This window comes from Dongia soli (assembly GCF_034044715.1).
Lineage (GTDB): Bacteria > Pseudomonadota > Alphaproteobacteria > Dongiales > Dongiaceae > Dongia_B > Dongia_B soli.
Genome location: NZ_JAXCLW010000002.1, coordinates 976,589 through 1,031,769 on the forward strand (window position 1 = coordinate 976,589; position 55,181 = coordinate 1,031,769).

Consider the following 55,181-nt stretch of genomic DNA (forward strand, 5'->3'; position numbering starts at 1 on the left):
GCATTCTGATTCTGGCCGCTCAGGCCCAGCGACATGCCGAGCTTCAGCAGGTTATCTGCCGCTTTCGGACTGTTCGGATATTTCTGGTAGCCCTCGGCGAAGGCGACCGATGCATTCTTGAAATCTTTGCGGGCGTAATAGGTTTCCCCGATCCAATATTGCGCATTACCTGTCAGCGCATCGTTCGGATGTTCCTGGACGAAAGTCTTCAGCGCAACTTCCGCCTCGGCATACTGACCTTTTTGCAGGAGGCCCGTGGCATATTCGTATTGCTCGCGCGGCGTTTCACCTGGCAGGACGATATTGCCGCCCGTATTAGCACCCGCATTGCCGCTCCCGGCATTGGCTGCCGCCGTGCCGCCAGCTGCGGCAGCGGCCGCTTCGGCGGCCCCGGCTGGCGCCTGCGGCAAGGTCGTGTTCTTGCTGAGCGTGCCGAGAACGCGGGGCTCACTGGGCGGGGCCGAGGGCTGATCACCTGCGGACTGATTGGGGGCATTCCCCCCGCCGGCAGCTTGGTTGGACCTCGTCGCACCCGAATTCGGGCCGCTCATATCCGGGGTGGCGGGCTGGTTATTGGCAGCCGGCCGAATGGCACCCGCCCCGCCCTGACCGCCCTCCAGCGCGTTCAACCGGAATTCGTTATCCTTCTGCGCCCGATCGAGTTTATCGCTGAGATCGTTCAATTTGAGCTGGGTCTGCTCGACCTGGCCCTCCAGTGTCGCCATCTGCTGCTGCATCTGCTGCAACCGGACTTCCTGGTTGGCGGCAACGCCGCCTTGCATGCCCTGCAATTGCTGCCGCAACTGGGCGACCTCAGCGCGCAGATCATCGACCTCGTCGGCTCGAACCGATTGCGGCAATAGCACACCGCCAAACAGGCAGGCGCCGAGCACGGCGGACAGCATCCAGTTTTTCGCCGGCTTTCGCCGGGCGGCCAATCGCCCCGCTGGAAAAATAGTCCCGGCTGTCATTGCAAATCGATTGCTCATACCGTCCGTCATCACTGTCTCTGACCCATTAACTGTCCCGCCCGTTCAGGGCGAAATTAAGGCAGGCGCCTTTGCCGCCGCTTCTTCAACACCGCCGACCACGTTGCAGTTGCAAAGGGAGAAGATGTTAGCGGCAAAAATGCCAGACAGACTCGATCAGAAGCAAGTAACCGTCCGGCAGCCGGCCGATCCGTAACACCTGGCAGCATACTGACTATCCGCCCACAATGCTGCGCGCGAAACTGCCTTTTTGACAAAAAGAAACGCCGGTGTGCCCCATCTGCACACCGGCGTTCTTTTGCTTCACCGTTTTACTTAACCGGGAACGAATTCCCGTAAGTAAAAAATCAGCCGCTGATTAGCGGTTGATCGTGGTCACGGCGCGGCGGTTCTGCGACCAGCAAGCCTCATTGGACTCGGTGCATTCCGGCCGTTCCTTGCCGTAGGAGATGACGCTGAGGCGGCTCTTGTCGACGCCAAGGGCGGTCAGGTAGTTCGCGACCGAATTGGCACGACGCTCACCGAGCGCCAGGTTGTATTCGCGGGTGCCGCGTTCGTCGGCATGACCTTCGACGGTGACGGTCACAGCCGGATACTGCTGCAGCCAGGCAGCCTGCTTCTGGAGCTGCTGCTGGGCTTCAGCCGAAACGTCGTAGCGATCGAGCGCAAAGAAAACCCGGTCGCCGACATTCTGCTTGAAGTCTTCAGCAGAACCCGGAGCCACCGAAGCAGCCGCAACCTGGCCGTCGGTGCCCGAGGTGTTGGTGCCGGCAGCATTACCGGTGTTTTCGCCATCTGACGAGCAAGCCGCCAGAAGAAGGGCCGCAGCAACGGCCGAGATCAATTGAATACGCATGTTGTCCTCTCATCCTCTCACTTGTCTCAACAAGCTGGCTGCGTCCTAGTTACACAACTAAGACGAAAGCCAACTTGTATCCCTACATTCCGTGCTGTCGTGAAGCCTAAACTTGGGCTGTCAAGCCCCCGGAATCGGCGGAAAACTTACTTCATTACTGACTGCTTAGCAAGGGAGACCAAGCAGGATCCGAGCCGTCCAGTGGCGTTTTCATCACACGCTCATTGTAGCCGGTGAGGTCGATCGAATGCAGCTGAGTCCGACCGCTTGGATCCGACACAAAATAGGCTAAAACGCGACCATTAGGTGCCCAAGTCGGACCTTCGACCAGCCAGCCGGAGGACAACTGACGCTCCCCCGAGCCGTCCGGACGCATCACGCCAATATAGAACTGACCCTGCGCCATGCGCGTGAAGGCGATGAGGTCGCCGCGCGGTGACCAGACCGGCGTCGCATAGCGTCCCTGCCCCTTGCTGATGCGCTGTACGCCGCTGCCATCCGCGTTCATCACATAGAGCTGCTGCTCGCCGCCACGGTCGGAGTTGAAGACGATGCGGCCGCCATCCGGCGAATAGGACGGCGACGTATCGATTGCCGGATTGTCGGTCAGGCGCCGCGACCGGCGGGTCCGGGTATCCATCTCATAGATATCGGTGTTGCCGTTTTGGGCCATGCTCATGATGACCTTGGAGCCGTCCGGGGAGAAGCGCGGGGCGAAGGTCATGCCGGGGAAATCGCCCAGGATCTCCTGCTGCCCAGTATTGATGTTAAACAAGTAAACGCGGGGCTTATTATTGTAAAAGGACATATAGGTGATGTCCTGGCTGACCGGCGAGAAACGCGGTGTCAGCACCAGCGCCGCCCCATCGGTCAGGTAGCGATGGTTCTCCCCGTCCTGGTCCATAATGGCCAAGCGCTTTACCCGCGCGTTTTTCGGACCGCTTTCCGAAACATAAACGACGCGACTGTCGAAATAGCCTTCTTCACCGGTGATGCGCTTATAGATCTCGTCAGCGATCTGATGAGCGACGCGGCGCCAGTTGTTCTGCGAGGCATTGTATTGGAAGCCCGTCATCTGGGATTCGCCAAAGACGTCCCAGAGACGGAACTGCACCTGGACCTGGCCATTGGCGGTCGACTGCGCGGCACCGCTGACCAGCGCCTGGGCATTCAGCACTCGCCAATCCTGGAAGCGCGGTCCCTGCTGCAGGGAGGCATTATCTTGAATGAAGGCTTGCGGCGAGATCGGCTTGAAGAGGCCGGAGCGTTCAAGATCGGCTGAGACCACCCGCGCGATATCGGCGCCGGTCTGACTGCCATAGAAATCCGGAATGGCGATGGGCATGGGTTCGACATTGCCCTTGGTGATATCGATCACCGGTTCGGCTTTGGCCTTGGGGCTTTCCACCGCCGTTATCGCGGCCGGTATCGCCACAGCCACCATGATCATCAGAAAGTGCCGAAGCCGCTTCATTCTCTTCTCTCTCATATTGATCCCCAGAGTCGCGCCACGCGTTCAGAATCCCGATTCTCACTAGAGCGGCTGACACGGATTCGCAAGCCGCCCTTTTGCGGGGCGGCACGACCAAAACGCCACGCGCGACGAATTGTTCCCGGCCACCGCAACCGAACCGCGTCACGCGGCGCGGTTGCATCGGATCGGATTTAATCATTGCCGTTTTATTGTGACCTAAATATGGCTCAAATCCGCCCTATTCCGGCCGGAATAGGGCGGCGGGCAAAAGGCAGAATAAGGTTAAAAGCTGACTTCGGACGGGCGGAAGCGCAGCACCATCGTGTCATAGGTCTTGCCCGGCGGCAGCTTGAGCGGACTGCTCATCCGCACAGCCCGCAGACAGCTTTCCGATGCCTGTCTGAAAAACGGATCGGATTGGCTGTTGATCACCTGAGCATTCGTGATCGTGCCGTCCGGCTGCAGGGTCACCCGGATCTCCACCAGGATGTTTTCCATGTTCGGCGAGCCGGCAAGACTGCCTAGATTCCAGTTCTTCTCCACCTGAGCTCGGATGCCGTCTTCCTCGGAAGCCGTCAGCGGAATCTCCGAAACCTGGGAAGCTTGTGGCCCTTCGGACTGCTCAGAGGCCGCGGGTGCCGATTTCTTCTTGGTCTTCTCCTGGGTCTCAGGCGCCGGCGTATCCTTCAGCACGTTCTGCAACAAGGCATCGAGTTCCTTGTCTGCATTCTTGTCCGGCTTCTTCTTCGGCTCATCCGGCTTCTTCTTCTCGACTTTCTTTTCCGGCTTTTTTTCTTCCGGTTTCTTTTCCTCGGGCTTCTTCTCTTCCGGCTTCTTCTCCGGATCGGGAATCTTTTCCGCTTCCTCTTCCTTGGGCGGCGCAGGCGGCGTCGGTGTCGGCTTGCTTTCTTCTTGCTTTGGCGGTGGCGGTGCAGCCGTCTGCGGATTGGGCGGCGGCGGCGCTTCCTTCTTGGGCTCTTCCTTCTTCGGCTGATCGGCCTTGGGCGCGTCCGGCTTCTTGACGATCTTCTGGTTATTGACCTTGTTCGCCTTGGGCGCCGCGGTGATGTCCGACAATTGCGCCAGTTGCACGCCGATCGCTTCCGGCAGCGGCTCAGGTTCCCAGAAAACCGGCAGGCCGAGCACCACCAATCCCAGCACGGCGACGTGCAGGACGATGGAGAAGAGCAGCCCGAAGCCGAAGGGGCGCTGACTGGGCGACGGCTTGTTCAACTATTTGCCCTCAATTGGTCGATTTTTTCTGGCCGTTGCCGGCATCGGCCTTATTGCCGGACTGGTTGTTATCGCCGCCGGGCGTCTCGACGATTAGGGATACGGCGCGGAAACCGGCCGAGGTCAGTTCGCCCATCACCTGCATCACCGTGCCGTAATCGATGCCCTTGTCACCGCGAATGAAGATCTTGGCTTCGGGATTGTTGTTGGTGATGGCGGCAAGGCGCGGACCTACCGTATCCAACTGCAATTCGGTTTCCTGCAGATAGATCTTGCCCTGCTTGTTGATGGTGATGACCAGGGGCTCGTCCGGATCCTGCATCGCCTCGGCTTTAGTCTTGGGCAGATCAACCGGAATGCCGACCGTGAGCAGCGGCGCCGTCACCATGAAGATGACCAGCAGCACCAGCATGACGTCGACCATCGGCGTCACGTTGATATCCGCCATCGGCGCCGCGCGACGGCGACCGCCGCGCGCCCGTTTGGGACCGGTGCCGAGCTTCACCGCCATGGTCAGTGCTTCTCTTCGAGTTGACGCGACAAGATGGCGCCGAATTCACCGGAGAAGGCCTCCAGCCTGTTGCCGTAGCGCGAGATATCGCTGTTCAGCTTGTTGAAGGCGAGCACCGCCGGAATAGCGGCGACCAGACCCAACGCCGTGGCGAACAGAGCTTCGGCGATACCGGGCGCCACCACGGCAAGGCTGGTGTTCTTGGAACCAGCGATGGCGGCGAAGCTGTTCATGATGCCCCAGACCGTGCCGAACAGACCGACGAAGGGAGCCGCCGAACCGACCGATGCAAGGAACGTCATATAGCGTTCAAGCTGATCCATCTCTCGGCCCAGAGTGATCCCCATGACCCGCTCGATGCGATCCTGCAGGTTTTCCCGGAGAGATTCCGAGCTCAGCAAGCCTTTGGCGGCGGAACGGCGCCATTCACGCATGGCCGAAACGAAAATGGAAGACATCGGATCGGGCGGCCGATTGCCGATGCGGTCGAACAGCTCTTCCAGCGAGCCACCCGACCAGAATGCATCTTCGAACTGCTTTGCTTGGGAGCGCAGCCGGCGCAAACGAATCGTCTTGTCGACGATGATCGCCCAGCTCCAGACCGAAGCCAACAGCAACAGGATCATGACCGCCTTGACGATCCAGTCGGCCTGCAGGAAGAGGCCCATGATGCTGAGATCGTGAGCCGCCTGGGCCATGCCGGGGCCGGTGCTGATCGCCTGTCCGGCGAGCGGTTCCAGCGCACCGCCGGTGACGGGTGCCACGGGTACTGCTGGTGGTGTTGTCGGATCCATTCGCTTTCTCACTCTTCCGTCGTTGTCGACATTCCGCGCCGTTGCATTCGCTTCATGCGTACCCGGTCATCCAACCGGCCACGCCTGATAGATTCCTACCCAATCCTAACTTCCCAGCCCGGCGGCAGTGCCTGCCGCAGAAGTTTCCGCAGATCCTCAGGCAGCCGAGTCGCCCGGCCGGCCGCACCGATGCAGGCGATCTTGACCGCCAGACGCACCAGTTCGACCTCGTCACCGTCATCGATCCGGCACACACGCTGGGCCAAATCGATGGTCGCGCCGCCGAGCCCGGTGACTTTGGTCTCGATCAGCAGTTCATCGTCCAGCTTCGCCGGACGCAAGTAATCGACCTCGCAGCGTCGCACCGCCAGGACCAAACCGTCCTCCGCCATCATTCTGGCATGGGAGATACCGGCCGACCGCAACATCTCGGTCCGGGCCCTTTCGGCGAACCGCAGATAGTTGGCGTAATATACGATCCCGCCCGAGTCGGTATCTTCGATATAGACGCGGATCTGATGGCGGTGGATAACCGCGGCCGATTGGCTTGTCCAGATAGGGCCTGTCCTGCTCGACTCATGCATGGCTGAACTCGAAATCGGCCCTATTCATCTACCTGGAGCATGGCAAGAATGTGGCAGCGGGATGCTGCGCGCCGGTGCGAAAGGGCTGTGCCAAGGTGCCGCAGTTTCGATAAGAAATCGTCAATTCTCATCGGACAATTCCTCGGCATCCTCGCTGGATCCGGCGGCTAGCAGGTCGAATTGTGCCGCCGCCCGGGGTGGCGTGAGGCCGAGATATTTAAAGCCGTTGGCTGTCAGCATTCTGCCGCGCGGCGTCCGCTGCAACAGGCCCTGTTGGATTAGGTAGGGCTCGATCGCCTCTTCAATCGTATCGCGCTGTTCGGCCAAAGCTGCCGCCAGGGTTTCCACCCCGACCGGTCCGCCGCCGTAATTCGCGGCGATGCAGTGCAGGAAGCGCCGATCCATCGCATCGAGGCCGAGCTTATCGACATCGAGCCGGGCCAGCGCCTGATCCGCCGCCATAGCATCCACCTGGCCCGCTTTGGCGACCAGGGCAAAGTCCCGCACCCGCCGCAACAGCCGCCCGGCAACACGCGGCGTGCCGCGCGACCGTCGCGCGATCTCGGCGGCGCCGCTGGCGGCAAGATCGAGCCCGATGACCCGGGCACCGCGCCGGACGATGGTTTCCAATTCGGCAGGCGTATAGAAATTGAGACGCAGCGGAATGCCGAAACGGTCACGGAGCGGCGTCGATAACAGACCAAGCCGCGTCGTCGCGCCGACCAGGGTGAATTTCGGCAGATCGATCCGCACCGAGCGCGCTGCCGGCCCTTCGCCAATGATCAGGTCGAGGTGATAATCCTCCATTGCCGGATAGAGGATTTCCTCCACCGCCGGCGACAGGCGGTGAATCTCGTCGATGAACAGCACGTCATTGGGCTGCAGATTGGTGAGCAGCGCGGCGAGATCGCCGGCACGGGCGATCACCGGTCCCGATGTCGCGCGAAAGCCGACGCCGAGTTCCCGCGAGACGATCTGCGCCAGGGTGGTCTTGCCGAGACCCGGCGGGCCATGGAACAGCACATGATCCAAAGCCTCGCCCCGCTCGCGCGCCGCCGCGACGAAGATCGCGAGGTTTTCGCGCAGCTTCTCCTGGCCGATAAACTCGGTCAGCGCTAAAGGCCGCAGGGATTGCTCACCGGCATCCTCTTCGCTGCGTATGCCATCGGTCAGACGCTGGTCTTCAGCCACAGGTCAGGTTCCCATATTGGCTCGCTGGCCGGCTCACTGGCTCAACTCCTTCAATCCGGCGCGGATCAGGTGGTCCAGGCTGGCGGTGCCATCAGTGGCATGCTGGGCCTTGGCGACAGCGGTGAAAGCTTCCGCCCGGCGATAGCCGAGATTGACCAGCGCTGAAACCGCATCTTCGATCAGCGCGTTGGACTTGCCACCGGCCGCCTTCCCCTCGCCGCCCGCCGCTGCTGCCTTCAGCGCCGCCGTGCCGAGGCTGAGGCTACCAACCTTATCCTTCAATTCGGCGACGATGCGCGCCGCCAGCTTCGGACCGACGCCCGGCGCCCTGGTGATCGCTGTCTTGTCCTGGGCAGCGATGGCGGTCGTCAAATCATCCGGGCCAAGCACGCCGAGAATGGCAAGACCAACCTTGGCACCGACCCCTTGCACTGTCAGCAGGAGGCGGAACCAGTCGCGCTCAGCCTGATCGACAAAGCCGAAAAGGTTGATCGCATCTTCACGCACCTGGGTTTCGATCAGCAGGGAGACCGCCGTCCCGCTGGCGCCGAGCCGCTGCAGCGTGCGGTTGGCGGCATGCACGACATAGCCGACACCACCGACATCGACGATCACGGCATCGCCCTGGATGCTGTCGATCTTGCCTGTAAGCTTGCCGATCACCGCGCCACCTCGCGGAAATCCTTGGCGCCCCAGCGTCGCAGCGAACTTAGATGATGAGCATGGCAGATCGCGACGGCCAAAGCATCGGCGGCATCGGGACTTTCCGCCGAACTGGCCGGCAACAGCACCCGCACCATCATCTGTACCTGTTCCTTGCCGGCATGACCGGCGCCGACCACCGATTTCTTGATGAGATTGGCAGGATATTCCGCGACCGGCAGCTTGTAGGAAGCCGGCGTCATCAGGACGACGCCGCGCGCCAAACCGAGTTTCAGGGTGGACGTCGGGTTCTTGTTGACGAAGGTTTCCTCGACCGCAGCCTCGGTCGGCTGATAGAGGTCGATCACCTGCTTCAACCCGTCATGAATCTCTACCAGCCGATCGGCCAGGGATTGCTTGGGGTCGGTATGGATGGTGCCGGCCGCCACGAAGCTCAGCCGCGAGCCGGGCGGATTGCCATGAGCATCGACGATACCCCAGCCGGTATGCTGCAATCCTGGATCAAGCCCTAGCAGACGCATCGACCGCCCATTGCGCTATTGTCACTGTCCTGTCCCGGCATTGCCGTCAAGACAGGCTCGCCCTGTCTCACGCCGTCAGCGACGCCAAGGTCTCGTCGGAGACTTCGAAATTGGCATAGACGTTTTGCACGTCATCATTGTCTTCCAGGACGTCGATCAGCTTCATCAGCGACTGCGCGGTATCGGCATCAACCTGGGTGGCGTTCAGCGGCAGCCATTGCAGCTTGGCTTCCTTGGCTTCGCCAAACTTGGCTTCCAGGGCGTCGCGAACGGCGGAAAAGTCATCCGTCGCGCAGGTCACCGTATGGGTATCGTCGTCGCTCTCGACATTATCCGCGCCGGCTTCCAAGGCCGCCTCGAAGACGGCATCGGCACTGATCGCCGCGCCCTTCGCGGTCTTGGTCGGGTAGACGATGACGCCCTTGCGCTCGAACATGAAGGAAACCGAATTGGTTTCGCCGAGATTGCCACCTGCTTTTGCGAAAGCGGTGCGGATTTCCGAGGCTGTGCGATTGCGGTTGTCGGTCAGGGCTTCGACGATGACGGCGATGCCGCCCGGGCCATAGCCTTCGTAACGGACCTCATCGTAGTTGGTGTTGTCTTCACCGCCGGCGCCGCGCTTGATCGCGCGCTCCATCGTGTCCTTGGGCATATTCGCCTCGCGCGCGGCGATGATGGCCGAGCGCAAACGTGGGTTGGCGTCGGGATCGGCCTGGCCGGATTTCGCCGCCACGGTCAATTCGCGGATGATCTTTGTGAAAACTTTCGCCCGCTTGGCGTCCTGCGCGCCCTTGCGGTACATGATGTTCTTGAATTGTGAATGACCAGCCATGGTCCGACTCTAGATTCCAGTTATTGAGTTGGGTTTCCCGGGCATTCTACCACATCTTGCGAAGCGACAGGCAAGCCGGGAGGCGGCCCGGTGTCGCAATGCCGGTGATAAACGACGGATTCGGAAGCCTTTTAGCACAATTCCCGAAGCCGCAAACCCCTCACCGTACTGTGATGCTTCCTCACCCGACTGTGAATTCACCGCAGGGAACCCGTTTTACTAAATTTTAACAGCGCCTTCGGAAGATAGTCTTGGCGGCATTGGGATCGTATCGGTCCTTCAGCTGCATAGTGATCAAACCTTTCCTGTCGGGTATGGGGATCCGGATGTCCGAAGCCATTCATCTCAGTGATGCAGAACAGCAGAGCATCCACAGCTTGCAGGCCGAGATCGACCGCCTGGCCGAGATGGTCTTCGATGTGGCGCGCGAAACCGGATTGCAGACAGTAACGGCCGCGCTCTCTCTTGCCGCCGAAGGGCGACCCGGTGCGCCGGATCATGTCCGCGATGTCGCCAATGACCTGCTCTGCCGGGCCGAAATCATGCAATCTGAAATCGGCCGCTTCATGAGCGTGGCCGAACACGCCCAGATCATTGATCTCGAACAGAAACAAAGCCGCTGAATTTCTCCTCCTCGAAACTCGAAACCCGGCTTTCGCCGGGTTTTCTGTAGGTCTCATGAGCAGGGATAAAGGTCGGAAAGCGCTTCCCGCGCGACCGCGTTAACGTCCTTGTCCTGACGCTCGGGATGTCGGCGAATCCATTCAATGACGGCCTGGGTATCCTCCATATCGCCGATGTCATTCGGCGAACAGGCGCGGAAATCGCCGTAGGACCGGCCGCCTTTCATCGCGGCGCGGACCGAATGAATCATGGAAATGCAAACATCCTTGGCAGCGCCGTCTTTCAACAGGCAATCCTTCGCCGTGCCGGTGAAGGTAAAAGTAGCTCCGCCATCCTGTGCCATGGTCCTACCCGGGCCGATAAGGCAAAGGGCCAGTATGCAGGCCAGCAAGAGTTTCGCATGCGACTGCGCAAGCTTAGATTCGATTATATCGGTCAAACGCATTTCCATCCCATAATCAGGCAAGTCCGCGCATCTGACGGTGTCCGCGCGAAACGTTAGTGCTGGTTCGTATTCCTACCACTTTTCGCTGTCCGCGTTATGTCAGGCTGCCGTTACTTTCAGTGTCGTTCGATTATGTGGTTTCGGCAACCAGATCGATCCAGGCTTTCGCCGCCGGTGACAGGATGCTACCCGCACGCCAGATCAGGCTGAGTTCCCAGCGCAGATCGTTTTCATCCAGCAGAACCGACACCAATGGCGGCCCGACTTGCTGCACGGCAACCAGCCGTGGGAGCAATGCAACGCCAAGCCCCGCCGCGACCAAAGCCAAGATAAAATCCGGCTGCGCGCTATGCGCCGCTTCCCTGGCAACGAAGCCCCGTCTTTGGCAGGCAGCGCGAATCATCTCGTTCAGGGTGAAACCGGCTTCGAACAAAATCAAACTGCTATCGGCCAGTTCCGTCAGTTTGATGCTTTTGCGGCCTGCGAATTCGTGGGTCGATGGCAGCACCACGACCATCGGCTCAGCCCGGACCGGTTGGGTGGCAAAGTCGCTTTCGATCGGCGCCAAAGCGGCACCCAATTCGAGCTCGCCTGCCAACACGGCCTGCTTCAGGCGATTGCTTCCCTGCTCTGCCAGATCGATCTCGATCCCTGGATAGAGCTGGCGATATCTCGCCACCAAAGGTGCGAAGAGAATGCTGCTGCCAAGGCGCGGCAAGCCAAGGCGTAACCGGCCGCGCTGCAAGCCGCGCAGATCCGCCAGCTCGGATAGCAAGCTGTCGCGTTCCGCCAGCATGGCCTGGGCCCGTCGATAGACCAGCTCGCCCATAGCGGTCAGTTGCACCCGGCGGCCGAGGCGGTCGAGCAACGGCCCGCCCAGTTCCTCTTCCAGCTGTTTCACCGCCTTGCTGACGGTCGGCTGGGTGGCATTGATGACGGTGGCCGCAGCAGAAAACCCGTCCTGACGTACCACCTCGACAAATGCCCGTAAGGTTCGCAGATCCATCTATTCCAACTTGGCATTAAATAAATTCAGACAATTCATTTTAATTATAGAGCATAAAGACTTAAATGAAAGCGCACGGAAAGCTTCCATCCGTGTAAGCGACAATGACTTCCACCCTGATCCACCTCTCCCGCGTCAAAACCAAAATCGCCTTGGCGGTTGATGCGATCGCGCCGCCCAAAGGCTGGCCCCAGATCGGCCTGCTGATCGCTATCTGGTGGGGATCGGATTGGCTGGCGCGGATAACCGCTTTGCCCATGCCGGGCAGCGCCCTCGGCATGGTCCTCTTGCTGCTCGCTTTGCTCAGCGGCTGGGTAAATCCGGCTTGGCTCCGACAGGGATCCGCCAGCCTGCTCAATCATATGCTGCTCTTTTTTATCCCGGCGATGATGGCGCCGCTCGGTCACCGGGAATTGTTCGGTCTGGTCGGCCTTAAGATCCTGGGCGTCATCGTTGTCGGCACCACGATCATCATGACGACCACCGCTCTCATCGTGGAATTCTATTATCGCCTGCGGCTCAAAACGCGGGGAGCGGAAGCATGACCCTTGCCGCCCTCACGAATCTGCCGCCGGCTTTCTGGGGCATAGCCACGCTCGGCCTCTATGGCCTGGCGCGGCTAATCTATGCCCGCAAGCGGCGTTGGTGGTCCTCACCGCTCCTCGTCGCCTGGCTCGCTTGCCTAGCCCTCGCTTTCGCCCTCCGGGTCAGCTATGCCGATTACCTGCGTGGCACATCCTGGCTGCTCAGCCTGCTGGGACCGGCAACCGTCGCTTTTGCCCTGCCGATCTATGAGCAGCGGCATTTCATCCGGCGCCATTGGCCGGTGCTTGCAGTCGGCGTCTTGGCTGGCAGTACTGTCGCGATTGTCAGTTCCTGGCTGCTGGCCAAATCTTTCAGCCTCCCACCCGATCTCGAACGCAGCTTGGTGGCGCATTCGATCACCACACCCTTCGCCATGACGGTGGCCAGCGGCATCGGCGGCATTCCCCAGATCGCGGCCGTCAGCACCGCCGTGACGGGCCTGCTAGGCGCCGTAATCGGCGATGGCCTGCTGAAATACCTGCCCCTCAGGTCGTCCTTCGCACGCGGCGCCTTGTTCGGCATGGGTGCCCATGGGGTCGGTGTCGCCAAAGCCTATGAACTCGGCCAGGAAGAAGGCTCGATCGCCGGACTGGTCATGATCCTCGCCGGCCTTACCAATGTCGCCGCGTCACCCCTGATCGCTGCCGCGCTCACCTAAAGCGAGCCGGCCATCTCAGAAATGCGCCAGATAGCCGCCATCGACGGCGATGGTCTGGCCGGTCACATAAGACGCTGCATCGGAGGCAAGAAAGACGGCCGCACCAGCAATCTCATGGGGCGAACCCCAGCGGCCGAGCAATGTGCGCCCCCCAGCCAATCGGCGATTGCCGCATCGTCGGCCATATCGGCATTCGCCTCGGTGGCGAAATAGCCGGGCGCAAGCGCATTCACCGTGATGCCGGAGGGCCCGAGCTCCGCCGCTAGCGCCCGGGTCAAAGCATCTAATCCCACTTCGCCGTATATAGCGCATCCCCCGGGCGAGCGATGGGTCCCGCACCTCAGCGATAGCAAAACCAAGCCCACGGCCGGCACCCGTGCGAGCGCGACCTTGCCGGAGAGATCGAACAGGCTTGAAGAGATCATGGCTGAACCGGTTCCGCTGACAGAAAATGACAACCCTGCCTAGCGGCCCCGGCCGGCGAAAGCAAATCTTCCGGAGTCAGGGCGCAACGACGATATTGCCGAAATGCTTTTTGGCGAGGAAGGCGCGCTGTGCCTCGGGCAATTGATCCAGCGGGAAGGTTTCGGCGCGCAGAGGCCGCAGCCGGCCGGTTTCGATCAGGCCAACAAGATCACGGAACTCAGTCGCGGTGCCATAAGACGAGCCGATGATCTCAAGGTGCTTGAGATAGACCGTGCGCAGATCGAGCGGCACGACGGAACCGGCGATGGCGCCGCAAGTGACGAAGCGGCCCGCGGGTCGTAGCGTCGATAGCAGGGCCGAGAAAGCCGGACCGCCGGCGACATCGGCGACGACATCGATGGGGCCTGTCGCGACGGCCCGGAGCGCGGCTTCGAGATCCGGCGCATCGCGGTCGACCGCGGTGACCGCGCCAAGCGCCAAGGCCTTATCCGCCTTGCTGCGGCTGACGACGGCGATCGGTTCCGCGCCGCGCAGTTTCGCCAGTTGCAGCATGGCCGAGCCGACGCCGCCCGACGCACCGGTGATGACGACGCGTTCGCCGCTGCCGAGCCGGGCGCGGTTGAGCATGTGGTAAGCCGTGAGATAAGCGATGGGAAAGGTGGCGAGATCTTCGAAAGCCAGATCGCTTTTCAAGGCCACCGCATTCTCCGCCGGCACCGCACAATATTCCGCATAGCCGCCGTCGCGTTCCGAGCCGAGATAATCAACTTCCGTGGGATCGTCCCCACCCTTCAGATAGAGCGTCGGATTGACCAGGACGCGCTCGCCGATCCGATGGTCACTGACGCCCTCGCCCACGGCAGCCACCGTTCCGGCAATATCCGAGCCCTGAATGCGGGGAAATTGCGGCGCCTCGCGTTTCCATCCGGTGCGCGCGGCCGGATCGTCCTCGCGGCCATAGCCGCCGATCCGCAGCATCACATCGGAATTGTTCAGGCCACAGGCGCCAACCTTCACCAGCACCTCGCCTGCCGCCGGGCGCGGCACGCGGGTTTCCACCTGTTGCAATCGGTCGATCTCGCCGATCCCGGTCAAGGCAATCGCGCGCATCAGTTTCGGCAAAGCTTCCGGCATCACGTGCTCCCTCTCGCTTCAACGCCCGGCATCGACGGCATCGGCCAATTCGAGCAGCTTGCTGAAATGGTAGTCAGGCTTCGTCACATCCTGCGGTTCCGGCGTACCGCCGAACCCGGCCTTGCCCTGGCGCCGCTCGATCCAGCAGGTGCAATAGCCGAGTGCCTTGGCGATACCAATATCGTGGTACTGGCTTTGCGCCACATGCAGATAATCGCCGAGCTTATAACCGTGAACGCTTTGCCGGCCGCGAGCATAGGCGAAGAATTGCGGGTCCGGCTTGTTGAGGCCCACATCTTCGGCGGTGACCGTATCGTCAAAGGGATTGCCGAGGCGCTGGGCAAAATGACCAAGCGCCCAATTGTCGGAATTGGTCATCGCCACCAATCGGAAGCGCTTCTTCAAACGCTGCAAGGCGTCGGCGGAATCCGGAAAGGCCGGCCAGGATGGAATGGAAAGCCGGAAACCTTCGGCGAGGTCGTCGCTGACGGGGAGCCCCAGCTCTTTCGCCATCCGGCGATAGGCCGGCGCCATCATCTGCGGGAAAGCTTCACCGGGTGTCAGCCGGTGTTGCTCGTCTTCCGCTGTCGCATAATGTCCGAGCAGCCGGTCGTCATCGATGTGCAGACCCGCCTGACGCGCAATGGGACGGAGGTAGTCGAGCATCCCGGTCTCGAAATCGATCAGCGTGCCGACAACATCGAAGGTGAGGATCTCGAAATCGCGCAGTGCCATTAATGCCTCGCTTGGCTGACGATTGAATAGCTCGTCGTAAACCGGGATTGGACATGACGGAACTGATATGATTTCATGGAAATCATCGATTTCTGTCATGTTGGGTGGAATGCGTCTCGATATCGATTCCTTACGGACCTTCAAGACGGTGGTGGAACTGGGTGGCATCACCCGGGCCGCCCAGAAGCTCAATCTCACGCAATCCGCCGTCAGCCATAAACTGGCGCGGCTGGAAGAGCGCATCGGCCGGCCGTTGCTGATCAAGGGTTCAGGCGGTCTCGGCCCGACGGCAGATGGCCGGAACCTGCTCTCTTATGCCGACCGGCTGGTCAGCCTGCATGACGAGGCGGCCGAGCATTTCCGGTCTTCCGATCTCGCCGGCCAGGTCCGGCTCGGTTCCACTGAAGACGCAACCGGTAAAAAGTTCGCCGCCGTGCTGGGGCGCTTCAAGCGCCTGCATCCCCAGGTTTCGCTGAGCATCAAGGTGGGCCAGAGCCTGATGCTGCAGCACTGGCTGAAATCCGGCGAGGTCGATCTCGCCATCCTGCAGACCTTTGAAGACGAGATGGAGGACGGCGACCAGGAATTATGGCGCGAGGATCTCTGCTGGGTACAGGGGGAAGATCATCCGATCCTGCCGGAGCAGAGCATTCCCTTCGTCTCGTTCGACCAGAACTGCTTCTATCGGCAGGCCGCGCAACGCCGCCTTGCCGAGCAAGGGCGGTCGTTGAATGTCATCCTGGAATGCCCGAGCAGCGAAGGCGTGCGTGCCGGGGTGCGGCACGGCCTTGGCATCGCGTTGCTCGGCCGACGCAACCTGGCACCCGGTATCGTGGAGATTCATGGCGATCTCCCCCGCTTCTCACCGGTCGTGCATGTCCTGCGCGGCCGCAACGAAACGCCGAGCCGGCTGGAAAAGGGGTTGATCGAGGCGGTGGTTGCCGAAATGTGCGACATCAAATAGCGCCGCATATCGTTCAAATTGTGCGCTTCGCTTTTTAAAATGTGACAGATAATCTCGATTAATTCGGGCTTAATTTTCCTGACATAAGCTCGGCACTGCATACGCCGGTATGCAGAACAAGCAGTGCCCTCAGGACGTCGCCGCCAATGTTACCGGCGTCAGCGAAGCCGCCCGCGAAACCGATGCGGCCTCATCACAGAGGCTGAGCGCCGCAAGATCCTCTCCAAGCAGGCAGAAGTATTGAAGGCCGATGTCACGACCTTCCTGCGCGTATCCGCAGCGCGTGATGACGCGATCAGGCGGTGGCCAGCTTGGCTGCCGCCTGGACTTGCGGCATGGTCTGGCTGAGGCGGCCGCCGACCCGAACCGGCTCGACGCGTTTGGCGAGACCGGTGCGATCGTCGGTTTCGACGAAGATGCCGCAAAGCGTGCCGGGGCCGGTCGCAGCGGAAAGCCGTTCGGTCGGCAGCTTCTTGGTAAAGCGGGCGATCGGCGTCGTCTTTTCCATGCCGATGACCGAGTCATAGTCGCCGCACATGCCGGCATCCGATTGGTAGGCGGATCCCTTGGGCAGGATCTGGTGGTCGGCAGTTGGCACATGGGTATGGGTGCCGACGGTCAGGCTGACCCGGCCATCGACCAGATGGCCCATCGCCATCTTCTCGCTGGTCGCTTCGCCGTGGAAGTCCAGGACGATGGCGTCGGCATTGCCGCCCAAGCGATAGGTCGAGAGCAATTCTTCGATCTGGTGGAATGGATCATCGAGCGGGTCCATGAACAGGCGCCCCATCAGATTGATGACGACGACCTTCTTACCGCGCTGGGTCTGATACTGCGCCGCCCCCTTGCCCGGCGTGCCCTCGGGAAAGTTGGCCGGACGCAGCAGCTTCGGATCGCCGGCGATAAAGGCCATCGTCTCCTTCTGATCCCAGACATGATTGCCGGTGGTGATGCAATCGACCCCAGCCTGATAGAGCTCCTGGCAAATCTTCTGGGTAATGCCGAAGCCGCCGGCCGCGTTCTCGCCATTGGCGATGACGAAATCCAGCGCCAAGTCGCGGCGCAGCCCCGGCAGGCGCTCCACCACCACATCTCTGCCGGCCCGGCCGACCAAATCACCACAAAACAATAAATTCATCGATCTGGTCTTTACTGCTCTAGCTAAACTTGAAGACGGATCGCTCGGTCACGATCCAGTCCAAAGGCTGATCATAAGGCCCGCGCGGCACATCGGGAACCTCTTGTGCCGCATAGGCGACCCCCACTGCGAGAGGCAGCCGATGTCCATTGAGCTGGGCGCGGTGACGCAGCTTATCCAAGGTCCGGTCGTAAAAGCCCCCGCCATAACCCAGGCGGTAGCCGTTAGGATCGAAAGCCAGCAGTGGCACCAGCAGGACCTCCGGAATGACTTCCGGCGCATGATCCGGCGGTGTCATCACCTTGAACTTGCCCTCCACCATATCATCGTGGTCCCGCCATTCGCGGAAAACCAGCGGTTCGCCGCGCTTGACGACGATCGGCAGGCCAATCCGATGCCCGAAACTGCGTAGCTTTTGAAGCAAGGGCCGCACATCCAGCTCGCCCTCCAATGGCCAATAACCGGAAACGGCCAGTCCCGGCGAGATCGCGATGGCATGCATGAATTGCTCGGCCAAGTCATGGCCGGCTTCCGGGTTCAGGGCGAAGGCCCATTCGCGGCGTTTCGACGCGACGTCGCGCAAGGCCGATTTCAGGTCGGTAATTTCCTGGCTTTCCATGGGCTTGGTCCAGAATATTCGAATCCGGGAAGATCAGGGCAGAGAAGCCCAGGGCGGCCGCAAGGGCACGTCCAAGAACGACATCGACGGGTGAGATCAAGCCGAGAATACCAGCTCCCAGTTCTGCCCGACAAGGTCATGACCAAAGCTATGATGCCGCTCCTGGTTCACGAGATGGAAGCCCGCCTCTTCATAAAGATGGCGAGCTGCATCCAATATATCATTGGTCCACAAACTGACTTTTCGGTAGCGGCACTGCCGCGCGAAGTCCAGACATTCACGGATCAGGCGGCGGCCGATGCCGAGCCCCCGCGCCTTCGGCTCCACGTAAAGCAATCGTAGCTTGGCGACCTCATCGCTTTCGCGGACCAGGAGAATAGACCCCACCACTTCGCCGTCCCGCTCGGCGATCCAGCAGCGCTCGCGTTTGGGGTTGAAGTTCTGGATGAACTTGGCGGTGATTTCGGCAATCAGTGCCTCGAATTCTTCATCCCAGCCATATTCCTCAGCATAGAGCACTGCCTGGCGATGCACGATCCAGCCCATGTCACCCGGCCGGTGGGGCCGCAAAAGGTACGAAACTGGCACATCCTTGGGCCGGTCCGACAGCAAGGCGGTGATCGTGCTCATCGCGGCGATGAGCCGGCGCTGCTCGCCGACCGGCAACCGGGCCAGCAGATCGCCGACCTCGCCACGCGACCCTTCATCCAGCGGGGCAAAGCTCTCGCGGCCCGCAGAGGTCAGCAGCAACAGGCTCTGACGGGCATCGTCAGGGCTCGGCTGCCGCTCGACCAACCCCTCCTGTTCGAATTTGCGCAGGATACGACTGAGATAACCGGGATCCAGGCCCAATTCCCGCCCCAGCTCCGTGGCCGTTGGCTGTGGTCGGTTGGCCAATTCATAGAGCACCCGGCTCTCGGTCAGGGAGAAAGGCGATTTGAGCAAACCTTCCTGCAACAGGCCGATCTGCTTCGTATAGAAGCGATTGAAGCGGCGAATGGCCGCGATCCGCTGGTCAAAATCCAATTCAGACATGGCGATCTCCTCCCCTGGAAAAGATCAACCATTTAATTGACTAAGTCAACTATCTCTCACCAAGGATGGAACCGAGGATCCCTCGGATCACCGCCCGCCCGATCGACCCACCGACAGTCGCTACCGCGCCCGAGCCGCCGAGGCTCTTGGCCACGCTGCGGCCGATCTGGGTGCCGAGAGAACTGCCGGTGCTGCGCGCGACACTTTTGAAGACCGATTCACCGAAATTGTCGCGAGACCGGCCCCGGCTCGCCGTCTTTTCGGCTTTTGGCTGCTCGCCGCCGGCCTGGCGTTCGGCCGCGCGGGCCGTCAGCTTTTCATAGGCCGACTCCCGATCGACGGTGGTGGCGTATTTGAGCGCCAGCCCGCCGGCGGCAATCGCGGCTTTGCGCTCCTCGGGCGTGATCGGTCCCATGCGCGAGACCGGCGGATAAATGAAGGCGCGCTCGACCACTTCCGGGATGCCCTTCTCGTCCAGCACTGACACTAGCGCTTCGCCGACACCCAATTCCTGCAGGGCACGGACAACATCGAAGCCCTTATCCGAACGGAAGGTATCGGCACAGGCCTTTAGCGCTTTCTGGTCACGCGGCGTGAAAGCGCGCAAGGCGTGCTGTATGCGATGCCCCAGCTGGCCCAGCACGCGGTCGGGCACATCGATCGGGTTTTGCGTGACGAAATAGACACCAACGCCTTTCGAGCGGATCAGCCGGACGACCTGCTCCACCTTCTCGGTCAGGGCCTTCGGCGCATCGTCGAACAGCAGATGGGCCTCATCGAAAAAGAACACGAGGCGCGGCTTTTCCGGATCGCCGACCTCCGGCAGGGCTTCGAACAGCTCCGACAGCATCCACAGCAGGAAAGTGGCATAAAGTCGCGGCGACTGGATCAGCTTGTCGGCCGCCAGGATATTGACGACACCGCGGCCATCCGAGGTGGTGCGTAGAAAATCGTGCAAATCCAGCGCCGGCTCGCCGAAGAAATCCTCGCCGCCCTGCTGTTCCAAAACCAGCAACTGCCGCTGGATGGCGCCGACCGAGGCCTTCGAGACATTGCCATAGGTGCCGCTGAACTGCGCGGCGTTCTCCGCCATGAAGGCAAGCAACGCCTGCAGGTCCTTGAGATCCAGCAGCAGCAGGCCTTCCTCATCCGCCGCCTTGAAAGCGATATTGAGGACCCCTTCCTGAGTTTCGTTCAGCTGCAAGAGCCGCGAAAGCAGCAGCGGCCCCATTTCGGCGATGGCGGTGCGGATCGGATAGCCTTGCTGGCCATAGAGATCCCAAAAGACGGTCGGGCAAGGGGCGAAAGCCAGCTCGCAAAGGCCAAGCTGCTTGGCGCGGTCGGCCAGTTTGGGATCGGGTGTTCCCGGCTGGGCGAGACCGGCAAGATCGCCTTTGACATCGGCCACGAAGACCGGCACCCCGGCGCGGGAGAAGCCTTCGGCGAGGACTTTCAGGGAGACCGTTTTGCCGGTACCGGTCGCGCCGGCGATCAGGCCGTGGCGATTGCCCAGGCCCAGGAGCAAGCGATGCGGATGCTCGCCCTTTGCAAATTCGATTGCCGGGAAATCCCCCATGATCGTCTTCCTTCTTCCAACGAAACCCGCGGAAAGATGGAAGGTGGGCGGCGCCGCCTGGGCCGGTGGCTCAGAGATCCTCTGTGGCCTGCTAAAGCAGGTGGGCGCCGTTTACCGAGACCACGGTCCCGGCAGGGACAGCTCCCTAGAGGTCCTTATTGGCCCCAGGGATTGCTATGGCCGATCGCACCCTGCAGCTCTCCGCCCGAGATAGATTTAAGCTGCCTCGAGCCGCGCGGCAATAGCTTCAATTTGCGCAGCGAGATTTTCCAACACATCGACCATCGCTGCCTCGCGCTCGGTCGGGCCGACCGCCTGGAGTTCGACCACCTCGCGTTCGCGCTGCTCCAGCTCATCCGCCAGCAGCAGGGACGTCACCGCAAACAGCAGGTTTTCCTGGACCGATCCTAAGGACTTCGCCAGGCCTTCCATGCGCTCGCGTAAGCGCCCGGCCACTTCCTGGACCCGCGCCTCTTCGCCGGGGCCACAGGCCACGTCGTAATTGCGTCCGTTGAGGAAGACCGTCACTGTTGGCATGGTTGGCCTCTAATATCCCGCTGCGCTGAAACGCTTACTGGCTGTCTTTGGTGACGTCGTGCAGTCGGCCGATCACATTATCGAGACGATCGGAGACCATGCGCGCTTCCTGCTGCAACAAGGCATAGGTCTGGCGCAGGACCGCCAGTTCATCGGAGAGCACATCCCGGTCTTGAACGCCCCGCTGCACGCTTTCTTCCACAGCCGCGTCCAGCCGCGCCATGGCAGCATCCAGTCGACTGATCGCCATTTCCAGTTTTGACATGCCTTGCCTTTTTGTTCCCCGCCCGGCCTGCCCGTTGAAGCTTATTCGACGCGGATTGCCGATTGCGGCATGCAGAGCGAGTCCAAGATTAAAGCGGGAGTGCAGCGTCGCGTCAACAAGGGCACGCATCCGCTTCAAAACACACTAAATTTACAAGCCCCTTTCGACGTATTCCGGTCCTATCCGGCGTTATCTCCGCATTAGGCGATAACTGGGGATAATATGGGGTGATATGACGGATTCGGTGGTTGACCAAAGCGGGGGCAGGCGGCATGTTCCGCACCGAATTGACAATGCTGCCTGCAATTTCAAGGACTCGCAATGGACGCTGCCGACAAAGCCAGCTCGCCCCGGACTGTAACCCCGCGCGATATGGCCAATGCCATCCGTGCTTTGAGCATGGATGCCGTCGAGAAGGCCAATTCCGGCCATCCGGGCATGCCGATGGGCATGGCCGATGTCGCCACGGTGCTTTTCACCCAGTTTCTGAAATTCGACCCCAAGCACCCGAAGTGGCCGGATCGCGACCGCTTCATCCTCTCGGCCGGCCACGGCTCCATGCTGCTTTATTCGCTGCTGCATCTGACCGGCTATGCCGATATGACGCTGGATGAGCTGAAGAACTTCCGGCAATGGGGCAGCAAGACCGCCGGCCATCCGGAATACGGTCATGCCACCGGCATCGAAACCACAACCGGCCCGCTGGGCCAGGGCATCGCCAATTCGGTGGGTTTCGCCCTCGCCGAACGCATCCTGAATGCCCGTTTCGGCAACGATCTGGTCAATCATTACACTTATGTCATCGCCGGCGACGGCTGCCTGATGGAAGGCATCAGCCAGGAAGCGATCTCGCTGGCCGGCCATCTGAAGCTCAGCAAGCTGATCGTTCTGTGGGACGATAACAGCATCACCATCGATGGCTCGACCGATCTTTCGACCTCGGACGACCATATCGCCCGCTTCAAGGCCAGCGGCTGGGCCACCGACAAGGTCGATGGCCACAATCCCGAGGCCGTTGCCAAGGCGATCGCGGCCGCCCAGAAGAATGACCGCCCCACCCTGATCGCCTGCAAGACGATCATCGGCTATGGCGCGCCGAATAAACAGGGCACCGCCGCCACCCATGGCGCGGCGCTCGGCAAAGACGAAGTGGCCGCCACCCGGCAAGCGCTGGGTTGGAACCATGAGCCCTTCGTGATCCCGGCCGAGATCCAGGATGCCTGGCGTCAGGCTGGCGCCCGGGGTGCCGCCGATTTTGCCGCCTGGACCAAGCGCCACGACGCCGACAAGAATCATGCGGAATTCGACCGCGTGATGGCGGGCGACTTGCCGGCGAATTTCGCCGAGACGGTCAGCAAGCTGAAGAGCGCGATCGCTGCCGAAGCGCCGAAGATCGCCACCCGCGTTTCGTCCCAGCGTGTGATCGAGGCCCTGGTGCCGGTGATGCCGGAACTCGTCGGCGGTTCGGCCGATCTCACCGGCTCCAACAACACCAAGGCCAAGACCGCGGCGCCGGTGAAGCCCGGCAATTATGCCGGCAACTACGTCTATTACGGCATCCGCGAACATGGCATGGCGGCGGCGATGAACGGCCTCGCCTTGCATGGCGGCGTGATCCCCTTCGGCGGCACCTTCCTGGTCTTCACCGATTATTGCCGGCCGGCGATCCGCCTTTCGGCCCTGATGCATCAGCGCGTGATCTATGTGATGACGCATGATTCCATTGGCCTTGGCGAAGACGGCCCGACGCACCAGCCGGTGGAGCACCTGGCCGCCTTGCGCGCCATTCCGAATCTGCTGGTCTTCCGTCCCTGCGACACGATGGAAACGGCGGAATGCTGGGCATTGGCACTGAGCACCAAGGATCAGCCTTCGGTCCTGGCCTTGACCCGCCAGAACCTGCCGCTGCTGCGGGCCGATGCCGCCGTCGCCAATCACTGCGCCCGTGGCGGCTATGTGATCCGGCCGGCAGAAGGCGCGCGCAAGGTGACGCTGATCGCCAGCGGCTCCGAGGTGGAAATCGCCGTCGCCGCCCGCGAGAAGCTGCAGGCGGAAGGCATCGGCACGACTGTCGTCTCACTGCCCTGCTGGGAACTCTTCGATCAGCAGCCGGAAAGCTATCGCAAGGATGTGCTCGGTGACGGCGTTCGCGTCGCCATCGAAGCCGCCGGCGGTTTCGGCTGGGAGAAGTATCTCGGCGAAAAGGGCGTCTTCGTCGGCATGAAGAGCTTCGGCGCTTCTGCTCCCGCCCCCGAACTTTACAAGCAATTCGGCATCACCGCCGAAGCCGCGGTCGCGGCGGCCAAGTCCCGTCTCTAAGGGATTGCGGCTCGGACAACTCGCGCGAAAAAGAGAGAGGAAAGAAAAAATGGCAGTGAAGGTTGCGATCAACGGCTTCGGACGTATTGGTCGTCTGGTTCTGCGCGGCATCATGGAAAGCGGCCGCAAGGATGTGCAGGTCGTGGCGATCAACGATCTCGGTCCGGTCGAGACCAACGCTCATCTCTTCCGTTACGACACCATTCACGGTGCCTATAATGGCAAGGTGAAGACCAAGGACAATGCCATGGATGTCGGCCAGGGCTGGATCAGCGTCAGCGCCGAGCGCGAACCGTCCAAGCTGCCCTGGGAAAAGCACGGCATCGACATCGTCATGGAATGCACCGGCCTCTTCACCGATAAGGAAAAGGCTGGGAAACACCTCGAAGCGGGCGCCAAGAAGGTGCTGATCTCCGCCCCGGCCAGCAATGCCGACCTGACCGTCGTCTACGGCATCAACCATGCGAAGCTGAAGAAGACGCATAAGATCGTTTCCAACGCCTCCTGCACCACCAACTGCCTCGCCCCCGTCGCGGCGGTGCTGCACAAGGCGATCGGCATCGAGCACGGCTTCATGACGACGATCCATTCCTATACCGGCGACCAGCCGACGCTGGACACGATGCACAAGGATCTGTATCGCGCCCGCGCCGCCGCCTTGAATATGATCCCGACCACCACCGGCGCCGCCAAGGCCGTCGGCCTGGTGCTCCCCGAGCTGGCCGGCAAGCTGGACGGCACCTCGATCCGCGTCCCGACCCCGAATGTCTCGGTGGTCGACTTCAAGTTCGTGGCCAAGAAGGCGACGACCAAGGACAAGGTCAATGCCGCGATCATCAAGGCGGCCGAAGGTCCGCTGAAGGGTATTCTCGGTATCAATGATCAGCCGCTGGTCTCCAGCGACTTCAATCACAACCCGCACAGCTCGACCTTCGACCTGTCCCAGACCCAGGTGATCGACGGCACCTTCGTGCGCGTCCTCTCCTGGTACGACAATGAATGGGGGTTCTCCAACCGCATGAGCGACACCGCGGTCGCCATGGCGAAGTTGGGCTAATACCTCCTAAGCAGCTATAGCCGAGGCGATCAGATGACCGACCTCGGCTATAGCCGCATCGCGGTCCGCTGGCGGGGCGTCGGTCTGCGTTAAATAGACGGCAACCAGAATCGGGGCGCGATCCGGCGGCATGAGGATGGCGACGTCATTGGCGGAGCCGTGATTGCCCGATCCGGTCTTATCGCCGACCCGCCAATCCTTAGGCAGCTTCGCCCGCAGCCGGTTATCTCCCGTTTTGCAACCGGCCAACCAGGCCAGCAATTGCGCCTGCGACGCATCCGATAGAACCGTCTTTTCGCACAGCAGCTTCTGCAGATTATTGACCATCGAGGCCGGCGTCGTCGTGTCGCGCGGATCCCCGGGCGCTGCTTCACCTAAATCCGTTTCCCATCGGTCCAGGCGGGTCATGTTATCGCCGAGGCTGCGGGTGAACAGCGTGATGCCGGAGGGGCCGCCTAAGGTACGCAGCAACAGATTGCCGGCAGAATTGTCGCTCATCGTCACGGCGGCATCGCAAATTTCCGCCACGCTCATCCCCGCGCTGCCGGTCCGTTGCTCGGTGACCGGCGAGTAATGCACCAGATCCTTCTGGCTGAAGACGATCCGGCGCTGCAACTTTTCCTTATGCAGATCGACACGCTTCAGCACTGCCGCGGCTGCGAGAAATTTGAAGGTGCTGCAGATCGGGAAGCGCTCATTTTCCCGATGGCCGCCGCTTATGCCGGTCGCGGTATCGCGGATCGCCACGCCAAGGCGGCCGCCGCTAAAGGCTTCGATTTTCGCGAACTCCGCCTGCATCCGCGCCTGATCGAGCGTATCTGCGCGTGCTTTTGCAGATGCCAACAGGCTGATCACGGGAGCGCCCAGGAAGGCACCGCCGAGCAGCGCCGCACCGAATTGCCGTCTTGTTGCCATTTTCATCTCCTACTTTAACAAGCGGGGTTAACTACGGCGACTATCGAGCTTATCCCGGTCAGCAACAAACGATCATAATTGTCAGCAAGCAATAGAAAATCTTTTACGTGGCATGACATCCCCTCACCTTCCCCTCAATGCCCTGCGCGCCTTCGAGGCCTCCGCCCGGCATCTGAGCTTCACCTGCGCTGCCCGTGAACTGCATGTCACCCAGGCCGCCGTGAGCCAGCAGGTCCGGGCGCTGGAGGTGCAGCTTGGTGCGCAATTGTTCCGCCGCCTGCCGCGCGGTCTCGCCCTGACCGATGAGGGGCTGGCGCTCCTGCCCGTGTTGTCGGATGCCTTCGACCGGATCAAGAGCATCATCAAGCGATTCGACAGTGGACACGTCACGGAAGTGCTGACCGTCAGCGCCGTTGGCACTTTCGCGGTTGGCTGGCTGATGTCGCGCTTGCAGTCGTTCCGCGAAGCTCATCCCTTCGTCGAATTGCGCCTGCTGACCCATAACAATGTCGTCGATCTCGCCGGAGAAGGATTGGATTTCGCGATCCGTTTCGGCGACGGTGTCTGGCCGGGAATACAAGCCGCGCAATTGCTCGATGCACCTCTATCGGTTCTCTGCACGCCCACCATGGCGCGGCGCTTGAAGACACCCGGCGATCTCGCGCGGGAGATATTGCTGCGCTCCTACCGCAGTGATGACTGGCCCTGCTGGTTCGCCGCTGCCGGCATCGAACCGCCTGCCATTCGTGGTCCCATCTTCGACTCGTCACGCCTGATGGCGGAAGCCGCCATGCAGGGTGCGGGGGCCGCACTCGTGCCTGTCTCCATGTTCGCGCAGGAACTTTGCGAAGGCCGCCTTGTTCAACCTTTTCCCGTAGCGAGCAATGTCGGTGGATACTGGCTCACATGGCTGAGATCAAAGCGCATGACGACCGCGATGCACGGTTTCAAGAACTGGATCACGGAACAGGCAGCGCAGGTCGCGACTTGACACAGTTATGCGCTTGTTTCCGTTCTCTAACCGACTCTGCGGCGCATTATGGGTTACTTACAAGTAGAACAGGGACGATGACCAGGCGCCCGATGTCACTCAATTTTCTCGCCAGTATCATCTTGTCAGCAGTCTTGCTGAGCGGCTGTGCGATCTTCAGCACGGAGGAGGCTCCGCCGGCCGCCGGCTATGAAAGCCAATTCGCCAAGCCGGCGAATACCAGCCAGCGCATCGTCCTGAACAGCCAGGAGGTCGCCGGACATCGGGTCCAGATCACCGATGAAGAGGGGCCATTCTGGATCGACCTGCACCACAATCGCCGCGTTGCCGCTGGTATCGGCGGGCAGCAGATCGTTGGCGACGGTACCTGGCGGGTCAACAAGTCCGGCCAGCTCTGCCTGAAAAGCTCCGTCTGGTGGAAGGACGGGACCTGTTTCGAAATGCTGGGCGGCACGCATTTTGCGGATGCCACCCGTATCCACTCGCTGAGCGGGAAGAACGGCCCGGATACTTATTATCCGTTTGCCGTCCTTGGTGTGATCGACGAGCGCGCGGGAACATCCTAGCCTGACTTTCGCCACGGCACTTCAAACAGATCGACCGGCTGATCAAAGCCTTTGAACTGCCGACTGCCAAGAGCAATAGCATCGTTATCCGCGCCGAGCGCCGCGCGCACGACATCGGAAATGACAATGCTGTCCGTAGGCGCCTCATCACAGATCCTGGCAGCCAGTTGCACCGTCGCGCCGAACAGGTCGTTACTGTCCTGAACCGGCTCGCCTGCATGAATGCCGATGCGGATATGCAGCGGGACATGACTGGCGCGATTAAACGCAGCAAAGCCTTGGGAGATTGCGCGGGCACAGGCGACCGAGCCTGCCACATCGTCGAAGGAGGCCATGATGCCGTCCCCGGTATGCTTGACCTCCCGCCCCCTGTTCCCGGTCAAAGCACGGCGCACCATCGCATCATGGGCGCGCACCAGTTCGACCATGCGCCGGTCGCCAAGTTTGGCAGCAAGGCTGACGGAGTCAACGATGTCGGTGAACATGACCGCCCGATAGGCGGAATCCGGCGCGGGCGCCTGCATGCCTTTTGCCGGGCCGACCGGATCGGTAATGCGGCCAAGAAACGCCTCTACCGCCGATAGATCAACCTCGATCATGCGCGAAGCGATATTGCCATGGGACTCCCTATGTACCCGCATGGCCGCTGCGATGTCCGGCGCATCGATCAGGCAAAAGGCATGGCCGCGTCCTTCATCGAACCAATAGGTCAGGAAACGGACGCCATATTCATCCTGAATATCCAGGTCCCGTCGGTGAGCTTCGGCGACTTCCGCGCCGCTCATCTCGTGCAAATCATGCCGGTCAAGAAATATCGGCATTAGCCACCTTTCCGATGGAGCGGTTCGCCGAACCACATGCGAGCCTACGCGGCATGAGCATGCGCTTGGCCGAGATACGCTTGTGAGGATACGCTTTGTGAGGATACAAAGCCTTGCTTGCGATGAACAGCGGCAACGCATATTGAATCAGCCGGCGGCTATTCCGCCGATCATGTCGATACAGGAACGGAGCGTGCCATGGCATCGCGTCAATTGGGAAGCAGCGGCCCCCAAGTTTTTCCGCTTGGTCTTGGTTGCATGGGCATGTCGGATTTTTATGGTCCGGCGGACCGAACGGAGAGCCTTGCCACACTGGCCATGGCGATCGAACGCGGCATGACCTTGCTTGATACCGGTGATTTCTATGCCATGGGCCACAACGAATTGCTGTTGCAGGAAGGCCTGCGCAACGTCAGACGCGACCAGGTGCAGATCAGCGTCAAATTCGGCGCCCTGCGCGGGCCCGACGGGTCCTGGCTCGGCTTCGATTGCCGTCCCGCCGCGGTCAAGAATTTCGTTGCCTATAGCCTGAAGCGACTGGGTACGGATTATATCGATATCTACCGCCCTGCGCGGCTTGATCCAAATGTGCCGATCGAGGAAACAATCGGCGCCATTGCCGACCTCATCAAGGCCGGCTATGTGCGGCATATCGGCCTCTCGGAAATGGGCGCTGAGACGATCCGCCGCGCACATCGGGAACATCCGATCGTCGATTTGCAGATCGAATATTCCCTGATCTCCCGCGGCATCGAACAGAAGATCCTGCCGGCCTGCCGCGAACTGGGTATTGCGGTCACCGCCTATGGCGTGCTGGGCCGTGGTCTGATCAGCGGTCACTGGTCGAAGGCACAACGCCTCGAGGCCAATGATTTTCGCGGCCACAGCCCGCGTTTCGATCCGGCCAATATCGACCGAAATCTCGCCTTGGTCGATACGTTGCGTCAGGTGGCGACGGCCAAGGGCGTCAGCGTCGCACAGATCGTCATCGCCTGGGCCTTGTCGCGCGGGTCGGATATCATCCCGCTGGTGGGTGCGCGGCGACGCGAGCGGTTGGCCGAAGCGCTCGGCGCGCTGGAGGTCAAGCTGACGGCGGAAGACATCGCCGCCATCGAGAAGGCGGTGCCGCCGGAAGCGGTTGCTGGTGCGCGTTATCCGGAACACGGTATGGCGTCACTGGATAGCGAACGGTAAAGGCCAAGGGAGGTCGGAATGGGTCTGGGAAAGTTGCAGCCGGGATTGGTCTATCGGGACACCTTGCCGGTGACAGATATCTTGACCGTTCCGGCCATGGCGTCGCTTTATCACAGCAACGTCGAGATGCCGCCGGTCTTCGCTACGGCGCATATGATCGGCTTCATCGAATGGACCTGTATCGCCGCTTTGCGGCCCTATCTCCTGCCTCATCAACGCACGGTCGGCATTCTGGTTGATGTTCGGCACAAAGCAGCGACGCCGATCGGCATGACCGTGACGGCGGAGGTTGAACTCATCGAAATCCGTGACCGGCAGCTGCGCTTCCGCGTCTCCTGCCGCGATGATGTGGAGGACATCGGTGGCGGCATTCATGAACGCGCCGTCATCGACAACGATCGTTTTCTGAACCGCGTGCTGAAAAAAGGCGGTCCGCTGACTGCCTGAAAGACCTATTTGATGATGCCGCAGGCGATGCGTGCACCGCCGCCGCCCAAAGGCTTCGGTTGATCGGCGTAATTATCGCCCCCGGCATGAATGATAATCGCGCGGCCGCGAATATCGCTAAGGTGTAATCTTTTCGCCGTGGTGATTTCGCTATCGATACCGCTGACATCGACATTGATCAATTCGAGATCGCCGAGATGGCCCTGCCCGTTCGGACCGAGGTGATGGCCGCTATGGGCGGGATCGTAATGGCCGCCGGCGCCCAGCCCGGCTTGCATTCCCCCGTCCTTAGAAGCGGGGTCGCAGGAGCCCTTTTCATGCACGTGAATGCCATGTTCCCCCGGTGGCAACCCCTTCAGCTGGAAGGCCAGTTGCAAGCCGTCATCGGTATCGGTGAGCGTGATGGTGCCAAGTTGCTTTCCGATGGCTTCCGGGGTGATTTCATGCATCGTCACGACTTCCCGTTCAGCCAGAGCGGCTTCCGCCCAGGCCAACCCCGCCAGCAGCGCCGGAATGCCGATAGCGAGTTTCAGAACGGAACGCTTTTCCATTACAGCCTCCTTACATGGTTGCGCGTGTTCCCGGCCCGACACGCGAACAACCGCAGCGAGGAAAAGTTCCGGCCGGCTTTCTCGGGCGCAGTCTTTCTGTGCTAGACTGCCCACATGAACGCAAAACGAAAACCGCTTTCGATGAACGCCTATACGGTCGAGACCTTCGATGACGTCGCCGGACGGCTGTCGGTAGCCAGCGACACCGGGCTGCGCTTCTGGTCGCCGGTCGATGCTGCCAGCATTCATGGCGTCCTTTGGTTTGCCGAATTGCAACGCCAGGTGACGGCGGCCTTCCCTGATCGCAAGGCGCTTATCGTGCTCGATTGCGGCGACCGGGGCGATCTTGCCCATGCCGCCATGTGCGAGGGCTTGCGCGTCATCTGTTTTCGCGGCTCGTCCGTCATGCTGGAGAAATTGCGCAGCATCGCCGACCAGCTTGGCGCTACAATCGAGGCGCAACACCCGTCCCTCGCCAGGGCGGATTAGCTTTTTTTCGCGTCGGCAATCAGGCCGCAGAACAAGTTCGCCAGTTTCGACGGCGAAGTCTTGCGCGCGACGGCGCAGACCCGCGAGCGATAGGAAAGCTGCGCTCGTTTCATCGGCCACATCTGGCCGCGTTCGACCCAAGGCAGCGAATAGATTTCTGGCAGATAACCGAGATACTGTCCGGACAGGACCAAGGTTGCGATCGCCTCGATATCGGAGGTCCAGGCCTGTTCGTTGAAGCGCAGGCCGCGTGGCGGCGTCCACCCCTGCATATGCGTCCGGGCGACGAAAGGCTGGGCTGCGATCATGTCGAAGGTAATCTCGCGGTCACTCTTGCCGAAGAAGGGATGGCCGCCACCGCAATGGATGATCTGCAAATTGTCGTCTTCGATGAGAGTGACCCGCAACCCCATCAGGCGACGGAAGACCGGCACGATGACGACATCGAAGACCTCTTCATGCAGGGCATGAATGAGGTCCTGGGGCGTGTCGATCTTCAAGGTCAGCGTGACGTTCGGCGCCCTTTCCCGCAACCGGCCGAAAGCGGTGATGAGGGCGCTGGGCTGGATGGTCGCCAGGGCATCCACCATGCCGATCCGCAGCACCCCGCCAAAAGCCTGATCGCTCTGGGTCGCCTCCCGATGAAACTGGTCGATCGCCGTGTTCAGCCGCCTGAGGGCGCCATAGACCCGCGCGCCATCCTCAGTCAGGCGAAAGCCGCCGCGGCCGCGATTGCATAGGCGATAGCCAAGCCGGGTCTCCAAAGCGCCAATGGCGCCGCTGATCACCGACATGGTGACGTTCATCTCGGTCTGGGCGCCGGCGAAGCCACCATGTTCGACCACCGAGCGGAAGATCTTCAGCAGGCGCAGATCGACATTGTGGAGTTCGGTACGTTGCTTATGTGCGAATGCCATCCCTTGACCGAAATTGAGGTCGATAATCACTTTACTAAATAACGAAGTGAAGACCGTATATCGAGTATTTTTAGAAGTGAGCCCGGGCCCTACTGTCCTTGCGCCAAAAAGCAAGAACATCCGCAGGTCGGGAGAAAATGCAAAAGCTTGTCACCCAATTCGACGCACAGGACTTGAATCCGCCCGGGCGCATCGTCAACAGCCTGAAAGGTGATCCCGCGGAACAGCGGGCCAATCAATGGCTGGAATGGGGCAAGCTCACCGCTGATCTCGATGTCGCCTTGCTCGGCATGCCGTTCGACGGCGCCTCGACCGTTCGCACCGGCTCGCGCCATGCGCCGGATGCGGTGCGCCAGGCGCTGGCCTATTACACCACCTTCTCCACCCGCGACGGCAATTCCATGGGGCATCTGAAGGCGGCCGATATCGGCGACATCGCCGTCATCGCCACCAATATGCAGGAGAGCTTCCGCCGCCTGAGCCGGGTGATGTCCTTCATCTTCCGCAACAAGATCGTGCCGGTAACGATCGGCGGCGATCACTCGATCGCCTGGCCGATCCTGGAAGCGGCGACCGGCTGCTATGGCGATCAGGGCGTCGGCGTCATTCATTTCGACGCCCATCACGATCTGCGCGAGGCACATTTCGGCGCGGAATCCAGCGGCGTTCCTTTCCGCAAGGCGCTCAACTTCAAGGAAGATCCGGTCGCGGGGCGCAATCTGGTGCAGATCGGCATCGCCGACTTCTGCAATGCCCCGGCGCATCTTAAATATGCCCGGGATGAAGGCGTCACGGTCTTTTCGAATATCGAGGTGCGTGAGATCGGCGTCGACAAGGTCATCGATACCGCCATCGCTAAGGCCGGCAAAGGCGTCAAAGCCATCTATGTTTCGGTCGATATCGACGCGCTGGATCACAGCCAGGCACCCGGCACCGCCGCCCCAAATGCCAGCGGCCTCGATGCCCGCGACGTGCAGCGCGCACTCCGCCGGCTTGGCCAGCATCCGAAGGTCATCGGCCTCGATATCGTCGAGATCTCGCCGCCTTTGGATATCAACGACATGACGGCCAATACCGGCGCCATGCTGGCGCTCAATTTCCTCTATGGCGTCGGCTGCCGCACGCAGCAGGCAACCACAAAGCCGAAGAAGAAACGCTGACCATCAACCAAGAACGATATATCGGGAGCGAAACATGAAATCCGGATTTCTGGCGGGCGCGATCCTCGCCGCCACCTTATTTGCTACGCCGGCCTTGGCCGAGGATATCAAGATCGCCATTGCCGGGCCGATGACCGGCGATCTCGCCGCTTTCGGCGATCAGCTACGCAAGGGCGCCGAAAAGGCCGTGCAGGACATCAACGCCTCGGGCGGCGTTCTCGGCAAGAAGCTCACGCTGGTCATGGGCGATGATCAATGCGACCCGAAACAGGCCGTGCAGGTCGCCAATGATCTGGTCAACCAGAATGTGGCCATGGTGACCGGTCATTTCTGCTCCGGCGCCTCGATCCCTGCTTCCGACGTCTATGGCGAGGAAGGCATCATCCAGATCACACCCTCCGCCACCAATCCGGCTTTGACCGATGAAGGTGCGGCCAAGGGCATCACGACCCTGTTCCGGACCTGCAGCCGCGACGACCGCCAAGGCGTCTTTGCCGGCAATTGGCTGGCCAACAAATATGCCGGCAAGAAAGTCGCGATCCTCGATGATAAATCGGCCTATGGCCAGGGTGTTGCCGACAACGTCGTCAAGAATATGGAAGCCGGCGGCCTGAAGCCGGCGATGCGGGAAACCTACACCCAGAAGCAACGCGATTTTTCGGCTTTGCTGTCGAAGCTGAAAGCCGCCGCCATCGATGCCGTTTTCATCGGCGGCTATTACAACGATATCGGCCTCATCGTCCGTCAGGCGCGCGATCAGGGATATCAGGGCCAGTTCATCGCCAGCGACGCGGTGAACTCAGCCGAATTCTGGTCGATCTCCGGTCCCGCCGGTGAAGGCCTGATCTATCCGGATGCGGCCGCAGCCGTGAACGAGCCCTCGGCCCAGGATGTCGTCAAGCGTTTCCGCGCCGATAATTACGAACCGGAAGGCTATACGCTCAACAGCTATGCCGCGATCCAGGCCTGGGCTGCCGCCGTCGTCAAAGCCGGCACTACGGATGGTGCCAAGGTCGCTGCCGCCTTGCGAAGCGGCAGCTATCCGACCGTCATCGGCAATCTCTCTTGGGACGCCAAAGGCGATCTGCAAGAGGTCCATTATGTCTGGTGGGGTTGGCATGGCGGCAAGGCCGTCGTGGAACCGAATACCTGATAACCAACACGGGCGCTAACGCCTTACCATCATCTGTCTATCCTTCCCCGGCCGGACCCTTTGCGATTTCCGGCCGGTTTTTTATGTATTTACCATGACCGGATGATCAAGAAATCGCTAGGTCGGGTCCGCTGGCGTTGAAAACCGACGGAATCTTGGCTAAGAACCGGCATTCCTTCCATTCTGGAGCTAAGAACCAATGAAAATCACCCAGAAGGTCCGCAAGATCCTTGCCAATTATGAAAGCGACAATCCCGGCACCAAGGCCAATCTCGCCCGTATCCTGATGCAGGGTAAGCTGGGCGGCACCGGCAAGCTGGTGATCCTGCCGGTCGACCAGGGCTTCGAACACGGCCCGGCGCGCAGCTTCGCCCCCAATCCGGATGCCTATGACCCGCATTACCATTTCGATCTGGCGATCGAAGCCGGGCTCAGCGCCTATGCCGCCCCGCTTGGCATGATCGAAGCCGGCGCGGACACTTTTGCCGGAGCCATTCCCACCATCCTCAAGGTCAACAGCTCCAACAGCCTGGCCCGCGAAAAGGACCAGGCAGTGACCGGCACGGTGAACGACGCCCTGCGCCTCGGCTGCTCGGCCATCGGCTTCACCATCTATCCGGGCAGCGATTATGCCTTTGAGATGATGGAAGAGATCCGCGAGCTGGCGGAAGAAGCCAAGGCCGCCGGCCTTGCAGTAGTGGTCTGGTCCTATCCGCGTGGCGACGCCATTTCCAAGGACGGCGAAACCGCGATGGATATCTGCGCCTATGCCGCCCATATGGCTGCTTTGCTCGGCGCCCATATCATCAAGGTGAAGCCGCCCACAGCTTTCCTGGAACAGGCTGAAGCCAAGAAGGTCTATGAGAAGGAAAAGATCGATATCTCGACGATGGCGGCGCGTATCCGCCACGTCACCCAGGCCTGCTTCAACTGCCGCCGCATCGTCGTCTTCTCGGGCGGCGCCGCGAAGGATCTGAACGGCATCCTCGACGAAGTGCGCGGCATCCGTGACGGCGGTGGCAACGGTTCGATCATCGGCCGCAACACCTTCCAGCGTCCGCGCGCCGAAGCCCTTTCCATGCTCGATCAAATCATCAAGATCTATCAGGGCAAGGAGTAACGGTCATCGCGACCGATCTATCAGACTGTCGCTTGTATCTGACCACGCCGCCCGGTTTCCTGCCGGGCGGCGTTTCGCCGGATGAATTCTGCGATCTGCTCATCAAGGCGCTCACGAAAACCGAAGCTGCCGCTTTACTGGTAGATACCGGCACGGACGCGGCTGGCCTCGCCGCGCTTGAGAAACATCTCTTGCCGCGCCTCAAGCAGCGGGATTTCGCCTTGCTGCTGAAAGACCGGGTCGATCTCTTGAAAACGACCGATGCCGATGGCGTGCATCTCAGCGATCCGGCCCAGCTCAAGAACCTGCGGGGCAAGCTGGGCGATCTTTCCATCGGTGTCAGCAGCCCGCTGGAACGTCATGCGGCGATAATCTTCGCCGAAAGCGGCGCCGATTACATCGCTTTCGATCCCACCGACAATCCCGATGAATGCGAAGCGATCATCCGCTGGTGGCACGAAATGATGACCGTGCCCAGCATCGTCCTCACCTCGACCCCCGAGGAAGCATCGCGCTTCGCCAAAGCCGGCGCCGATTTCATCGCCGTCAAAGCCGATATCTGGCAGCAGCCTGATCCCCTCGCCGCCTTGCGCGACATCGCCAAAGTGATCGGCTGAACCACACCGGGCTCACTCCAGCATCAGCTTTTCCTGGCGGTGTTTCAGGGATTGCGTGCCGACGATCTTGGCGATCCGGTGGCCGGCAATGACCAGCTTATGCAGGCGTTTGGCCAGAACGAAGCCGTCATTGACGGCGACGATTTTGGTGCGGGCCACGGCAATATCGGCCATTGGATCGATGACATCGGCGATGTGGTCGCCGGCCTTCACCTTGTCGCCCAGAGCCACCTTATAGGCGAGGATGCCGGCAACGGGGGTTTGCACCACATCCGTAGCATCCAAAGACGTCGCCTCGCAAAGCAAGGCGGGCGCCTCGCCGGGATTGCCGTCAATCAAGCCGTGACGTTGCAGGAAGCGGAAAAGCGCTGCCGCATCCTTCGCGCCCAGCTCATCGGAAACATCTGCCTGGCCGCGCAATTCGACGGTGGCGACGAAGCAAGGTGACGGGATCGGGAATTTCTCGCCCAAAGCCTGCCGCAGCTTGCTCCAGGCCATATAGAAGGTTTCATCGAAACAGAAGCTGCCGGAATCGGCGCTGGTCAGGCAGGCCCGTGCCCCCAACTCGGCGGCAAGATCGGCATAGGCGGGCCAGTGCTCCGGCGGAATATAGATGTGCATCAGTGAATCGTCATCGCAATGAACGTCGAGGACGATATCTGCGTCATGGGCCAACCGCGCCAAACCAAGCTTCAATTGCTGCGTTTCGCCGAGCGCCTTCATTTCATCAAGGCGACGGCCGATTGCACGGCGGATGGTGGCGATATTGGCCGTCGCGTCCTGCGTCAGCTCGCTCTCGACCCGTGCCGCCAGATCGCCGTAGAGATCGGGCCAATGGCGGTTGAAATTGCCGTCACCGACCAGGTCGTAGCGGCCGAGATGATAGCCGTTGACGACCTGTGCCAAACCGATCGGATTGGCTGCCGGCACCACCACGATCTCGCCAAGGATCTTGCCGTCCGTGGCCGCCTTATCCAAAAGGCCGAGGAGATGATGCACCGCCATCATGCCCGGAATTTCATCGGCATGCAGTGATGCCTGAATATAGGCCTTCGGGCGCGCTCCCCGCTTCCCGTAACGATGCACCGTCAGATGGCGTTGTGTGCCCGCACTGAAGCCCGCCAGATCGAGGCGCTCGACGATCTTATTCATGACCGCTCCCTTTGTGTCTCCCATCCCACTATTTAACATTCGTTCAGAGAGGGAGGAAGTAATTCCGCGGTTATCTCGGAAGAAGCCTTAGGTCATTAAGCCGCGGGATGAATTCTGCGCTCGCGATTGGCAGTGCCGGATGTTAGCTTGAAAGCGGTGATTCTTATTCAAAATGCGCCATTGCAAGACAGCCCCCGCATAACAAACCAGCGTGAATGATGGTCCGAGTCAGCAATTTCCCACGCGTCAGTTTCGAATTCTTTCCGCCCAAGACCCCGCCGATGGCGGAACAGCTCTGGGCCACCATCCGCGCCTTGGAGCCATTGCATCCGCTATTCGTCTCGGTCACCTACGGCGCCGGCGGGACGACGCGCGATACCACGTTCTCTACCGTCCGGCGGATCGCCGAAGAGACTTCGTTGCATCCGGCGGCGCATCTGACCTGTATCGGCCATAGCCGCGGCGAGATCGACGATCTGCTGCGGCAATATTGGGATGCCGGCATCCGCCATATCGTTGCCTTGCGCGGCGATCCACCGCCGGGTGAGAGCTATCAGCCCCATCCCGACGGTTATGCCTATGCCGCCGATCTCATCGCCGGCATCAAGCGCATCGCCGATTTCGAGGTGAGCGCCGCCGCTTTTCCGGAATCACATCCACAGGCGCAATCGAGCGATGCCGATCTTGAGAACCTGAAACGGAAATTCGATGCCGGCGCCGACCGCGCCATCACCCAGTACTTCTTCAACAACCACGTCTTCCTGACCTTCCTCGACCGGGCCCGGCGGGCCGGAATCGACAATGCCATCGTGCCCGGCATCCTGCCGGTGACCGGCTATGCGCAGGTGGTCAAGTTCTCGAAGATGTGCGGCGCCTCGGTGCCGTCCTGGCTGCATGATCTGTTTGACGGGCTGGATGACGATCCCGAAACCCGGAAACTGGTCGCCGCCATGGTGGCGACGGAGCAATGTCGTGCCCTCATGGCGGATGGCATCGACCAGTTTCATTTCTATACGTTGAATCGCGCCGATCTCATCATTGGCATCTGCCGCCGGATGGGGTTGAAACCTGCACCGGCCGCCGGCATCCGCGCCAGTCTCTCCTCCGGCACCCCGCCAGTCCAGCGCGACCCGCAGATGCCCGATTAAGGATTTCCCTCCCATGAATAAACCGGCCAGGATCGTCCTGCTCAATGGCGTGGGCAGTGTCGGCAAGACCTCGATCGCAAAAGCCTTGCAGACCATCACCCGCGAGACCTTCCTGCATGTCCAGATGGATGTCTTTTTGGAGATGCTGCCCGAGGGGAAGCTGAACGATCCTGATTGCTTTACCTTTGAAAGCCATCTTGAAAACGGCAAGCCGTCGGTCGTGATCCGCTCGGGGCCCACCGGCAACAGGCTGATGCGCGGCATGCGCCAAGCCATCGCCGCTATGGCCCGACAGGGCAACGATCTGATCGTTGACGATGTCCTGTTGGGAAATGACGCCGCGCATTACGCGGAGATCCTCGCCGCTTTCGAGGTCTTCCGGGTCGGCGTCTTCGCGCCGCTGGATGTGCTGGAAGCGCGGGAGCGCCAGCGCGGCGACCGGCTGATCGGCCTGGCACGATGGCAATATGACCGGGTCCACCAGGGCATCGCCTATGACCTGGAGATCGATGCCAGCCGGGCGACGCCGCTGGATTGCGCCCGGCGGATCAAGGAGCGGCTTTCGCTGTAAGAAGTCGTCGCCCCCAGTCATCGGTCGCTCCGATGGACCCTCGGGTCAAGCCCGAGTGTGACAGCGAGTTTAGTCTGACGTTGTGCGAATTGTTGACGGCAATGCGGTCACCGCACGGCTCGAGCAACATAAGGTTGTCACCCTCGGGCTTGACCTGAGGATCCTTGGCAGCAACTGCACAACTTCAAGCCAATTTCAGCAGATATTGGACTTCGCTCGACCGGCTGAGATCGTTGACGAGCCGCTCGCCAGGCATGCGCTTGAAGCCGAGTTTCTCATAGAAGCGATGGGCGGATTGGAAGCGGGTATCGGTCCAGAGCTCGATGAACCGGGCGCCGCGGCCATGGGCTTCGGCCAGGGCAATCTCGAACATTCGCGCAGCCAGGCCGCTGCCCCGCTGGTCGTACCGCAGGCAGACCTTCTGCAATTCGACGCCGCCCGCCTTCTCCGCCGGCAGAAAACCGAAAGTGCCGACGACCTCCCCCTCCCGTTCGGCGATCCAGAGCTTGCCTTTATCAGCGGCGAAATAACTGGCCGGCTTTTTCAGCTCCGGCAATTCATTTTCCAGATCGAAAATACAGCCTGGATATTCGGCATAGGTTGCGCGGATCACCTCGATGATCCCGGCGGCATCGCTGTCGCGCGCTTCGCGGATGGTTGCCTCGCCTAGTCCCACGATGCCGTTGATCGCGGCATCGGCTTCAAGATGTTGACCGATATGTTCCAGCATCGCCGATCCCCCCAGATCGCGAGGCGTATCATTGTCGAGTTGATGGAACTTGGCAATCTCCTTCAGCATAGGAGATTGCCAAGTTTTCCTTAATGGGCCGGCGGCGGTTTGTTTGCGGCCGTCGCCTCGACATCGTGATCATTGGGCTGCTTGACGACACCCAGCATCGCCACACCACCGCCGAAGATGGCGATGCGCATCACCGACGCCGCGGGCGTGGCAGCTTTCTCTACAAGTCGGACCGACGGCCAGCGCTTGGGTCCTCGCAAAGGCGCGTTGTCATTGGCAGATTTGGCCGCGATCTTTCTGAACGCCGACAGATCATGCATTTTCATTGTCTTCTCCTTTCTATTCGACACCCGACTTGTTAAGCATCGACCAGGCCGAGCACCTGACGGTCGAACAGCCGCCGATAGGTGCCGTTCGGCCGCTGGATCAGGCTTCGGTGATCACCCTCCTCGATGATGCGCCCCCGTTCGAAGATCAGGATTCGCTTCAGCGAGCGGACCGTAGATAGCCGGTGGGCGATGACGATCGCCGTCCGTCCCTCGATCAGACGCTCCGTCGCTTCCTGGATCATCGCTTCGGATTCCGAATCCAGGCTCGATGTCGCTTCGTCGAGGATCAGGATCGGCGCATCGGCCAGGAAGGCCCGGGCTAAAGCCACACGTTGCCGTTCGCCACCCGACAGCTTCACGCCCCGCTCGCCGACCAACGTGCCGTAGCCGCCCGGCAACCGCATGATGAAGTCATGGGCATTGGCCAGCTTCGCCGCCTTTTCGATCTCCGCCATCGTTGCTTTCGGCCGGGCATAGGCGATGTTCTCGGCCAGCGACCGATGGAACAGGATCGGTTCCTGCTGGACGATGGCGATCTGCGAGCGCAGGCTCGCCTGGGCGCAGGAAGCCACGTTCTGGCCGTCGATCCGGATTTCCCCGCCATTGATGTCATGCAGCCGCTGGATCAGCTTGACGAAGGTGGTCTTGCCGGAACCGGAAAGCCCCACCAGTCCGACCTTCTCGCCCGCCGCGATCGTCACCGACAGGTCTGTGTAAAGCGGCTGCTCATGGCCAAGATAATGGAAGCACACCCGGTCGAACTCGATCCGCCCGTCCTCGATGAGGATCGGCCTGGCATCTGGCAGGTCGATGATGCCGAGCGGCTCGCCGTGGATGGCGACCAGCTCTTCCATATCGTTCACCGACCGCTGCAGGTCTCGGATATGCACACCGATATCCCGCAGATAGCCGTGAACGACGAAATAGGTGGTGAGCACATAGGCGACATCGCCCGGCGTCGCCTGCCCATCCAGCCACAGCCAGATCGCGACACCGATCACCGCCGTGCGCAGGACCAGCAAGGCGATGAGCTGTGCCGTGCCGTTATTGGTCGCCCGCATCCAGGTCCGGTGGGTGCGCCGCCGCCATTTGGTCACCACCCGTGCCAGGCGGTCGTCTTCGCGCGTTTCGGCGCCGAAAGCCTTGACCACGGCATTGCAGCTGACGGCATCGGCCAGGGCACCGCCCGTCCTGGTATCCCAGGCATTGGAGATGCGCGCGGCCGGCCCGACATAGCCGATCGACAAACCGGCCGTCAGCAGTACGAAGCCGAAGGAGCCGATGAAGACCACCGCCCCCATCAATGGCCAATGGAGGCCCAGCAGCACGGTCGATCCCAACAGCACCACCAGCGATGGCAGCATCGCGATCAGCAAAGTATCGTCGAGCTGGTCGATCGCCCACATGCCGCGCGTCACCTTGCGCACCACCGAGCCGGCAAAGGTATTGGCATGCCAGTCCGTGGCGAAACGCTGCACGCGCCAGAAGGCTTCCTGCGCTACTTCCGACATGATGCGCAAGGTCATGCGGACGATGCCCATGAAGGCCAGATGCCGCAGGATCAGCATGATCGCGCCCAGCAGGATCATGATGCCGAGCGCCCGCACCGCGCGGTCCAATGCAGACGCGCGGTCGCTCGCAGTGATCGCATCGATCAACTGGCCGGCATAGACCGGCACCAGCACTTCGGCCAGCGTCGAGAAAATGACGGCAATCGCAATGGCCCAGGCCAACCGCGACTGGCGGCGCCAATAGCCGAAAGTGAAACCAAGGACGTTACGGAATGGCACCGCACGCCGGCGAAAATCGGAAAAAATCATCGTCGTTCCGGTGAGCCAAAAGCCGGTTTCCGACGGCAATAGCCATCCAGGACCTGACTTCGGGCGGACACCGCCTCAAAATACGGGTTGAAAAATAAAAGAGGGCGACGGAGGGCGAAGGCGACCGGCTGCGGCCAAAGGCACGAGACCGGGGCCGGCTTTCGCCGACGGTCAGCTTTGCTTCGTGTAGGGAATTCGCGAGGCGGTGGCCGGCTCGCGAAAGGTCCGACCTAGTGCAGCGGACGCGCCGGGAAAGCGACGAGCATCATTACCGATTTCATGCAGCCCTCCCGGGAAAAAGTTGTGTATGGAGGGCTGTATAACCTACGCGTAAAAAGTTTGCAAGTACGCATGAAGAAAGCGACGCCGAAGCTCTCGCAAAATAAAACGGCGGATTGAAGTGACCTTCAATCCGCCGGATGACACATCAAGAACGACGATGTGGCGATCTACGCCGAGACGATTTATCCCACATCGACCAGGACGATCTCACTGTCCTCGGCCGCGGTGACACGCACCACCTCGACGTCGCGGATCGCTGCGCCATCTCGTGCATTGACGAACACGCCGTCGATCTCCACCGACCCGACCGCGGGCACCAGATACGCCTTGCGGCCCACGCCGAGACGATACTCAGCGCTCTCACCTTTTTTCAGGGTCGCACCCAGGACGCGTCCATCAGTGCGGATCTGCAAGGCATCCGCATCTTCGGCGAAGCCGCTGGCCAGCGTGACGAAACGGCCGGAGCGGTCGTCCTTCGGGAAAGGACGGGCCCCCCAGGACGGTGCCTTGCCGCGGCTGGTCGGCAGAATCCAAATCTGGAAAATCTGCGTCGCCTCGTCCTCCATATTATATTCCGAATGGGTGATACCCGTGCCGGCCGACATCACCTGCACATCGCCGGCTTCGGTGCGTCCTTTGTTGCCCAGGCTATCCTCATGGGTGATCGCACCTTTGCGGACATAGGTGATGATCTCCATATCCGCATGGGGATGCGGCGGAAAGCCAGTACGCGGGGCAATGGTGTCGTCATTCCAGACACGCAGCTTGCCCCAATTGGTCCGCGCGGGATCATAGTAATCCGCGAAGGAAAAATGATGCTTGGCGTTCAGCCAGCCATGGTCGGCGCCACCCAAACTCTCAAAGGGCCGAAGGTCGATCATTCCCATCTCCTTACTCAAAGTCGTCTTCGTTGACGAAGAAATAGGGAGATTGGCAGTCCTGAAAAATAGAGATGACGGAAACGGATTGTTCTATATTTGAAGACAATCCGATATTATTGTTAGCGAGGGCCCAACGACAGCCGGGTCCCGCTGCACCGCCGGACCCGGCATTATTGGAACTCCAATATTTTAGAACTTCCAGACCATATTACCTTGCACGGCGTTGTCATGAGCGTAGCCGGCGATCTGGCCGTCGTCATGACCCATTAGGTCGCCGCCGCCCTCTCGAAATCGGCCGATTGCACCGCCGGCGCCAGGACCTGAAGAGCTTTAGGCAGAATCCGAAACCGCAATGGGAATCGCTCGTGAAAGGTCTCTCCGTCCGCCGACAGATCGACGACCTGGCGGCCACGGCCTTGCACAGTTACCTCCACCGTTTCGAAGACGTCGACATCCGGGTCCCGCCGCCAATTGCCGATGAACAACCGGATGAAGGTGCGCCATAAATCCGTGCGGGCAGGATGCCGGGCGATATGCACGCCCAGCCGCCCGCCATCCAGACGATCCTTGCGCAACAGGCTTGCGGAATCGAAGGCATTATTCGTGACCAGCATGGCTCGGGTGCGATACTGGCGCGGCCCCTCTCCCGCATCGATGGTCACTTCGACGCGATGCGCCTCGCGCACCGAATGCAGCAGTGCAACAACGAATGCGTGCCATTTGCCGAAGCGGTTTTCATGACGCTGTTCCTCGCGTTCCCGCGCCATGCGGGCGAAAAATCCCAAGCCCGCGTTGGACAGGAAATATCGGCCATTGACCTGGGCGACGTCGATCTCGCGGATCTGGCCGCGGCCCAGCGCCTGCACTGCCTGCTCCAAATCCAACGGGATATTCAAATCGCGCGCCACCAGGTTAAGCGTGCCGAGGGGCAGAATACCAAGGACAGTCTTCTTGCCGACCAGCAGGCTGCCGGCATAGGCGACCGACCCGTCGCCGCCGCCGACAATCAGGTAATCGACATTTCGCTGCGCTGCCTGTTCCAGCGCGCTCATCATCGCCGGACCTTCGACCGCCTGGATTTGCGCCTCAAACCCGCTGTTTCGGAATAATTCTCCCAGATGGTCGGTAATTTCGGCGGCGGATTTGCCCTGCAGGCTGCCGGCCTTGGCATTGACGATCACCGTGGCACGCATTTGGTCTCCGGCGAGTTTCGTGGATGGAAACAAAGATCGAACGAACCGCACAGCAATAGCGGTTTACTCTATCGGGCCTTCCTGCTAGGTTCCGGCCACTTTTCCGACAATTATCTGAGACTTACGGGTTGATCCCATGAAAATCAACGGCAACTCCATTCGCCCGGGCAACATCATCGAACATCAGGGCCGGCTGTGGCGCGCGGTCAAGACGCAGCACACGCAGCCGGGCAAGGGTGGTGCCTATCTGCAGGTCGAGTTGAAGGATATCCGCGACGGTACCAAGCTGAACGAGCGCTTCCGCTCTTCCGAGACCGTCGAGCGCGTCCGCCTGGATGAAAAAGAATATCAGTTCCTGTTCGCCGATGGGGAAGACTACACCTTCATGGACAGCGAGACCTTCGAACAGCTTACCTTGAATGCCGATCTGATCGGCGAACCGGCCGCTTTCCTGCAGGAAGGCATGACCGTCTCGGTCGAAAGCTATGAAGACAGCCCGATCTCAGTGTCCCTGCCGGAATCCGTGGTGATGCAGATCGTCGAGGCCGATCCGGTGGTCAAGGGCCAGACGGCGGCCTCCTCCTATAAGCCGGCGAAGCTGGAAAACGGCGTGCGTGTCATGGTGCCGCCGCATGTCGAAAGCGGCACGCGCATCGTGGTCAACACCGCCGATGCGACCTATGTCGAACGCGCCAAAGATTGAGGCAGTAACGCGATCATGGTGACGCGTTCCCCACTCCTGAATGTGATGACCCGCGCCGCCGACAAGGCTGCGCGCGGTCTGAAGCGCGATTTCGGCGAAGTCGAACAGCTGCAGGTGTCCCAGAAGGGCCCGGCTGATTTCGTCTCCAATGCCGATATCAAGGCCGAGAGAATCCTGCGCGAGGAACTGCAAAAAGCCCGTCCGGCCTTCGGCTTCCTGCTGGAAGAAGGCGGCGTGGTGGCCGGCAGTGATCCCGATCACCGCTGGATCATCGATCCTTTGGACGGCACGACGAATTTCCTGCACGGCCTGCCGCATTTCGCGATCTCAATCGCGCTGGAAAAGAGCGGCGAGATCATTGCCGGCGTTATCTATGATCCGATCAAGGACGAAATGTTCTGCGCCGAAAAAGGCGGCGGCGCTTTTCTGAACGACCGGCGCATCCGCGTCTCGGGTCGCAAGAGCCTGCATGAATCGCTGGTCGGTACCGGCATTCCATTCCGTGGACAGGGCAATCCGGACCGCTTTGCCAAACAGCTCGGCGTGATGATGCGGGAGACCTCGGGCGTGCGCCGCTGGGGCGCCGCGGCGCTCGATCTTGCTTATGTCGCTGCCGGCCGTCTCGATGCCTTCTGGGAGGAAGACCTGCAGGCCTGGGACATGGCCGCCGGCCTTTTGCTGGTCAAGGAAGCCGGCGGTTATATCAGCGACCTGAAAGGTGGTCAGACGATGCTCGACAGCGGCGCCGTGCTGGCAACCAACGGCCTGCTGCATGCGCCGCTTCAGGCTTTGTTAACCAACGCGGCCTAAAGCTACCCAACCTTATCCGCCGGGATGCGACTCGCACCGGCTTATCCGCAAGGCTGTAGCCCGCCGTCATTGGCGCGCCGCAGCAGCGCGGTTAGCTTGATCCCCAGGATCGCATGTGGGCTTCCGCACATGGCCGGGCGACTGGATCAGCAGGCTGTTAAGGTAAATTTTGTTGCGTTATAGTCGCCTGGCCGCGCTGGGGATGGTCTATTGGCGGCGATTCGGGGAATGGGCACAGGATTAAGATGATGAAGACGTCTGGCCGTCTTTTCTGGTTGCAGGCCGCCATCCTCACGGGCGCGGTCGGCACGCTGTTGATGATGCAGACAGCATCGTCTCAGGCACAGGCCTTTGGGAGCGGATCAAGCCAGGTCACCATCAATTATGATGTGCTCGACACCCTGCCCGCGACGGCGCCGCAAACAATGACGTCCCGGGCGATGATGCCGCAAGCGACGGCAGCAACGCGGGCATATCCCGGCAGCGGCTATGCGCCGACAGCTCACAGCGGTGCTTATCCTGCCGGCCAGCCGAAATCGGCCTTCATCCCCGCCAATGCCACGACCAGCTATAACAGCACGACGGGCTATAGCGGCGCGCCCGGCATCGCGCCTGGCTTTGTGCCCTATTCCACCCTTGCCGCGGCCAGCGGTCAGGACGAACCCATTCGCTTGAAGGCGCCAGGCACCCATAAGCATAAGGCGACTGCCGTCAAAAAGAAGAAGAAGGCAGCGGCCACGCCGACAGCCACCGAAACGGCGGCGAAGACCGAACCGGCCAATGACACCCCGGCCGATAAGCAGGCCGCCGAGAAGAATCAGACAACCGGCAATGCCGCGACAACGGTCGCCACTGCCGCTGCAAACGCGACATCCGAGACGAAGGCTTCGGCCACGACGGCCCAGCCGGCGATTGAAACTGCAACGGCGGTAACGACGTCGACTGCGGCCGCAACGGATGCGCCTGCTATGGCCACATTCGCCACGGAAGCTGCTGCACAGACCTCGGCCAGCGATGTTGCGCAAGCAGCCCCTGCCGGCACCGCCGAGAGCAACGGCACGGCGCAACCCGGCTCGGAAACGCCGAGCGATAATCCGCCGGCCGGCAGCGATGAGTCGCTCAGTCAGAACAAGAACCACAGCGCGACGACGGCTTCGGGTACGACGTCTCAGGACGACAGCACCACGGGCAATAGCTCCGTGGGTAATAGCGTCGCCCTGGTTGGCACCGCGGCGGCTGCGGAAACGGCGGACAATGCCGGTGCCGCTGCCGCGACTGACGCACCGGTTCATCTGACTGCCGTGAGCGCATCGCCGACGCAAATCGCCCAGACGTCCCCGGCTGGCGAAACGACAGCAGATTCGACCGCAGCGAACACCATGGCGCCGAATACGACCGCTGTGGATACGACCGCCCAAACCGCCCAGGCGGATGTGGGACAGACGCCTCCACCGCCGCCGACCGAGATTCCCACGGATGTTGCCTCGCCCACGGAGATGCTGAAAGGCACCGGCATTCCGATTCCCAATGCCGATGGGACAACGACTCCGACCACACCGTCCGCGACCGCCTCCACCAGCCCGGCAGCTGCACCGGCCGCAACGCCGGCACCTGCAACCGCACCAGCACCGGCTCCGGCCGCCACAGCGGCCGCGCCGGCCGAGCCGCCGGCGCCCGCAGCCGCGCCGACACCGCAGACAACGGAAACCCCGGTCCCCGCGGCCCCGGCGACGGCCGGCCAGGAAGCGCCGGCTCAGCCAGCGCCGGCTGAAGCGGCTCCCGCGACCACTGCACCGATGACGACCGAAACCGCCACGGCGCCGCAGCCGGCGCCGACAGCCGTCCCGCAAGCGGCCGAAGTCAGCATTTCCTTTGCGCCCGACAGCACGCAAATTCCCGCCGACAGCCAGGCTGCGCTTGATCGGCTGGCAGAGAAGATGATGGCGGACCCGAATATGCGGGTTCAGGTCATGGCCTCCGCTTCCGGCACCGAGGAAACCGAAGGCAAGGCGCGTCGCATGTCCCTGTCACGCGGGATCGAGGTCCGGAACTATCTTTATCACAAGGGCGTTCGGTCTACGCGGATCGATGTCCGCGCCCTTGGACTGAAAGGCGGTGGCGCCGACCGGGTCGATATCGTACCCGCGGAAGGCCTGCAATAAGGGCGGAACCGGCGGCGGGACTTGACTTGCTGCCGCAATGGCTGATGTTACTTAGGCATCGTGATGTCTGCCATGCTTGATGCCTGATGAGGATGTGCCGGCCGCGCATGATAAAACTGGTAAAAAAACGCTGGGCTGTGCCGCGACGGTGGTAATCCCTGTCAGATATCCTTAGGTGGCATCGATGAGTCGTCCTACCCGTCAATTGCTGTGGATGGTCGTTGGTCTGATTGCCGCGGGGGGCTTGGTCTTCCTCCTCTGGGGCAAGATTGTCCAGGCCTTCTGGCACAATCCTGCGCTGAACAGCGGCATCCTCGCCGTCCTGCTGATCGGTATCGTCTTCATCTTCTGGCAGGTCATCCGGCTGAACGCCGATATCTCCTGGCTGGAAGCCTTCGTCCGTGGTGGCCATGCCACCAGCCAGGAGCAGCCCCGTCTGCTCGCGCCGCTCGCTGCCATGATTCGCGAACGGACCGGCCGATTGAACATGTCCGCCACCTCTCTGCGCTCGATCCTCGACGGCTTGCAGGCGCGGCTGGACGAAAGCCATGAGATCTCCCGCTACTTCATTTCCCTGCTCATCCTGCTCGGCCTACTCGGCACCTTCTGGGGTTTGCTCAGCACGATCAGCGCGGTCGCCGCGGCGATTCGCGATCTCAACCTGACCGCCACTGATCCCGTTGCGATGTTCAACGACCTCAAGAGCGCCCTGGAAGGGCCCTTGGAAGGCATGGGTACGGCGTTTTCGGCCTCGCTCTTCGGTCTCTCCGGCTCGCTGCTGATGGGCTATCTCGACCTGCAGGCCGGCCAGGCGCAGAACCGCTTCTATGTCGATGTCGAAGACTGGCTGTCGGGCATGACGCGGCTGACCGGCGGCGGTGCCCTGGTCGAAAGCGACCAGCCTATCCCCGCCTATATCCAGGCCCTGCTCGAACAGACCGCCGAAAGCCTGGAAAATCTGCAACGCACCATGGCGCGAGCCGAAGATACCCGGATGCAGTCGGCGCACAGCTTCAACGCGCTTGCCGACCAATTGGTCGGCCTGACCGATCAGTTGCGGCATCAGCAGCAATTGCACGGCCGCCTCGCCGATGCCCAGAGCGATATCCGCCAGGTCCTCGGCAAGCTGGTGGATGTGGCGCAAGGCGGCGGGCTAGGCCTCGATAATCAGAGCCGCGCGCATTTGCGCAATATCGATGCGCAGCTCTCCCATGTGCTGCAAGAGGTCAGCCATGGCCGAAATCAATCGGTCCAGGAATTGCGCAGCGAGATCAAGGTACTCGCCCGGACCATCGCCGCCGCTGCCGGCATGACCGGTCCGGATCAGCGGGTCTAGGGAGGCCAAGCGATGGCCGTACGAAGCCGGCGAGGTCGTCACGTCGAAGTCTGGCCCGGCTATGTCGACGTCCTGTCGAACCTGCTGATGGTCATCGTCTTCGTGCTGATGATCTTCGTCATCGGCCAGCTTTTCCTGAGCCAGATCCTGACGGGCAAGGACGAGGCGCTTGCCAAGCTCAATTCCCAGCTGGCCGAACTGGCCGATATGCTGGCACTGGAGCAGTCCAATTCGGCGCAATTGAAGGCGCAGGTGCAGCAGCTTTCCAGCGAGCTGACCAAATCGACCGCTGAACGCGATGACCTTCACAGTCAGGTCCTGGCACTGACCAACGAACGCAATAAGCTGCAGCAGCAGCTTGCCGTGACCCAGGACCAGGCAAAGCAGCTTGAAGACGCCTATAAGACGATCGATGCGGATAAGCAGAAGATCCAGGCGCTGATGACCGATATCGCGGCCTTGCAAAGCCTGCGCGACGAATTGCAGAAGAAGCTGAATACCAGCGACGCCAATACCCAGACGCTGACAACCGAGGCGCAGCGCCGGGTGGAATTGCTGAACCAGCAGATCTTGGCCATGCGCCAGCAGCTCGCCGAGATATCCAAGGCGCTGGATCTTTCCGAGCAGAAGAACAAGGAACAGAATGTACAGATCACCGAACTGGGCAAGCGCCTGAATGCCGCCTTGGCCTCCAAGGTAGCGGAACTGGCGCGCTACCGGTCGGAATTCTTCGGCCGCCTGCGCGAGGTGCTCGGCAATCGGCAGGATATCCAGATCGTCGGCGACCGTTTCGTCTTCCAATCCGAAGTGCTGTTCGAAAGCGGTTCGGCCGAGGTGACGCCGGCCGGGCAGCAGCAGCTTGATGTCCTCGCGACGACTTTGATCCTGATTTCCCAGGAAATCCCGCCTGAGATCCATTGGGTGCTCCGCGTCGACGGTTTCACCGACAAGCGGCCGATCGCGACCCCGCGCTTCCCGTCGAACTGGGAGTTGTCGACGGCCCGCGCCATCGCTGTGGTGAAGTATCTAATCAGTCGCGGTATTCCGGCCGAGCATCTGGCCGCCGCCGGCTTTGCCGAATTCAATCCCCTCGATCCGGCCGATAACGACGCGGCCTATAAGAAGAACCGCCGCATCGAAATGAAATTCGATCAGCGCTAAGCAGGCGCTAAGCGGGCTCCCACATATCTCCGGGAAGGATCGAGAGGGAACCCGCTTAGCCCGGCAGCTTGAGACGGCACCTGTCGGCGCCGCCTTTCAGCCGCCGGCTTTCACCTGATCGAAGATCTGGTTGTATTTGACACGCCGTTCCTCGGCGATCTCCTGAATGAAATTCGTCCGCTTCATCGTCTCCGCCGGATTGGAGATGCCCAGGCGCTCCAATGTCTCCTTCGGCACCATGTCGAAGGCCTTCTTATTGGCATGTCCCGTGCCCATCGACCCGATCAGATAGGCGCCCGCTTCCGGCGAGGTGAAGGCATTGGCGAAGTCATAAGCGAGATCCTCATGCGGCGCCGATTTATGCAGGACGAGGCCGCAAACCCAGGTGAGCATGCCTTCCTTCGGCAACATATAGGCGACCGGCAGGCCTTGTTTCTTGAGGCGCTGCACCGCATCGTTCCAACCATACATGGCAACCAGTTCGCCGGACGCCATGCCCTGTTCCGCACTGGTCTGATCGCTCCAATAGAGCCGGGCATTGTTCCGTTGGTGCCGCAGGACCTTGGCGCATTCCTTGAGCTGATCGTCGTCGAGCGCGTAGATGTTCTTGTAGCCGAGCAGCAAAGCGGCGATTTCCATCGCCGGTTCGCCGGAATCATACATCGCGACCCGGCCCTTATAGCGGTCATCGGTGAAGATCAGCGACCAGGACGGTTCTTTCAGATCCACGAGATCCGTCCGATAGATGACAGAGGAGTTGCCCCAGTCGAAAGGCAGGAACCAGCGCTGCCCCTGCTCATCCACCGTCCCCGGCAAGTTCGTCAGCTCGGGCCACATGTCGTCGACATATTTCAGGCGCCTCGCATCAAAAGGCTGGATGACATTCGAATTGCGGAACCGCATGATTGCATCGTTGCACGGATGCGCAAGGTCAACCACATAGCCCGATCGCAGCTTATTCAGCGCCTCGATCTCATCACCGAAGAAGCTTGCCTGGGGGTTGCCATGTTTCTTGACGTATTCGGGAAACAATTTCGGGTCGTTGTAATTGGACCAGGTATAGATCGACACCTCATCCGCCGCGACCGCCCGACGCGAGATCGCCGGCATGACGGCAACGCCCATGCCGAGCGCGGCCAGGGATTTGAGAAAACCACGCCTATCCTGTGCGATAAGGGTTTTAATATGATTGTTGCCACTTTTCATAATGCCTCCCAGTTGCCCTTAAAGGGCCTATTGCGAAATTATTTTATTAACATAAAATAATATACGCCAATAAAGTTCGTCAATGAAACGATTGCGCGGGGCCCGTCACGGGCTGAAAACGCGAGGGAACATGTCGATTGGATGCAACCATACGATCCACGCCAGACAGCATCATTTCGACTGGAGCATGGCGCACCGACCCGTCACCATGATCGCCCCGGGAGAGACGGTGGAATTCGATGTGATCGACAGTTCCGGCGGCTCGATCACGCCGGCCACGACCGTCGATCAACTCGACGCACTCTATGACAGCAGCGGCGTGCCCCTCACCGGCCCGATTGCCGTCGATGGCGCCGAGCCGGGCGATGCCCTTAAGATCACCATCCTCAACTTCACGCCGTCCGGATGGGCCTGGAGCGCCGTGACACCGCGATACGGCATCCTGACCGACCAGTTCCGCGAACCGCATTTGAAGATCTGGCATTACGATCGCGACTGCCAAAAGCCGGCCATGTACAGTGACATCGCGAAAGTGCCGCTGAAGCCTTTTCCGGGAACGATCGGTCTGGCGCCGGGAAAGCCCGGCATTCATTCATCGCTGCCGCCCTATTCGTCCGGCGGAAATCTCGATGTGCGAGATCTCTCCGCCGGCTCAGTGCTCTACCTACCAGTCGAGACCGCCGGCGGGCTTCTGTCGGTCGGAGACACCCATGCCGCGCAAGGCAATGGCGAATTGGCCGGCACGGCGTTGGAAAGCCCGATGGCCGTCGCGCTCAAAGTCGATCTCATCAAGGATGCCCGCCTCAAGGGGCCGCAATTCACGACGCCCGGACCGGTGTCGCGCCATCTCGATGCCAAAGGCTATCATGTCACCTGCGGCGTCTCGCCCCATCTTTTCGAGGCCGCCCGCATGGCGACGATGCAGATGATTGATCTGCTCGGCCGGCTGCACGGGGTTTCGCCCATGGATGCCTATCTGTTATCGAGCGTCTGCGGCGATCTCGCCATCAGCGAGTTGGTCAACAAGCCTGTGCATGTCGTCTCGCTTTATTTCCCGCGCATCGTTTTCGAATAGGCAGGCCGGACGAGCAGAAGTCAGGCAGGCGAATCGGACAAGGGTCACAGGTTATCTGTCTATCGCACGCCAATGTGCCGCGACATGACCGGCAGCGGCGATGAAGGCACGCACGGTCGCGGTTCCCCGCATCTCGGTCTGACAGATGACATATTCGGTAAAGCTCGGTGACGGAGGTGCAAGCGGAATGAGCTTCACGCGACTGTCATAGCTGACCTCACTATGAAGGATCGGCGCCGCGCCGAATCCTTGCGCCACAGCTTCCTTGATCGCCTCGCGCGTGTGAATCTCGATGATCTTCACCGGTTTGAGATCGGCTTCCGTCAGTGCCTTGATGAAGACGCTGCGGGTGACCGATCCAGCCTCGCGCAGTAACAGAGTTTCCTGCGCCGCTTCCTGCAGCGTCACCTGTTTCTTGTCCGACCAGGGATGACGTGACCCGACGGCGAAGCCTACATAATCGGTGCGCAGGGGCATCAGATAGAGATTTTCATGCCCCATGCGCGGTTCCGCCAACACGCCAATATCGACGTCCCGTTCCAGCACCGCTTGGAAGATTTCATTCGAATTTCCCATTTTCAGGGTGAAATCCACCTGGGGATGGCGATCCTGGAATTCGCGCAGCACCGGCATGACATGATGCGGTCCGACCGCGCCGATACGGATCAAGCCGCCGATCAATTCCCGCCGCTGGCTGAGGTAAGAGCGTGCCTCTTCCTGTGCAGCATAGAGCCGCATGGTGATGGCGCGTAATTCCCGCCCCTCATCGGTCAGTTCGACCCGCCGCCCATGGCGCCGGAAAAGCTGAACCTTGTAGCCCTCTTCGAGGACTCGGATCTGCGTGGAGACCGTCGGCTGGCTGAGCCGCAGCCGCGCCGCTGCGCGCGAAAAACTGCCTTCGATGGCGGCGACGTGAAAGCATCTGAGCTGAGCGTCATTCATAGACCAACTATATATCTTATCTTCATGCTTTCAATTGGATCGATATGAAGATTGCATGAATGATCTGACCTGACGTCGAGCGCACCTCACAACACGAATCGCCAACAGACGGGTGTCGGTGAGTGGGGTACGGCACAGAGGGTCAGATGCAACTTTGGAAATATCATAATCCGGTCCGGCTATCGGTCGGCCCCGGTGTATTCGAGCAGATACCGCTGGCGATTGCCGGCCGGACCTATGCGCTGGTGACCTATCCGGAACCCGTCTTCACTGATCTAGGCCGCCGGCTCGCCGCTGCCACAGGCAGCCAGAAACTCGTCATCACCGATTTCCATCCCAACCCCACCCTGGACGATCTGAGGGCCTGTAACGCCATGCTCGCGCTGCGCCCGGATGTCGAATTGATCGTGGCGCTGGGGGGCGGCTCCGCCATTGACGTGGCCAAGGCCCTTGCGGTCGGCCGGGGCAGCCAGGCTCGGCTGCTCGCCGCTTTGCATGGGAATGCGTCTTCCGATGACGCTACAATATCGGCACTGAAACTGATCGCCGTGCCGACCACCTCCGGCACCGGCAGCGATGTCACCTGCTGGGCAACCTTGTGGGATCAGGAGAACAGCCGCAAGCTCTCGCTCGACCGGCCCGACCTGTTTCCCGAAGCCTCCTTCATCGATCCCGAACTGACGGTCGATCTGCCCTGGTCGATCACCCTGAGTTCTGGTCTCGATGCGCTTTCCCATGCATTGGAGAGCCTGTGGAACCACCACGCCACGCCGCTCTCGCGGCATCTCGCGGTGCTCGGCGCCCAGACGATCATCCGGACATTGCCGCGTTTGCGTCAGCAGCCGGAAGAGATCGCGTTGCGCACCGATCTGTCGCTGGCGGCACTCTATGCCGGCCTCGCCTTTTCCACCACGCGCACGGCGCTGGCCCATAGTCTCTCCTATCCTATCACCCTGCGCTTCGGCATCAGCCACGGCATCGCCTGTTCCTTCACCTTGCCGGCGGTGATGCAGGCGGCTTTAGGCAGCGATCCGCGTTGCGATGACGCGCTGCGGCAGATTTTCGGCGATCTCGCTTCGGCCCCGCGGCTGCTCGCGCGTTTTCTCGCCGATCTCGGGGTCAGCACCGATCCCGCCGCTTACGGCGTCGAAGGCGATATCTGGCAGGAGCTGATTGGCGAAGCCCTGGCCGGACCGCGCGGCCGCAACTTCATCGCCAGCGACCGGCCCGAGCATGTTGCCCAGGTACTCAGTCGGGCGCGACTGGCACAGCACGACATTGAAGGCGATCGATCGCAGATGACAGGAGGCCGATGATCATGGGCGCAGTCGCCATGCAACCGGACGCCATGCAGACAGCCGTGATGCATCCCGATATCTCCATCCGCAGTATCAGCAAGACCTTCGGCAATAACCGGCCGGTGCTGAACGGCATCAGCCTGGAGGTCACGCCGGGCGAGATGGTCGCCCTGATCGGCTCCTCGGGCTCGGGCAAGACCACCCTGCTGCGCCATATCGCGGGCCTGACAGCCGTCGATGCCGATGGCGGCGAGATCGAGGTGCGCGATCATGTGCTGCAGAAGGGCGGCAAGGTCATCCGCGATCGCGGCAAGCTCCGCGCCCGCATCGGCCTGGTTTTCCAGCAGCACAATCTGATCGATCGCTACAGCGTCCTGACCAATACACTGCTCGGCGCCATCGGCCGCACCCATTGCCTCGGCGGCTGGCTCTGCCGCTTCAATCGCGAGGACCAGGAGATCGCCCGCAACGCCTTGTCGCGCGTCGGCATGCTTGAACATGCCGACCGCCGCGCCGACCAGTTATCCGGCGGCCAGCAGCAGCGCGTCGCCATCGCCCGTACCTTGACGCAGCAGGCATCGATCATCCTGGCCGACGAACCGATTGCCTCGCTCGATCCGGCTTCCGCCGAACGGGTGATGCGGACCCTGTCGGAGATCAA

The 55,181-nt window shown here is 61.1% G+C and carries 59 protein-coding genes, 1 other RNA gene and 1 pseudogene (2 of these 61 running past the window's edge); 25 read left to right on the forward strand and 36 right to left on the reverse strand.

Annotated elements, in window-relative coordinates:
• The 11 genes from ybgF to SMD27_RS11070 form a co-directional block, all read right to left on the reverse strand.
• Positions 1 to 905: the 5' portion of a tol-pal system protein YbgF gene (gene ybgF, locus SMD27_RS11020; protein ID WP_320508415.1), read on the reverse strand. It extends 97 nt beyond the left edge of the window; the window shows 905 of its 1,002 coding nt (coding positions 1–905); it begins with the start codon at positions 903 to 905; its stop codon lies beyond the left edge, outside the window.
• Positions 906 to 1,347: 442 nt separating this feature from the next.
• On the reverse strand, positions 1,348 to 1,845 hold the full coding sequence (pal, locus tag SMD27_RS11025; RefSeq protein WP_320508416.1) for a peptidoglycan-associated lipoprotein Pal: 498 nt from the start codon (positions 1,843 to 1,845) through the stop codon (positions 1,348 to 1,350).
• A gap of 154 nt (positions 1,846 to 1,999) precedes the next feature.
• Positions 2,000 to 3,319: a Tol-Pal system beta propeller repeat protein TolB gene (gene tolB / locus SMD27_RS11030; protein WP_379990485.1), complete on the reverse strand. Its 1,320-nt coding sequence runs from the start codon at positions 3,317 to 3,319 to the stop codon at positions 2,000 to 2,002.
• Between the two features lie 282 nt (positions 3,320 to 3,601).
• Positions 3,602 to 4,552: a TonB C-terminal domain-containing protein gene (locus tag SMD27_RS11035; protein WP_320508417.1), complete on the reverse strand. Its 951-nt coding sequence runs from the start codon at positions 4,550 to 4,552 to the stop codon at positions 3,602 to 3,604.
• A gap of 10 nt (positions 4,553 to 4,562) precedes the next feature.
• The gene (tolR, locus tag SMD27_RS11040; RefSeq protein WP_320508418.1) at positions 4,563 to 5,063 is read right to left on the reverse strand and encodes a protein TolR; all 501 of its coding nucleotides are present in this window, start codon (positions 5,061 to 5,063) and stop codon (positions 4,563 to 4,565) included.
• Positions 5,064 to 5,065: 2 nt separating this feature from the next.
• On the reverse strand, positions 5,066 to 5,761 hold the full coding sequence (gene tolQ, locus SMD27_RS11045; protein WP_320508670.1) for a protein TolQ: 696 nt from the start codon (positions 5,759 to 5,761) through the stop codon (positions 5,066 to 5,068).
• A gap of 191 nt (positions 5,762 to 5,952) precedes the next feature.
• Entirely contained in the window at positions 5,953 to 6,441 is a 489-nt protein-coding gene (gene ybgC / locus SMD27_RS11050; RefSeq protein WP_320508419.1) for a tol-pal system-associated acyl-CoA thioesterase, read from the reverse strand.
• 120 nt (positions 6,442 to 6,561) lie between these two features.
• Positions 6,562 to 7,632: a Holliday junction branch migration DNA helicase RuvB gene (gene ruvB / locus SMD27_RS11055; RefSeq protein ID WP_320508420.1), complete on the reverse strand. Its 1,071-nt coding sequence runs from the start codon at positions 7,630 to 7,632 to the stop codon at positions 6,562 to 6,564.
• Positions 7,633 to 7,665: 33 nt separating this feature from the next.
• Complete coding sequence (gene ruvA / locus SMD27_RS11060; protein ID WP_320508421.1) at positions 7,666 to 8,295, reverse strand: Holliday junction branch migration protein RuvA; 630 nt, start codon at positions 8,293 to 8,295, stop codon at positions 7,666 to 7,668.
• Positions 8,292 to 8,816 (reverse strand): crossover junction endodeoxyribonuclease RuvC, encoded by a 525-nt coding sequence (gene ruvC / locus SMD27_RS11065; protein ID WP_320508422.1) that lies wholly within the window; start codon positions 8,814 to 8,816, stop codon positions 8,292 to 8,294. The genes ruvA and ruvC overlap by 4 nt, the downstream gene beginning before the upstream one ends.
• A gap of 67 nt (positions 8,817 to 8,883) precedes the next feature.
• On the reverse strand, positions 8,884 to 9,648 hold the full coding sequence (locus tag SMD27_RS11070) for a YebC/PmpR family DNA-binding transcriptional regulator (protein WP_320508423.1): 765 nt from the start codon (positions 9,646 to 9,648) through the stop codon (positions 8,884 to 8,886).
• Positions 9,649 to 9,974: 326 nt separating this feature from the next.
• Between SMD27_RS11070 and SMD27_RS11075 the strand changes: the two genes are divergently transcribed.
• Positions 9,975 to 10,271, forward strand: coding sequence for a hypothetical protein (locus SMD27_RS11075; protein ID WP_320508424.1), 297 nt, complete (start codon positions 9,975 to 9,977; stop codon positions 10,269 to 10,271).
• A 53-nt stretch (positions 10,272 to 10,324) separates the two neighbouring features.
• Here SMD27_RS11075 and SMD27_RS11080 read toward each other — a convergent pair whose 3' ends face one another.
• Together SMD27_RS11080 and SMD27_RS11085 are read right to left on the reverse strand one after the other, a co-directional pair.
• Entirely contained in the window at positions 10,325 to 10,615 is a 291-nt protein-coding gene (locus SMD27_RS11080) for a Rap1a/Tai family immunity protein (RefSeq protein WP_320508425.1), read from the reverse strand.
• Between the two features lie 232 nt (positions 10,616 to 10,847).
• On the reverse strand, positions 10,848 to 11,723 hold the full coding sequence (locus tag SMD27_RS11085; RefSeq protein WP_320508426.1) for a LysR family transcriptional regulator: 876 nt from the start codon (positions 11,721 to 11,723) through the stop codon (positions 10,848 to 10,850).
• Between the two features lie 104 nt (positions 11,724 to 11,827).
• On the opposite strand from SMD27_RS11085, the gene SMD27_RS11090 reads away from it, so the two are divergent.
• Complete coding sequence (locus SMD27_RS11090; protein WP_320508427.1) at positions 11,828 to 12,268, forward strand: CidA/LrgA family protein; 441 nt, start codon at positions 11,828 to 11,830, stop codon at positions 12,266 to 12,268.
• Complete coding sequence (locus tag SMD27_RS11095) at positions 12,265 to 12,966, forward strand: LrgB family protein (RefSeq protein ID WP_320508428.1); 702 nt, start codon at positions 12,265 to 12,267, stop codon at positions 12,964 to 12,966. Before SMD27_RS11090 ends, SMD27_RS11095 begins: the two co-directional genes overlap by 4 nt.
• Positions 12,967 to 12,981: 15 nt before the next feature.
• Here the strand turns inward: SMD27_RS11095 and SMD27_RS24145 are convergent, their stop codons facing one another.
• From SMD27_RS24145 to SMD27_RS11110, 4 genes and pseudogenes are all read right to left on the reverse strand, one after another.
• On the reverse strand, positions 12,982 to 13,107 hold the full coding sequence (locus SMD27_RS24145) for an SDR family oxidoreductase (RefSeq protein WP_379990488.1): 126 nt from the start codon (positions 13,105 to 13,107) through the stop codon (positions 12,982 to 12,984).
• Between the two features lie 71 nt (positions 13,108 to 13,178).
• Positions 13,179 to 13,391 (reverse strand): annotated as a pseudogene (locus tag SMD27_RS24150) (gluconate 5-dehydrogenase); the annotation flags it as partial.
• A gap of 76 nt (positions 13,392 to 13,467) precedes the next feature.
• Entirely contained in the window at positions 13,468 to 14,526 is a 1,059-nt protein-coding gene (locus tag SMD27_RS11105) for an alcohol dehydrogenase family protein (protein ID WP_320508429.1), read from the reverse strand.
• A gap of 18 nt (positions 14,527 to 14,544) precedes the next feature.
• Positions 14,545 to 15,261: an HAD-IA family hydrolase gene (locus SMD27_RS11110; RefSeq protein WP_320508430.1), complete on the reverse strand. Its 717-nt coding sequence runs from the start codon at positions 15,259 to 15,261 to the stop codon at positions 14,545 to 14,547.
• A 97-nt stretch (positions 15,262 to 15,358) separates the two neighbouring features.
• Here SMD27_RS11110 and SMD27_RS11115 point away from each other — a divergent pair, with 97 nt between their 5' ends.
• Entirely contained in the window at positions 15,359 to 16,225 is an 867-nt protein-coding gene (locus tag SMD27_RS11115; protein WP_320508431.1) for a LysR family transcriptional regulator, read from the forward strand.
• A gap of 295 nt (positions 16,226 to 16,520) precedes the next feature.
• Here SMD27_RS11115 and SMD27_RS11120 read toward each other — a convergent pair whose 3' ends face one another.
• From SMD27_RS11120 to SMD27_RS11150, 7 genes are all read right to left on the reverse strand, one after another.
• Entirely contained in the window at positions 16,521 to 17,363 is an 843-nt protein-coding gene (locus SMD27_RS11120; RefSeq protein WP_320508432.1) for a TIGR00282 family metallophosphoesterase, read from the reverse strand.
• A gap of 19 nt (positions 17,364 to 17,382) precedes the next feature.
• Positions 17,383 to 17,982, reverse strand: a complete 600-nt coding sequence (locus tag SMD27_RS11125) for a 5-formyltetrahydrofolate cyclo-ligase (RefSeq protein WP_320508433.1) — start codon at positions 17,980 to 17,982, stop codon at positions 17,383 to 17,385.
• Between the two features lie 96 nt (positions 17,983 to 18,078).
• The gene (locus SMD27_RS11130; RefSeq protein WP_320508434.1) at positions 18,079 to 19,017 is read right to left on the reverse strand and encodes a bifunctional helix-turn-helix transcriptional regulator/GNAT family N-acetyltransferase; all 939 of its coding nucleotides are present in this window, start codon (positions 19,015 to 19,017) and stop codon (positions 18,079 to 18,081) included.
• Positions 19,018 to 19,066: 49 nt separating this feature from the next.
• On the reverse strand, positions 19,067 to 20,593 hold the full coding sequence (locus SMD27_RS11135) for a helicase HerA-like domain-containing protein (protein WP_320508435.1): 1,527 nt from the start codon (positions 20,591 to 20,593) through the stop codon (positions 19,067 to 19,069).
• A 46-nt stretch (positions 20,594 to 20,639) separates the two neighbouring features.
• Positions 20,640 to 20,796, reverse strand: a non-coding RNA gene (gene ssrS, locus SMD27_RS11140) — 6S RNA.
• 13 nt (positions 20,797 to 20,809) lie between these two features.
• Positions 20,810 to 21,130 carry a cell division protein ZapA gene (locus SMD27_RS11145; protein WP_320508436.1) on the reverse strand — a complete coding sequence of 107 codons (321 nt, stop codon included), beginning with the start codon at positions 21,128 to 21,130 and terminating at the stop codon, positions 20,810 to 20,812.
• 34 nt (positions 21,131 to 21,164) lie between these two features.
• Complete coding sequence (locus SMD27_RS11150; protein WP_320508437.1) at positions 21,165 to 21,395, reverse strand: hypothetical protein; 231 nt, start codon at positions 21,393 to 21,395, stop codon at positions 21,165 to 21,167.
• Positions 21,396 to 21,716: 321 nt separating this feature from the next.
• Here SMD27_RS11150 and tkt point away from each other — a divergent pair, with 321 nt between their 5' ends.
• Together tkt and gap are read left to right on the forward strand one after the other, a co-directional pair.
• Entirely contained in the window at positions 21,717 to 23,714 is a 1,998-nt protein-coding gene (gene tkt, locus SMD27_RS11155; protein WP_320508438.1) for a transketolase, read from the forward strand.
• A 49-nt stretch (positions 23,715 to 23,763) separates the two neighbouring features.
• Positions 23,764 to 24,771 carry a type I glyceraldehyde-3-phosphate dehydrogenase gene (gene gap / locus SMD27_RS11160; protein WP_320508439.1) on the forward strand — a complete coding sequence of 336 codons (1,008 nt, stop codon included), beginning with the start codon at positions 23,764 to 23,766 and terminating at the stop codon, positions 24,769 to 24,771.
• Between the two features lie 6 nt (positions 24,772 to 24,777).
• On the opposite strand, the gene bla is transcribed toward gap, so the two are convergent.
• Positions 24,778 to 25,686 (reverse strand): class A beta-lactamase, encoded by a 909-nt coding sequence (bla, locus tag SMD27_RS11165; protein WP_320508440.1) that lies wholly within the window; start codon positions 25,684 to 25,686, stop codon positions 24,778 to 24,780.
• 112 nt (positions 25,687 to 25,798) lie between these two features.
• Here bla and SMD27_RS11170 point away from each other — a divergent pair, with 112 nt between their 5' ends.
• Positions 25,799 to 26,677: a LysR family transcriptional regulator gene (locus SMD27_RS11170; protein ID WP_320508441.1), complete on the forward strand. Its 879-nt coding sequence runs from the start codon at positions 25,799 to 25,801 to the stop codon at positions 26,675 to 26,677.
• Between the two features lie 92 nt (positions 26,678 to 26,769).
• Positions 26,770 to 27,243: a DUF995 domain-containing protein gene (locus tag SMD27_RS11175; RefSeq protein ID WP_320508442.1), complete on the forward strand. Its 474-nt coding sequence runs from the start codon at positions 26,770 to 26,772 to the stop codon at positions 27,241 to 27,243.
• Here the strand turns inward: SMD27_RS11175 and SMD27_RS11180 are convergent.
• On the reverse strand, positions 27,240 to 28,064 hold the full coding sequence (locus SMD27_RS11180) for a nickel-binding protein (protein WP_320508443.1): 825 nt from the start codon (positions 28,062 to 28,064) through the stop codon (positions 27,240 to 27,242). The genes SMD27_RS11175 and SMD27_RS11180 overlap by 4 nt on opposite strands.
• Before the next feature lie 198 nt (positions 28,065 to 28,262).
• On the opposite strand from SMD27_RS11180, the gene SMD27_RS11185 reads away from it, so the two are divergent.
• Together SMD27_RS11185 and SMD27_RS11190 are read left to right on the forward strand one after the other, a co-directional pair.
• A complete protein-coding gene (locus tag SMD27_RS11185; RefSeq protein ID WP_320508444.1) occupies positions 28,263 to 29,258 on the forward strand; it encodes an aldo/keto reductase in 996 nt (331 codons plus the stop codon).
• Positions 29,259 to 29,276: 18 nt separating this feature from the next.
• Positions 29,277 to 29,705, forward strand: a complete 429-nt coding sequence (locus tag SMD27_RS11190; RefSeq protein WP_320508445.1) for a thioesterase family protein — start codon at positions 29,277 to 29,279, stop codon at positions 29,703 to 29,705.
• A gap of 5 nt (positions 29,706 to 29,710) precedes the next feature.
• Here the strand turns inward: SMD27_RS11190 and sodC are convergent, their stop codons facing one another.
• A complete protein-coding gene (sodC, locus tag SMD27_RS11195; RefSeq protein ID WP_320508446.1) occupies positions 29,711 to 30,256 on the reverse strand; it encodes a superoxide dismutase [Cu-Zn] SodC in 546 nt (181 codons plus the stop codon).
• 114 nt (positions 30,257 to 30,370) lie between these two features.
• On the opposite strand from sodC, the gene SMD27_RS11200 reads away from it, so the two are divergent.
• Positions 30,371 to 30,745, forward strand: coding sequence for a hypothetical protein (locus SMD27_RS11200; RefSeq protein ID WP_320508447.1), 375 nt, complete (start codon positions 30,371 to 30,373; stop codon positions 30,743 to 30,745).
• Here SMD27_RS11200 and SMD27_RS11205 read toward each other — a convergent pair.
• Positions 30,742 to 31,662 (reverse strand): LysR family transcriptional regulator, encoded by a 921-nt coding sequence (locus tag SMD27_RS11205; RefSeq protein WP_320508448.1) that lies wholly within the window; start codon positions 31,660 to 31,662, stop codon positions 30,742 to 30,744. The two genes, SMD27_RS11200 and SMD27_RS11205, sit on opposite strands and share 4 nt — an antisense overlap.
• 137 nt (positions 31,663 to 31,799) lie before the next feature.
• Here SMD27_RS11205 and SMD27_RS11210 point away from each other — a divergent pair, with 137 nt between their 5' ends.
• From SMD27_RS11210 to SMD27_RS11225, 4 genes are all read left to right on the forward strand, one after another.
• Positions 31,800 to 32,822, forward strand: a complete 1,023-nt coding sequence (locus SMD27_RS11210) for an agmatinase family protein (protein WP_320508449.1) — start codon at positions 31,800 to 31,802, stop codon at positions 32,820 to 32,822.
• Between the two features lie 34 nt (positions 32,823 to 32,856).
• The gene (locus tag SMD27_RS11215; protein WP_320508450.1) at positions 32,857 to 33,975 is read left to right on the forward strand and encodes a branched-chain amino acid ABC transporter substrate-binding protein; all 1,119 of its coding nucleotides are present in this window, start codon (positions 32,857 to 32,859) and stop codon (positions 33,973 to 33,975) included.
• A gap of 199 nt (positions 33,976 to 34,174) precedes the next feature.
• Entirely contained in the window at positions 34,175 to 35,095 is a 921-nt protein-coding gene (locus tag SMD27_RS11220) for a class I fructose-bisphosphate aldolase (protein WP_320508451.1), read from the forward strand.
• A 32-nt stretch (positions 35,096 to 35,127) separates the two neighbouring features.
• Positions 35,128 to 35,712, forward strand: a complete 585-nt coding sequence (locus tag SMD27_RS11225) for a thiamine phosphate synthase (RefSeq protein ID WP_320508452.1) — start codon at positions 35,128 to 35,130, stop codon at positions 35,710 to 35,712.
• Positions 35,713 to 35,724: 12 nt separating this feature from the next.
• Here the strand turns inward: SMD27_RS11225 and SMD27_RS11230 are convergent, their stop codons facing one another.
• The gene (locus tag SMD27_RS11230; protein WP_320508453.1) at positions 35,725 to 36,864 is read right to left on the reverse strand and encodes a succinylglutamate desuccinylase/aspartoacylase family protein; all 1,140 of its coding nucleotides are present in this window, start codon (positions 36,862 to 36,864) and stop codon (positions 35,725 to 35,727) included.
• A gap of 215 nt (positions 36,865 to 37,079) precedes the next feature.
• Here SMD27_RS11230 and metF point away from each other — a divergent pair, with 215 nt between their 5' ends.
• Together metF and SMD27_RS11240 are read left to right on the forward strand one after the other, a co-directional pair.
• Positions 37,080 to 38,012, forward strand: coding sequence for a methylenetetrahydrofolate reductase [NAD(P)H] (metF, locus tag SMD27_RS11235; RefSeq protein WP_320508454.1), 933 nt, complete (start codon positions 37,080 to 37,082; stop codon positions 38,010 to 38,012).
• Positions 38,013 to 38,025: 13 nt separating this feature from the next.
• On the forward strand, positions 38,026 to 38,583 hold the full coding sequence (locus SMD27_RS11240) for a chloramphenicol phosphotransferase CPT family protein (RefSeq protein ID WP_320508455.1): 558 nt from the start codon (positions 38,026 to 38,028) through the stop codon (positions 38,581 to 38,583).
• Between the two features lie 184 nt (positions 38,584 to 38,767).
• Here the strand turns inward: SMD27_RS11240 and SMD27_RS11245 are convergent, their stop codons facing one another.
• The 5 genes from SMD27_RS11245 to SMD27_RS11265 all read right to left on the reverse strand — a co-directional run bounded on the left by SMD27_RS11245 (position 38,768) and on the right by SMD27_RS11265 (position 43,827).
• A complete protein-coding gene (locus SMD27_RS11245) occupies positions 38,768 to 39,382 on the reverse strand; it encodes a GNAT family N-acetyltransferase (protein WP_320508456.1) in 615 nt (204 codons plus the stop codon).
• Between the two features lie 20 nt (positions 39,383 to 39,402).
• Positions 39,403 to 39,648, reverse strand: coding sequence for a hypothetical protein (locus tag SMD27_RS11250; RefSeq protein WP_320508457.1), 246 nt, complete (start codon positions 39,646 to 39,648; stop codon positions 39,403 to 39,405).
• A 32-nt stretch (positions 39,649 to 39,680) separates the two neighbouring features.
• Positions 39,681 to 41,471, reverse strand: coding sequence for an ABC transporter ATP-binding protein (locus tag SMD27_RS11255; protein WP_320508458.1), 1,791 nt, complete (start codon positions 41,469 to 41,471; stop codon positions 39,681 to 39,683).
• A 464-nt stretch (positions 41,472 to 41,935) separates the two neighbouring features.
• A complete protein-coding gene (locus SMD27_RS11260; protein ID WP_320508459.1) occupies positions 41,936 to 42,634 on the reverse strand; it encodes a pirin family protein in 699 nt (232 codons plus the stop codon).
• Positions 42,635 to 42,900: 266 nt separating this feature from the next.
• The gene (locus SMD27_RS11265; protein ID WP_320508460.1) at positions 42,901 to 43,827 is read right to left on the reverse strand and encodes a diacylglycerol/lipid kinase family protein; all 927 of its coding nucleotides are present in this window, start codon (positions 43,825 to 43,827) and stop codon (positions 42,901 to 42,903) included.
• A 136-nt stretch (positions 43,828 to 43,963) separates the two neighbouring features.
• Here SMD27_RS11265 and efp point away from each other — a divergent pair, with 136 nt between their 5' ends.
• The 5 genes from efp (at position 43,964) to SMD27_RS11290 (ending at position 49,999) form a co-directional block, all read left to right on the forward strand.
• The gene (efp, locus tag SMD27_RS11270; protein ID WP_320508461.1) at positions 43,964 to 44,530 is read left to right on the forward strand and encodes an elongation factor P; all 567 of its coding nucleotides are present in this window, start codon (positions 43,964 to 43,966) and stop codon (positions 44,528 to 44,530) included.
• Positions 44,531 to 44,545: 15 nt separating this feature from the next.
• Entirely contained in the window at positions 44,546 to 45,340 is a 795-nt protein-coding gene (locus SMD27_RS11275) for an inositol monophosphatase family protein (RefSeq protein WP_320508462.1), read from the forward strand.
• 245 nt (positions 45,341 to 45,585) lie between these two features.
• On the forward strand, positions 45,586 to 47,502 hold the full coding sequence (locus SMD27_RS11280) for an OmpA family protein (RefSeq protein ID WP_320508463.1): 1,917 nt from the start codon (positions 45,586 to 45,588) through the stop codon (positions 47,500 to 47,502).
• Between the two features lie 184 nt (positions 47,503 to 47,686).
• Positions 47,687 to 48,838 (forward strand): flagellar motor protein MotA, encoded by a 1,152-nt coding sequence (locus SMD27_RS11285; RefSeq protein WP_320508464.1) that lies wholly within the window; start codon positions 47,687 to 47,689, stop codon positions 48,836 to 48,838.
• A 12-nt stretch (positions 48,839 to 48,850) separates the two neighbouring features.
• A complete protein-coding gene (locus SMD27_RS11290; protein WP_320508465.1) occupies positions 48,851 to 49,999 on the forward strand; it encodes a peptidoglycan -binding protein in 1,149 nt (382 codons plus the stop codon).
• A gap of 96 nt (positions 50,000 to 50,095) precedes the next feature.
• Here SMD27_RS11290 and SMD27_RS11295 read toward each other — a convergent pair whose 3' ends face one another.
• A complete protein-coding gene (locus SMD27_RS11295) occupies positions 50,096 to 51,205 on the reverse strand; it encodes an ABC transporter substrate-binding protein (protein ID WP_320508466.1) in 1,110 nt (369 codons plus the stop codon).
• A 130-nt stretch (positions 51,206 to 51,335) separates the two neighbouring features.
• Between SMD27_RS11295 and SMD27_RS11300 the strand changes: the two genes are divergently transcribed.
• The gene (locus SMD27_RS11300) at positions 51,336 to 52,280 is read left to right on the forward strand and encodes an acetamidase/formamidase family protein (RefSeq protein ID WP_320508467.1); all 945 of its coding nucleotides are present in this window, start codon (positions 51,336 to 51,338) and stop codon (positions 52,278 to 52,280) included.
• Between the two features lie 51 nt (positions 52,281 to 52,331).
• Here the strand turns inward: SMD27_RS11300 and SMD27_RS11305 are convergent, their stop codons facing one another.
• Positions 52,332 to 53,222, reverse strand: coding sequence for a LysR substrate-binding domain-containing protein (locus tag SMD27_RS11305; RefSeq protein WP_320508468.1), 891 nt, complete (start codon positions 53,220 to 53,222; stop codon positions 52,332 to 52,334).
• 146 nt (positions 53,223 to 53,368) lie between these two features.
• Here SMD27_RS11305 and SMD27_RS11310 point away from each other — a divergent pair, with 146 nt between their 5' ends.
• Both SMD27_RS11310 and phnC read left to right on the forward strand, forming a co-directional pair.
• Positions 53,369 to 54,538, forward strand: a complete 1,170-nt coding sequence (locus SMD27_RS11310) for an iron-containing alcohol dehydrogenase (protein ID WP_320508469.1) — start codon at positions 53,369 to 53,371, stop codon at positions 54,536 to 54,538.
• 2 nt (positions 54,539 to 54,540) lie between these two features.
• Positions 54,541 to 55,181 carry the 5' portion of a phosphonate ABC transporter ATP-binding protein gene (gene phnC, locus SMD27_RS11315; protein ID WP_320508470.1) on the forward strand. Its footprint extends 181 nt past the window's final position, so 641 of the gene's 822 nt are visible here — the first part of the coding sequence; the start codon lies at positions 54,541 to 54,543; the stop codon falls past the right edge of the window.

Coding starts and splice junctions, on each gene's coding strand:
- pal (WP_320508416.1), bottom strand. CDS start 1,845: ATGCGTATTCAATTGATCTCGGCCGTTGCTGCGGCCCTTCTTCTGGCG.
- tolB (WP_379990485.1), bottom strand. CDS start 3,319: ATGAAGCGGCTTCGGCACTTTCTGATGATCATGGTGGCTGTGGCGATA.
- tolR (WP_320508418.1), bottom strand. CDS start 5,063: ATGGCGGTGAAGCTCGGCACCGGTCCCAAACGGGCGCGCGGCGGTCGC.
- tolQ (WP_320508670.1), bottom strand. CDS start 5,761: ATGGCCCAGGCGGCTCACGATCTCAGCATCATGGGCCTCTTCCTGCAG.
- ybgC (WP_320508419.1), bottom strand. CDS start 6,441: ATGCATGAGTCGAGCAGGACAGGCCCTATCTGGACAAGCCAATCGGCC.
- ruvC (WP_320508422.1), bottom strand. CDS start 8,816: ATGCGTCTGCTAGGGCTTGATCCAGGATTGCAGCATACCGGCTGGGGT.
- SMD27_RS11070 (WP_320508423.1), bottom strand. CDS start 9,648: ATGGCTGGTCATTCACAATTCAAGAACATCATGTACCGCAAGGGCGCG.
- SMD27_RS11075 (WP_320508424.1), top strand. CDS start 9,975: ATGTCCGAAGCCATTCATCTCAGTGATGCAGAACAGCAGAGCATCCAC.
- SMD27_RS11080 (WP_320508425.1), bottom strand. CDS start 10,615: ATGGCACAGGATGGCGGAGCTACTTTTACCTTCACCGGCACGGCGAAG.
- SMD27_RS11085 (WP_320508426.1), bottom strand. CDS start 11,723: ATGGATCTGCGAACCTTACGGGCATTTGTCGAGGTGGTACGTCAGGAC.
- SMD27_RS11090 (WP_320508427.1), top strand. CDS start 11,828: ATGACTTCCACCCTGATCCACCTCTCCCGCGTCAAAACCAAAATCGCC.
- SMD27_RS11095 (WP_320508428.1), top strand. CDS start 12,265: ATGACCCTTGCCGCCCTCACGAATCTGCCGCCGGCTTTCTGGGGCATA.
- SMD27_RS11105 (WP_320508429.1), bottom strand. CDS start 14,526: ATGCCGGAAGCTTTGCCGAAACTGATGCGCGCGATTGCCTTGACCGGG.
- SMD27_RS11110 (WP_320508430.1), bottom strand. CDS start 15,261: ATGGCACTGCGCGATTTCGAGATCCTCACCTTCGATGTTGTCGGCACG.
- SMD27_RS11115 (WP_320508431.1), top strand. CDS start 15,359: ATGTTGGGTGGAATGCGTCTCGATATCGATTCCTTACGGACCTTCAAG.
- SMD27_RS11120 (WP_320508432.1), bottom strand. CDS start 17,363: ATGAATTTATTGTTTTGTGGTGATTTGGTCGGCCGGGCCGGCAGAGAT.
- SMD27_RS11125 (WP_320508433.1), bottom strand. CDS start 17,982: ATGGAAAGCCAGGAAATTACCGACCTGAAATCGGCCTTGCGCGACGTC.
- SMD27_RS11130 (WP_320508434.1), bottom strand. CDS start 19,017: ATGTCTGAATTGGATTTTGACCAGCGGATCGCGGCCATTCGCCGCTTC.
- SMD27_RS11135 (WP_320508435.1), bottom strand. CDS start 20,593: ATGGGGGATTTCCCGGCAATCGAATTTGCAAAGGGCGAGCATCCGCAT.
- SMD27_RS11145 (WP_320508436.1), bottom strand. CDS start 21,130: ATGCCAACAGTGACGGTCTTCCTCAACGGACGCAATTACGACGTGGCC.
- SMD27_RS11150 (WP_320508437.1), bottom strand. CDS start 21,395: ATGTCAAAACTGGAAATGGCGATCAGTCGACTGGATGCTGCCATGGCG.
- tkt (WP_320508438.1), top strand. CDS start 21,717: ATGGACGCTGCCGACAAAGCCAGCTCGCCCCGGACTGTAACCCCGCGC.
- gap (WP_320508439.1), top strand. CDS start 23,764: ATGGCAGTGAAGGTTGCGATCAACGGCTTCGGACGTATTGGTCGTCTG.
- bla (WP_320508440.1), bottom strand. CDS start 25,686: ATGGCAACAAGACGGCAATTCGGTGCGGCGCTGCTCGGCGGTGCCTTC.
- SMD27_RS11170 (WP_320508441.1), top strand. CDS start 25,799: ATGACATCCCCTCACCTTCCCCTCAATGCCCTGCGCGCCTTCGAGGCC.
- SMD27_RS11175 (WP_320508442.1), top strand. CDS start 26,770: ATGTCACTCAATTTTCTCGCCAGTATCATCTTGTCAGCAGTCTTGCTG.
- SMD27_RS11180 (WP_320508443.1), bottom strand. CDS start 28,064: ATGCCGATATTTCTTGACCGGCATGATTTGCACGAGATGAGCGGCGCG.
- SMD27_RS11185 (WP_320508444.1), top strand. CDS start 28,263: ATGGCATCGCGTCAATTGGGAAGCAGCGGCCCCCAAGTTTTTCCGCTT.
- SMD27_RS11190 (WP_320508445.1), top strand. CDS start 29,277: ATGGGTCTGGGAAAGTTGCAGCCGGGATTGGTCTATCGGGACACCTTG.
- sodC (WP_320508446.1), bottom strand. CDS start 30,256: ATGGAAAAGCGTTCCGTTCTGAAACTCGCTATCGGCATTCCGGCGCTG.
- SMD27_RS11200 (WP_320508447.1), top strand. CDS start 30,371: ATGAACGCAAAACGAAAACCGCTTTCGATGAACGCCTATACGGTCGAG.
- SMD27_RS11205 (WP_320508448.1), bottom strand. CDS start 31,662: ATGGCATTCGCACATAAGCAACGTACCGAACTCCACAATGTCGATCTG.
- SMD27_RS11210 (WP_320508449.1), top strand. CDS start 31,800: ATGCAAAAGCTTGTCACCCAATTCGACGCACAGGACTTGAATCCGCCC.
- SMD27_RS11215 (WP_320508450.1), top strand. CDS start 32,857: ATGAAATCCGGATTTCTGGCGGGCGCGATCCTCGCCGCCACCTTATTT.
- SMD27_RS11220 (WP_320508451.1), top strand. CDS start 34,175: ATGAAAATCACCCAGAAGGTCCGCAAGATCCTTGCCAATTATGAAAGC.
- SMD27_RS11230 (WP_320508453.1), bottom strand. CDS start 36,864: ATGAATAAGATCGTCGAGCGCCTCGATCTGGCGGGCTTCAGTGCGGGC.
- metF (WP_320508454.1), top strand. CDS start 37,080: ATGATGGTCCGAGTCAGCAATTTCCCACGCGTCAGTTTCGAATTCTTT.
- SMD27_RS11240 (WP_320508455.1), top strand. CDS start 38,026: ATGAATAAACCGGCCAGGATCGTCCTGCTCAATGGCGTGGGCAGTGTC.
- SMD27_RS11245 (WP_320508456.1), bottom strand. CDS start 39,382: ATGCTGAAGGAGATTGCCAAGTTCCATCAACTCGACAATGATACGCCT.
- SMD27_RS11250 (WP_320508457.1), bottom strand. CDS start 39,648: ATGAAAATGCATGATCTGTCGGCGTTCAGAAAGATCGCGGCCAAATCT.
- SMD27_RS11255 (WP_320508458.1), bottom strand. CDS start 41,471: ATGATTTTTTCCGATTTTCGCCGGCGTGCGGTGCCATTCCGTAACGTC.
- SMD27_RS11260 (WP_320508459.1), bottom strand. CDS start 42,634: ATGATCGACCTTCGGCCCTTTGAGAGTTTGGGTGGCGCCGACCATGGC.
- SMD27_RS11265 (WP_320508460.1), bottom strand. CDS start 43,827: ATGCGTGCCACGGTGATCGTCAATGCCAAGGCCGGCAGCCTGCAGGGC.
- efp (WP_320508461.1), top strand. CDS start 43,964: ATGAAAATCAACGGCAACTCCATTCGCCCGGGCAACATCATCGAACAT.
- SMD27_RS11275 (WP_320508462.1), top strand. CDS start 44,546: ATGGTGACGCGTTCCCCACTCCTGAATGTGATGACCCGCGCCGCCGAC.
- SMD27_RS11280 (WP_320508463.1), top strand. CDS start 45,586: ATGATGAAGACGTCTGGCCGTCTTTTCTGGTTGCAGGCCGCCATCCTC.
- SMD27_RS11285 (WP_320508464.1), top strand. CDS start 47,687: ATGAGTCGTCCTACCCGTCAATTGCTGTGGATGGTCGTTGGTCTGATT.
- SMD27_RS11290 (WP_320508465.1), top strand. CDS start 48,851: ATGGCCGTACGAAGCCGGCGAGGTCGTCACGTCGAAGTCTGGCCCGGC.
- SMD27_RS11295 (WP_320508466.1), bottom strand. CDS start 51,205: ATGAAAAGTGGCAACAATCATATTAAAACCCTTATCGCACAGGATAGG.
- SMD27_RS11300 (WP_320508467.1), top strand. CDS start 51,336: ATGTCGATTGGATGCAACCATACGATCCACGCCAGACAGCATCATTTC.
- SMD27_RS11305 (WP_320508468.1), bottom strand. CDS start 53,222: ATGAATGACGCTCAGCTCAGATGCTTTCACGTCGCCGCCATCGAAGGC.
- SMD27_RS11310 (WP_320508469.1), top strand. CDS start 53,369: ATGCAACTTTGGAAATATCATAATCCGGTCCGGCTATCGGTCGGCCCC.